The organism is Streptomyces sp. AHU1, assembly GCF_045343905.1.
GTDB lineage: Bacteria > Actinomycetota > Actinomycetes > Streptomycetales > Streptomycetaceae > Streptomyces > Streptomyces triticiradicis.
The window spans coordinates 6,909,763-6,967,433 of the sequence record NZ_CP174283.1; the positions used below are offsets into that span (position 1 = coordinate 6,909,763).

Below are 57,671 nucleotides of genomic sequence, written 5' to 3' on the forward strand. Positions count from 1 at the left end.
GTACCGCCCCCGGTACTCGGAGCCGTCCGCGAGCATCGCCCCGTACGGGCCCACCGAGGCGGCGACCCACAGCGGCCGCGCGACGCCCCCGGCGTGTGCGCGCCGGGCGGCCTCGCGCGCCGCCCCGACGCTCAGGCGGAGCAGTTCGGCGGCCCGTTCGCGCGGGATGCCACGTCGGGCGAAGCCGTCGAACGTCGCCTGGTAGCTGGAGGTGATCGCCACGTCCGCGCCCGCCTCGTAATAGGCGAGATGCGCCTCGACGATCGCCTCGGGCCGGTCCGCGAGCAGCCGCGCCGACCACAGCGCGTCGCTCAGGTCGTGTCCGGCCGCTTCGAGCTGGTTGGACATGCCCCCGTCGAGCACGACCGTGGCGGAGGACAGCGCGGCGGCGAGGGTGAGGGCGTTGTCGCTGGCCATGCCCCGACGCTAGCCGATGAGGGGTGCCGCACCCCGGCCCCGTCCACCCACCGAGAGGCCGTCCCACCGAACGGGATCCGCCTGCCCGGTGGCACGCCGTCGGGCGCGCGGGCCGCCCCGCCCGGCCGGGGTTCTCGTCCGGCGCGGTCAGCGGGTCGGTAACTGTTGCCTGTCAACTGTGCGTGAGCGTGTTCTTGCGAGGGTGAGGAGTGTGAGCGGTTTCTGCCCTACGAGATCCCGGAGGGAACGAAAGTTCCTTTCTCGAATGCGTGACCTCTACAGATGACGGTCGTTGGGTGGAGTGATGGGCCGGACGGGGCTGGGGGTGAGGACGTGGGTGATCTGCGGTCGGTGGCGACACCGTTCGTGATGCCCGCTCCGTCGGGGGTGACGGTCCGGGATCGGCTCAAGGGCCTCACCACCCAAGACGAGCAGGTGCTGCGGCTGGTCGGCGGCCACCTCGGCTCGCTCGCCGCCCAGGACCTCAAATTGCGGTGTGCGGCCGGTCTGGAGCACGACGGTGACAGTTGGGCGTCGCGTAAGCGGGTGCTGACGGGGTTGTCGTCGTCGAGGTGGGCGGGGTCGTTGACGAAGGCCACGCATGACGTGTGGGCGCTGGCCCGGCGCGGCCAGCAGGCGCACATCCGGCAGCTCGAAGCTGGGGTGAACATGATCCGCCACCGGTTGTCGCTGCCTCTCGGCGAGAAGGGTTCGAAGCGGGCGACGGGTGGTTACCGGAGTCGGCGGGAGTGGCATGCCAAGTCGCGTCGGCTGGGTGTGCTGGAGGACCGGCTGGAGCAGGCGCGGGCCGACTGGGCGGCCGGGCGGGTGCGGGTGGTGCGGGGCGGGAAACGACTACTCAACACTCGCCACCACCTTCAGCAGGCCCGGCTCTCTGAGGAGGCGTGGCGGGCCCGGTGGGAAGCCTCACGCAGGTTCCTGCAGGCGGACGGGGAGTCCGGGAAGCGATACGGCAACGAGACCATCCGCGTCAGTCCCGACGGCCAGGTCGGCATTAAGCTTCCGGCCCCGCTCGTCCACCTGGCCAACGCCCCACACGGCCGCTACGTCCTGTCGGTGCGAGTGTCGTTCGCGCACCGGGGCGAGATGTGGGCCGACCGGGTCGAGGCGAACCGGGCGGTGGCTTACCGCATCCACGAAGACGCCCAGCGCCAGCGCTGGTACCTGACCGCCTCCTGGACCCTCCCACCCGTCCAGGCCGTTCCCTTGGATGCCGTGCGGGCCGGAGGCATGGTCGGGGTGGACACGAACGCGGACCTCCCCCACGCTCGGCTTCGCTCGCGCGGGGGGACCCCCACGGCGGCCTGGCGGCTGGATGTGCACGGCAACCCGGTCGGCGCCCCGCGCCGCTTCGACTACGAACTGTCCGGCACCGCCGATCACCGAGACGCCCAGGTGCGCCACGCCCTGACCCGCCTGCTGCACTGGGCCCGGCGCCATCGGTTGGCCATTGCGGTCGAGGATCTGGACTTCACCGCGGAGACCAGCCGGGAGAAACACGGCCGACGCAAGAAGTTCCGCAAGCTGATCTCCGGCATGCCCGTGGCCCGGCTCCGCGCCCGCCTGATGTCCATGGCGACCGAGCTCGGCATTCCCCTGGTCGCGGTCGACCCCGCCTACACCTCCCGCTGGGGCGCTCAGCACTGGCAGAAACCCCTCACCAGCAAAACCAGGAAGACCACCCGCCACGACGCTGCCGCCGTGGCCATCGGAAGACGCGCCCTGGGGCATCCGATCAGGCGTCGGACGGCACCGCCCCGTACCCACCAGAGCGATGGGTACGGGCATCGGACCGTCCAGGCCCGACCGGAAACCCCAGGACGTGAGGAAACCCGCCCCCGCATCCCCGGACCACGGACACGATCCGTGCCGCCCGGACGCGGAGCGAACGCGGGTGACCAGAACGCCCAGCACCGTCCGGGGCGTTCGGTTGAGCACGGGTTCTGGCAACAGGACTCACTTCCGCTCGGTCCGTAGGAACGGTTGATCAGCATTGTGGTGAGATAGCCCTCGCGTAGCGCGGGTGGAAGAACGGTGCGGGCACTTCGCGGAGTGACAGTTAAGGCATCTTCGTGAAAGTGCTTTCATTTATGAGAAATTGATTGCTGTGTGAATTTCTGCCGCGCTCTGGAAAGCGCTTGCTGTCGTGCGGTACCGTCCTGCCACCGGGTCCGGTCCTTCTGTCGGGGAGCCGCGCACGAGACGCCTCGCCCGGGGCCGGCGCCCGGGGCTCCGGTGCGGGTGGGACGAGCTCCTGGGGCGTTCCGACCGGAACCGGGGCGCCCCAGGTATCCGCCCCGGCCGCCCGCCGGACACCCGGCTCCCGAGACGCCGGGCCCGGCCCGGACAGGAGGACCGCCCGATGCCCGTCGAACCCGCCGAGGACCGCTCCCTCAGCCCGTACACCGGCTTCACCCGCGCCCATTGGGAGGCGGCCGCCGATTCCCTGCTCGCCGCGGTCGCCCCCCACGCGACCGACGACCAGGCCCTCTACCGCTTCCCCGGCGGGCACACGAGCAGCGCGGGCGGGCTCTCCGACGGCCTGGAGGGATACGCCCGCACGCTGCTGCTGGCCGGCTTCCGCCGGGACGAGAAGGTCCTGGAGCGGTACGCGCGGGGCCTGGCCGCCGGAACGGCCGGTGTCTGGCCGCGCGTCGAGGACCGCGGTCAGCCCCTCGTGGAGGCCGCGTCGATCGCGCTCGCGCTCAGGCTGACCAGGCCGCTGCTGTGGGACCGCCTGGACGACGGGGTGCGGCAGCGGGCCGCCGCATGGCTCGGCGACGCGCTGACGGCCGAACCCTGGGCCTGCAACTGGGAGTTGTTCCCGGTGACGGTGGGCGGCTTCCTCGAGGAGATCGGCTACGAGCCCGACGCGTCACGTGCCGCGATCGACCGCGGCCTGGAGCGGATCGAGCAGTGGTATCTCGGCGACGGCTGGTACACCGACGGCCACGGACGGAAGTTCGACTACTACAACGGCTGGGCGATGCACCTCTATCCGGTGCTGCACGCGTGGCTGGCGGACGACGCCCGGCTCCTCGACCTGTACGCGGGCCGCCTGGAGGCCCATCTCGGCGACTACGCCCGGCTGTTCGGCGGCGACGGCGCACCCGTGCTCCAAGGACGCTCCCTCACCTACCGCTTCGCGACCACCGCCCCCCTGTGGCTCGGCGCGCTCACCGGCCGCACCCCCCTGTCCCCGGGCGAGACCCGCCGCCTCGCCTCGGGCGCCCTGCGCTACTTCCTCGACCGGGGCGCGGTGGACGGCGACGGCCTGCTCACCCTCGGCTGGCGCGGTCCCGACGAGGCGTTCCTGCAGCACTATTCCGGCCCCGCCTCGCCGTACTGGGCGAGCAAGGCCTTCGTCGCCCTGCTGCTGCCTCCGGAACACGAGGTCTGGACGGCCCGGGAGGAACCGGGCCCGGCGGAACGCGCCGACGCCGTAACCCCGGTCGGTCCGCCCAACTGGCTGCTGCAGTCGACCCGTTCGGACGGTCTGGTGCGCCTCCACAACCACGGCAGCGAGGACGTCCGTTACGACCCGTACTACACGCGGCTCGCCTACTCGACGGTGACGGAGCCGTCGCCGTCGCCGTCGTACGACAACAGCGTGGTCGTCGGCGCCGACGCGAGCCGTACGCGGATCGTGCCGCTGGGCGTCGGGGAGGGCTGGGCGGCGTCCCGGCACACCGTCTCGGAGGAGGCCGAGGTCGTCTCCCTCGTGGTCGCGCGGGGCGCCGTGGAGGTGCGGGCCCATCTGGTGTCGGGCGCGGGCCCGGGGACGCCGGTACGGGTGACGGGCTGGAACGCGTGCGAGGGCGCGCGCCGCGAACTCCTGCCCGTGCACGGCCTGTCGGGGACGGGCGAGGGCGTCGCCGGGGACGGCCCCTCCCTGTTCGTGGCCCTCGTCCGCCTCACCGCCGACCGGGACCCCCTCCCGCTCGGCGGCCTGGTGTCCGTGCGGGTGACGGCGCCCGAGGACGCGGGGCCGGGAGCGTACGACGTGACGGTGGCCTGGACCGCGGGAGGGACGGCGGGTTTCCGGTTCGACGGCACCGGTGGTGTCGTCCCCCTGGCCGGTGGCGGCGTCACCGGCATTACCTAGAGTTCGGGGTGGGGCGGAAGCGGATCCGCCGGGGCAGGGGGTGTGTCATGGGTGGACCGGACGAGGGCCGGGGCAGCGGAACCGGCGGCGGCCCGGCCGGCGCGGAGCAGATGATCGCGGAGGCGCGGAAGGCGTTCTTCGTGATGTTCGGGTTCCTGGCGGTCGTCTGGTTGGTGCAGCTGGCCAACTACGCCGACCACTATGCCCTCTCGCGGGACTACGGGGTGGTGTCCGGCGATGTCACCACGCTGCCCGACGTCCTCACCGCGCCTTTCCTGCACTGGAGTTGGGCGCACATCGAGAGCAACTCGGGCCCGCTGTTCGTCTTCGGGTTCCTCGCGGCCTACCGGGGCGTGGCCCGTTTCCTCGGGCTGAGTCTGCTGGTCGCGGTGACCAGCGGGCTCGTGGTGTGGTTCTTCGAGCAGGGCGATGCGGACACGGTGGGCGCGAGCGGCCTGGTCTTCGGCTACTTCGGTTATGTCGTGGTCCGCGGGATCTTCGACCGGCATCTGATCGACACCCTGATCGGTGTCGTCATGGCAGCGTCCTTCGCCTACATGCTCACCGTGGCGGTGCCCGGGACCCCGGGGGTGAGCTGGCTCGGCCACCTCGGCGGACTGATCGGCGGCCTGGTAGGAGCCTGGCTCTTCCGCGACCGCCGCCCGCGGACCCTCCCGTCCACCGGCTCCGACGGCGGCACGGGGATCATCACTCGCCGCGCTCCTGCAGCAGGCACCGACAACCCGCGCGCGGACCTGCACAAGGAACTGGGTGATCTGGGGCTCCTCTAGGGTCTGTTGTGAAAGTGCTGGTCGCAGCCACTCGTTGATGACTGCGACCAAGCACGGTCGCCTCGTGACGGACGGCGAGTTTTTCGCATCGGGTCGCCACGGCCCGGTGGCGCTTGAGCCGGTTGATCCCGCACTCCACCGCGTGGCGCTCGTTGTAATCGATCTTGTCGAACTTCGGCGCTCGGCCGCCGCGGGAGCCGTACGCCTTGTCGGCGCGGACCTTGTCCGGCCGGACTCGGGATCGTCGCCGGGAGCGCGTCCCTCGCGGCCACCGGGGCCTCCTCCACCGCTCACCTGATCATCGCAGCCGGTCCGACCCTGGTCCTGGGCGGATCGACGGCCTACGGCGGGCTCGGGCCGCGTCGGTCTCATGGCGGTTCTGTCGGGTCGGCCACCGGCTCCGAGTCGTCGGACCGGTGCGGGAGCGGATCCGTTGAGGGCCCCGCCGATCCTGCCGACCGGCCCCCGGCGCTCCCTGGTGTGCTGTCCGCGGCTCCTGCCCCGAACGCGTGCCGACGCAGTCCGTCGACGTCGGTGACGACGATCCGGGATCTCGTCGGCGAGTCGTCGAGGAGCCCCAGTTTCTGCAGCTCCCTGACGCGCCGTCCGGCCGCCTCCCGGCCCGTTCCCAGCCAGTCGCCCAGATCCTCCTGCGTCACCTCCCTGATCTCGGTCCCGAGGGAAGTGGGTACGCCTTCCGCCTCGGCCAGCCGCAGCAGCAGCCGGCTGAGCCTGAGCCGGGCCGGAGCGCTCGCGACGACGATCCGATGGTGATCCGACTCCTTCAACCGCGTGCACACGGTCATGAACACCTTCCGCAGGATCCCCGGATGCTCTGCGAGCAGCCCCTCGAACGCCTCACGCCCGTACCAGCGGATGTATGTCTGCGTCAGCGCCGTCACGGTCGCGTTCCGGGAGCCGCGGTCCAAGAGGCCCATCTCGCCGATGAGCTCGCCGCCCCGGCGGGTGGCCAGATAGGTCGTGCGATCGTTCTCGCCGTGCCAGAGCACACGGCATCTGCCACTGATGATCACGGCGGCCCGGTCGGCGATGCCGCCCTGCCGGAAAATCGTGTCGCCGGGCTCGAACGGATCCCGCGGGACCCGCCCGGTTCGCTCCATGGCCCTGCGCTCGTCGCCGTCGAGGGTGTCCCAGAACGTCTTGTACCTCACCCCGACAGGGTCTCGAACTCGGGCTGAGTAACGAGGCACTTGCATCCTTTTGATCAACTTGATGCTGCTCTTATATGCCCTGTAGGCACATGAGCAGACAGGTGTGACAGATGCCCGGAGAGCAGCGGCCGTCACAAGGCCAAAACCCGCGCCAGGAACAGGACGCACGCGGCGGACGGAACCAGGTGAACATCCAGTCGGGACGCAACACCACCATCCGCCAGGGCGCGGTCGTGGCCGGTGGTGACGCCCATGTCGGCGATGTCGTGGCCGGGGACAAGATCACCATTGTTCAGAAGGCCAGGCAATGGGCCGTCGCGAATCCCCTGTTGGCCGGCGGTCTGGCAGTCGTCGTCCTGTCCGGTTCGATCTGGACCGGGGTCTCCTTGGGATCCGGGTCCGAGGTCGACCGGTCCGTGGTGAACGAGCCGGGGCTCACCGGCGCCCTCCACACGGTCGAGCAGACCCGGGTCGCCGAACGGCTCGGGGACGCCGCGTCCTGGTGCCACCTCGTGCAGCCCGGCGACGGTGCCTGTGAGAACACCATGGCCTCGTCGTTCGCCACGAAGTCACCGTCGTACCGGGACCGGGTCGACGAGGTCGGGCTCGGCGAGCCCGAGAAGACCGGCACGGGCGCCCAGGTCATGCTCAACTGGCAGGGCCGGAACCAGGGCACCGTACGACTTGTCCGGTCCGGCGGGCGCTGGCAGCTGAACTCCTCCGACTACGGACTGTTGAAGCTCTGCGGCGCCGGAATCTTTCTCTCGCTGGTCGACGCGAGAAGCCAGGAACTGAAGTGCGGCATGTTCCAGATTCCGACGTCGTAGCACCTGGTCGCCCTGGAGGCCGCCTCAGGCGCGCCCACGCGGTCGACGCCGGTACGGCGGCCTGCCGTTGCGCCGTCGGCCGACGCCCCCCTCACAGAAAGCGGCTCCCGTCGTGATCACCCATGCCCAGCAGGCCCACTTGCTCTTTGCCGACATCAAGGGGTTCAGCTCGCGCAGCGACCGTGACCAGTTGCGCAGCCGGGAGGACCTCTATGCCGAGTTGTGCTCGGCGTTCACCGACGAACTGTGGCAGCTGTGCCCCCATGAGGACCGGGGAGACGGTGTGCTGGTCGTCGTGCCGCCGGCCCTGCCGGTGGAGACCCTGTTCACCGATGTGCTTCCCCGGCTGGAACGCGGGCTGGGCGGGAGACGGCGCAGCGACCCGCTGCTCCGGCTGAGGATCGCCGTACACGCCGGTGCGGTACATCGCGACAGTCACGGCTTCGCCGGGAACGCGGTCAACCACGTCTTCCGGCTCTGCGACGGGGAACCGTTGCGGCAGGCGATCGACGAGGCCGCGAGCGACACGGCACTCCTGGTGTCCGGGGTGGTCCACGACTCGGTGGTGCGTGCGGGGCTTCCGGGGGTGGAACCCACGACGTTCCACGCTGTCGCGTTTCAGGTCAAGGAGACCCACGCCAGGGCCTGGCTGCATGTGGCCGGGGACAACGCCTGCGCGCTGCGGATCGCCCAGGAGTCGGCGTCCGGGACGGACGACGGACGAGACGAGGACAAGCGCGGCGGAGTGTCCGTCAGCGCGGGTCGCAGCGTGCACATGGACGGCGCGGTCGTGGCGGGCGGTGACGCCCACGTGAGTGTGCCGTCCGCCCCGCGCTCCCGCTGGTGGCGCGGCACGCGGTGACGGACGCCGCGCCGGTCGGTCACCGCGCCGGTCGGCCCGGCCGCAGGCACGAGAAGAAACCGGCAGAAGCACGGAAGGAAGAAGCGAATGATGAACCACGCCATGGCCGCACGGCGTATCGCTGTGGCAGTGGCGGCCGTCGGGCTGTTCACGGTGACCACCACCGCGTGTGCTACGGGGCCGACGTCCAGGAAGGAGGTCTGCGACCGGTACGACTCCCTGGGCGATCGGATCGGGATCGGCGGCGTTTTCGGCAACCCGGTGTTCTGGGCTGCGGGCGAGCTCGCGGACGTGGCCGACCGCTACGAGGGGCCGGAAGACCTTTCGGCCGACGCGGAACGGCTGGACACCATCTCGGACTCCGACGAGACCTCCGTCCCGGAGCTGAGCCAGGCCACGGGGAACATCGCCACTCTCTGCGGCCATCCGCTCGGGCTCGGCTCGACTCTCCCCTCCACTTGAGCCGCCGCGGATCCATTTGATGTGCCAGTGCCGGGAACCGGTGACCGTTTCGATCCCGGCAGGAATCGATCAGTGAGGACAGTAATCAGTTGAGCGTCGAAAAAGTATTGATGGGTGCGGGTACGGCTCTCTTCGTGGTCATGGCCGTGCTGCTGAGGGTGGGCACGACAAGCCCGGGCCTCTTCATCACGTACGGGGTGCTCGCGGTGCTCGGCGCCTGCTTAGCACTCGCGGGCAAGAAGCTGCGCGACCAGAGTCGTAACCGGTGAACGAGACGTCACCCGGCGCACCGGACGGAATCCCCGGGGTGCTGATGGGCGTACTGGTGCTGGCGGCCCTGGTCGTCCTGGCCATTCTGTGGGCGAAGCTGAAAGACTACGCCCGCTCGAAGGCCAAGCAGCACCTTTTCGCCCGGCGTGACCACCGGGAGGGGAGGCAACTGGTCGCCGAGGAACTGCACTTCACCCTGGCGGCCGGCACGAGGGACATCCGGGACGCCGTCCTGTCGTCCGTACGGCTCGCTCCGCGATGCCCGGCCGTCATGGCCGACGCCTACGTCCTGGAGGCGACGGACACCGAGATCGTTGTCGCGTACGGCAGCGCTCTCTCACGGCGGAACTTCACCGCGTCCCTCGAACTGCGCTCATCCGGAGCCTTCGGCACGAGCGATCGACAGCCGGAGTCCCGAAGGGTGGACGTCGTGTGGGGCATCCGTACCTGGACACTGTCCGACGGTGTCACGGACGGTGTGAGCGTCATGCGCCGCCTGCGCGAGGATGTCGAGGCAGCGCTCCGGAATCTCGACCCGGGCCTCCACCGCACCGTTCGACAAGGACGGTCCCAAGCCCCTCGTGGCGATGGGAGGTGATGGCAGGCCGCTCCGACCGGTTCACCGATCGGTGAACCGGTCCCGTTCCTTCGACCTGCCGAGAAGGCGTGCGACCGAGTATCGTCCGGGCCGGGCCGGACCCTCCCGCCGTTGGCGTTCCCACATGACCGATGTGCAGAGGGAAGATCCCGCCGATGCCGTGGGAAGGTGTCACGACTTCCGTCGCCACTCCGGCGCCGTGAACCCGCCGGGCAGATGCTGATCGCCTCCCACGTTCACCGGTACGGCTCCCCGCTCGCTGTTCGGCATCCTGGGCCGAACGCAGACGAGAGGTGTGATGCTCGGCAGACCAACCGGGAACCGGCCCGCAAGCTCGGCATCGCTCCGTCGACCTGCTTGGAACAGGTGCGGGCCCTGCGTGATCACGGGCTGTCCGCGGCCGTCGACCAGCTGCACTCCTTCCCGCTGGCCCGCTTCGGCAGGAGACGCGAGATCGTCACCTTCCGCAGCTCGGTGATCTACCAGCATCTGGGCAACCCGGTGACGAGCCCGCTCGGACCCGCCGGCACACCGTGAAGGGTGTGGGTCAGCCGTGGGCCTCGTCCTCGGCGCGCGGCCAGTTCTCCAGGGCCACGTGCAGGGCGTCCAGCGCGTGCCTCCAGGACGTCTCCACCGGGCGGGGAGCGCCGAACCCGCCGATGGCCTCGAGGGCGCAGTAGCCGTGGAAGGTGCTGCGCAACAGGCGTACGGCGTCTGTCAGATCGGGCTCGGACAGCCCGTAGGCGCGGAGCATTCCGTGGGTGACCTCGGTGGTGACCTCGGCCGTGCGCCGGTATTCCGCCCGCTCCGCGACCAGCGCGGGGTCGAGCTGCGTGTGGGTGGCCCGGTAGCGGCCGGGCCGCTCCAGCGCATAGGCCCGGTAGGCGTCGGCGAAGGCGACGAGCGCGTCCTTGCCGGCCCGTCCGGCCACGGCGGTGGCGATCCTGTCGATCATCTCGCCGGACGCGAGCAGCGCGATGCGCTCGCGCAGCTCCCGGACGTTCCTCACGTGCGCGTACATGCTCGCGTCCTTCACCCCGAACTGCCGGGCGAGCGCGGCCACGGTGACGTTCTCGAAGCCGATCTCGTCCGCGAGATCGGCCGCCGCCAGCACGACCCGCTCGGTCGTGAGTCCGGCACGAGCCATGAGGACCACCTTTTCGCCACGGAACATTTCCTGGGAGACCCAGGCGGAAGCCTAGTCCCCGCTGGCCGTCGACTCGGCGGAATCCATGACGCAACGGACATGCCGAACAGCAACACGCCTACGGAAATGGCCAGTTGACCGATTCAGGTCGTCCCGCGAACACGAGGGGGCCGCCCGCCGTTCATGCTCCGCCCCGAATCTCCTCATGACGCGCCCGCAGGGGCGGGGCTGGACTCAGGAGGCGGTCATGGGGCACACGCACGGACACGAGCACGGGCACCACCATCACGGCGACGAGGGCACGGGCACCGCGCTGCCCGCCGCCTTCGACACCACCGTGCCCGACGAGGCCCTCACCCCCGAGCAGCGGTCGCGCCGCTCGCTGCTGCGCCGCGCGGGCCTGCTCGGCGCCGGCCTCGCCGCCGGGAGCGTCCTCGCGCAGGGGGCTGCCACCCCCGCGTACGCCTCCACGGGCGGCCGGAGAAAGAACGGCTTCCTGTGGCTGTCCGGCGACCACCACATCCACACCCAGTACAGCAGCGACGGCAAGTACCGCGTCCGCGACCAGGTCCGCCAGGGCGCCGCGCACGGCCTGGACTGGATGGTCATCACCGACCACGGCAGCGACACCCACGCGAGGATCGGCGTCGACAAGGTCAACCCGGACATCCGGGAGGCCCGGGACGCCTACGAGGACACCCTCGTCTTCCAGGGCCTCGAATGGAACATCCCGGCCGCCGAGCACGGCACGGTGTTCGTGCACCCGGGCCGCAACGAGGTCGCCGTCCTCAAGCAGTTCGAGACCGACTACGACGGCAGCGTCAAGGGCGCCGGCGACTCGACGCCCGCCAACGAGGCCCTCGCGATCGCCGGTCTCGACTTCCTCGCCGAGCAGGTCCGGCGGCGCCGCGTCAAGGACATCCTGATGCTGGCCAACCACCCCGCCCGCAAGGGCCTCGACTCCCCGCACGAGATCCGCGCCTGGCGCGACGCGACCCCCGCGTCCCACCGGATCGCCGTCGGTTTCGAGGGCGCCCCGGGCCACCAGGCCGGCGGCATCGAGAAGACGTACGGCATGGGCTCCGCGCGCGGTCTGTACGACAACAGCCCGAGCGCCAACTCCTTCGCCGGCTACCCGCTGGAGAGCTACCGCACCTGGGGCGGCTTCGACTGGATGACCGCCACCGTCGGCGGCCTGTGGGACAGCCTCCTCGCCGAGGGCAAGCCCTGGTGGATCACCGCCAACTCCGACTCCCACCAGGTCTACACGGACACCGCCGTACGCGGTGGACCGGACAGCGACTTCAACCTCAACGGCCGTCACACGGACCCGGTCTACGGCGGGAAGATCGACACCACCCAGGGCGACTACTGGCCCGGCCAGTACAGCCGTACCCACGTCGGCTCCGACGGGTTCTCCTACGCCGCCGTGATGGACGGCATCCGCGCCGGCCGGATCTGGGTCGACCACGGGCAGCTCATCAGCGGTCTCGACGCGCGGGTCTCCGGCGGCGGCCGCTGGGCAACCCTCGGCGGCGCGCTGCACGTGCGCAAGGGCACCCGGGTCACCCTGACCGTGGACCTCGGACTGGCCGGCGGCCCCAACTGGGCCGGTTTCGTGACCAAGCTGGCGCGTGTCGACGTCATCCAGGGCGATGTGACGGGCGCGGTCTCCGACCGGGACACGTTCACCGCCCCCACCGCGCGGGTCGCCAAGTCCTACGAGGTGAACAAGTCCTCCGGCACGGTCCGCCTCACCTACGACCTCGGCGCCGTCGACCGTCCGGTGTACGTCCGGCTGCGCGGCACCGACGGCAACCGTTCCGCCGTCGGCCTCAGGGGCGCGTCGGTCGACCCGGCGGGTCCGGCCGTGGACGTCGTCGGCGACGCCGACCCGTGGAAGGACCTGTGGTTCTACTCCAACCCGGTGTGGGTCCTCCCGTCGTGACCGAGCGGTACGTCGTCGGAGTCGACACCGGTCACACGGGAACCCTCCGGGAGGCCGACCACCTGCTGCGGGTGCTCGCCGCGGAGCTCGGCCTGGACGCGGACGCGGTGGGCTGCACGCACCACGTACGGGACGGGCGGCGGCCGCACACGGCGCTGTCCTTCGCCCTGCCGTCGGAGCGGGCGGCCCGTGCGGTGTGGCGCCGGCTCACGGAGAACGCCTCCGGTGCGTCCGGCACCGTCCTCGGCGCCGGTGCCGGTGCCGGTGAGGGCGAGGGCGAGGGCGAGGGTGGTGCGGTGGGGGCCGGTCCTGACGCCGGGTCCGGCACCCTCCCGGGTGTCGCCTTCGGCGAGGAGCGGCACGGGCCCGGCGAGCTCGCGGCCGGAGCCGCCCACGCCGCCGCCGAGCACGGGACGCGCACGGGCGGCCGTGCCGTCCTGTACCCGGGGTCCGACGCCGTCACCGGCATCCTGACCGTCGGGCGGCTGCTGGAGGTCTCGGCGGTGGACCGGGTCGCCGTGCTCGGCTCGCCCGAAGGGGCCCCCTCGGAGGCGGAGCTGGTCACCCGCGACCACGTGCGCCCGGAGTGGCGCGAGGGCCGTCTCGTCCTCGCGGCGATGCCGGCCGCCGGGGGCACCCTGGTGCCCTTCGAGGTGCCGGATCCGACACCCTGCTGCGCCGGTCACTGACGGTGCGGCCGGACGGCTGGGGAGAGCCGTCCGGCCGCACCGCGGGACGCGGGCCTCAGTCCGTGATCTCGGAGAACACGAACGAGAACTCCGCGGGAGCGGGCCACAGCTGATACCGCGGAAGGACGCCGGGACCGCACGACTGCGAACCGATGCCCTGCTGGCCGTGGTCGAGGTTGACCCAGACCGTGTCGCCGGGGCGCAGATCCGCCCGGTGCTCCGCCGCGTCCAACTGCTCGGTCGTCCAGCGGCGCGCGGTGAACCAGAAGGCCGGGTCGCCCTCGATCCGCAGTCCGCCGATCTCGGCCCGGTGGACACCGGGCCGGGCGCCGTTCTCCTGCGGACGCACGTACGGCGTCTGCAGGGCGTCCACCGTCGACTCCCAACGCCCGTACGCACAGGCCGATCCGGTGTCGGGGTATCCCTCCCCGGGGCCGCCGCCGAGCCAGGTCACCCGGTCGGCGGAGGCCGCGAGCCCGAGCCGGACGCCGAGCCGGGGCAGGGGCAGCGTCCACCGGCCCTCCGGCGTCACGGACACGGTCAGCCGCAGCCGCGTGCCGTCGGAGGTCCAGCGGTACACCGTGCGCAGGCCCACGTCCCGGGCCGCGGGCGCCACCCGGGTGCGTACGGTCAGGGAGTCGTCGCCCGCCTCCACCGCGTCCGGGCGGTGCCGCATCCGGTGCAGGCCCAGCGCCCGCCAGAGCGGACCGTGCCGGGCGTCCGACTGCCAGTGCGCGCCGTTGTCGTTGTCGGTCGGGGCGCGCCACACGTCGAGGCGCGGGCCGGTGACCTCGACCCCGCCGACGGCCAGCAGCACACCGGTGCGGGCGTCGAAGGTTCCCGGCCCGAGGGTGATCACCCGCTCGCCGGTGACCGGAGGCGCGGAGGCCGTGACGGACGGCGGCACCGGTTCCGCCACGGGGAGTTGGGCCCAGGCGACGACATGGCCGCGCGGTGCCCAGGCCGTGTCGTCGGCCAGCACCGCCCGGACCGTCCACCGGGCTCCCGCGTCCCCGGGGTCCACGGGCGGTGCGGGCAGTTTGACGTCGGCCGTCCCGCCCGGCGCCAGCGCGGGCACCGCGAGCGGGCCCGACCCGACGTTTTCGCCGTCCACCTGGTACGACCACTCGAAGGCCAGGTGGGAGAGGTCCGCGAAGTCGTACCCGTTGGTGACGCGCACGGTGCCGTCCCAGTTGGCGGCCTCCCGGCGCTCACCGGGCGGGGAGAAGGAGTCCCCGCCGTCGATGCGGACGGGCTCGATCACCTTCTTGTACTCGACGAGACCGGGGGACGGCGTCCGGTCCGGGAGGAGGAGCCCGTCGCAGACGAAGTTCCCGTCGTGCAGTTCCTCGCCGAAGTCCCCTCCGTACGCGAACCCGTGGCGCTCGTCCTCGATGCCGTGGTCGATCCACTCCCAGACGAACCCGCCCTGCAGCCGGTCGTACGAGGTGAACAGGCGCTGGTAGTCGGCGAGGCCGCCGGGGCCGTTGCCCATGGCGTGCCCGTACTCGCACAGGATGAACGGCAGTCGACGCCTCTTCAGTCCTCCGCCGTCCTGGTGCCGGCCGATCCGTTCGACCTCGGCGTGATCGGTGTACATGCGTGAATAGACGTCCGTGTCACGGCAGTCGTGGTCGCCCTCGTAGTGGATGAGCCGTGAGGTGTCGCGGGCGCGGATCCACTCGGCCATCGCGGTCAGGCCGCGCCCGGTGCCGGCCTCGTTGCCGAGGGACCACAGGACGACGGACGGATGGTTCTTGTCGCGTTCGACCGTGCGCGCGGCCCGGTCGAGCAGCGCGGGTGTCCAGTGGGGGTCGTCGGCGGGGTTGTCCCGCCAGGCCTGTTCGGTGAAGCCGTGGGTCTCCAGGTCGCACTCGTCGACGACCCACAGGCCGTAGGTGTCGCACAGGTCGAGGAAGGCGGGGTGGGGCGGGTAGTGGGAGGTGCGCACGGCGTTGATGTTGTGCCGCTTCATCAGCAGCACGTCCGCGAGCATGGTCTCCGGGTCGAGGGCGCGGCCCTTGCGCGGATGCCATTCGTGCCGGTTGACGCCTTTGAAGAGGACGGCCGTCCCGTTCACCTTGATCAGGCCGTCGTGGAGCTCGACCGTGCGGAAGCCGATGCGCAGGGGGACGCGCTCGCCCTCGGTGACCAGTTCGCCGTCGTAGAGCAGGGGCGTCTCGGCCGTCCACGGCAGCACCGGCAGCGTCACCGGTGTCCCGGTCGCGACATCGATGTCCAGGCCGGGGACGAGGACCCGTCCGTCGACGTCGGAGTCGACGCGCAGGGTGCCGAGGCCCTCCCGGTGGTCGTACGAGGCGTGCACGAAGAAGTCGAGCGCGCTGCCCGGCGGCCGGTGCAGCAGGGTGACGTCGCGGAAGATGCCCGGCAGCCACCACTGGTCCTGGTCCTCCAGGTAGGAGCCCGCCGACCACTGGTGCACCCGGACCGCGAGCACGTTGCCGCCCGGCCTCAGCAGATGGCCCACGGCGAACTCGTGCGGCAGCCGCGAGCCCTGGAACGTGCCGAGGTCCGTGCCGTTCAGCCAGACCCGGGCGCAGGACTCGACCCCGTCGAAGCGCAGGACCGTACCGCCGTCCGCGGGCCAGTCCGGCGGCAGCTCGAAGCGGCGCAGGTGGTCGCCGGTCGGGTTCTCGGCCGGTACGCGCGGCGGGTCGACCGGGAACGGATAGAGGTGGTTGGTGTAGGACGGCGATCCGTGGCCCTGCAGCACCCAGTGGCCGGGGACCTGGACCTCGGCCCAGCCCCCGGGTTCGTACCCCTCGGCCGCGAAGGAGTCGTCCTCGGCGTCGGCGGTGGGCGAGAGCCGGAAGTCCCAGCGGCCGTTCAGGGAGAGGGACCGGGCGTCGGAGACCGCGTACCAGGCGCGGGGCGGAAGGACGCCGCCGCCGGGGGAGACGTCCTCGACGTGGTCGGCGGGGGAAGGGGGAGAGGCCGGTGTTCCGGGAGAGGTGCGGAAAGACATGCGTCTCCTAGTTCAGCCCTTGATGCCGGTCTGCGCGATTCCCTGGACCAGCCAGCGCTGGAGGAAGAGGAACACGAACACCAGGGGCAGGATGGAAATGGCCGTGGCCATGAAGATCAGATGGAAGTTGACGGTCTGGTTCGTCATGTACGAGGACAGCGCCACCTGGACCGTCCAGGCGTCGGGGTCCTGGCCGATGACCAGCGGCCACAGGAAGGCGTTCCAGCCGCTGATGAACGTGATGGTCCCGATCGCGGCGAAGAAGTTGAGGGAGTTGGGCACGACGATGCGCCAGTACGCGCCCCAGTGGCCGAGCCCGTCCATGCGCGCCGCCTCCTCCAGTTCCTTCGGGAACCCCAAGAAGTACTGCCGGAAGAGGAAGCACGTGAAACCGCTGAAAAGCCCCGGAATGATGAGACCGCGAAGACTGTCCACCCAGCCGAGCGAGGACACGAGCACGAAGCTCGGCACGAAGGTCACGGCGGAGGGGACCATCAGGGTGACCAGCACCGCGTAGAAGACCTTGTCGGCGTGCCGGTACGGGATCCGCGCGAGGCCGTAGCCGGCGAGCGAGCAGACCAGCAGGGTGCCGAGGGTGTGCAGCACCCCGACGACGGCGGAGTTCCACAGGGAGCGGGCGAAGGGGACGGTGGGGTCGTCGAACAGCTCCGCGATGTTGCCCCACTGGAGATCGGTGGGGAAGAACTGCCAGTTCTCGCCGGTGATCTCGGCGTCGGTCGACAGGGCGTTGCGCACGAGCAGATAGAAGGGGACCAGGAACAGCAGACCGGCGACCCCGGTGGCGACGTACAGGCCCGTACTGCCGGGGGCACCGCCGCGGCCGTTCCGCCGGCGTCCTCCCGGCGCGGCGGCGCGGGTTCCCCGGCCCTTGGTGGCGGCGGTCATCCGGCGTCCTCCCCGCGTCCGAATCCCATGAACCTGCCCTGGAGCAGGGTCACCGTGCAGATGAGCAGCGTGAGGATGACCGCGCCCGCGCTGCCCGCGCCGTAGTCCTGCGCCTGGCCGAGCGCCGTGTAGTACAGCTCGACGAGCGGCGGGCGGCCCCAGGTGGTCTTCGAGAGCAGGTTGAAGAACTCGTCGAAGGCCTGGTAGGCGGCCACGAGGAGCAGCAGGATCACGGCCGTCGAGGTGGCGCGCAGCTGCGGCAGGGTGATGTGGCGGAAGGACTGCCAGCCGGGCCCGGCACCGTCGATCGCGGCGGCCTCGTAGAGCTCGGGCGGGATGTTCTGCAGGGCGGCCAGGAAGAGGATCATGTAGAAGCCGGCCTGGAGCCAGAGCCGCGCGGTCACGACGACCAGCCAGTACCAGGGCGGGTCGGGGTCGGCCAGCCAGGCGATGTTCTCGGCCCCGAACCAGCCGAGGACGGTGTTCATCAGCCCGAAGCGCACTCCGCTGAAGACGGACATCTTCCAGATCAGCGAGGCGGCGACGTAACTGCAGGCGGTCGGCAGGAAGAACACCGACCGGAAGAACGCCCGCATGAACCGCAGCCGGTTCACCAGCAGCGCGAGACCGAGGGAGAGCGCCCAGGTCAGCGGCACGATGAGGGCGGCGAAGACGGTGAACGTCACCAGCGAGCCGGTGAACTTGCCGTTCTCCAGCATCTGCCGGTAGTTGTCGAGGCCGACGAACTTGTCGGGGGTGACGGTGAAGCGTGCCTCGAAGAAGCTCAGCCACAGGCTCCAGCCGATCGGCACGTACACGAAGACGATCAGGCCGATGAGGAAGGGGCCGGTGAAGAGCCAGAAGTTGAGGGTGTTCCCGCCCCGCCGGAACCGTCGCGGCCGGGCCTCGGCGAGCTCGGCGGGGGCGGAGCGGGGGACATCGTGCGTGGTGGAGGTCGACATGCCGGGGTCCGTCCGCCGGCCTATCCGAACAGCTTCTTGAGCTCGCGGTTCACGGTCACGTCCGCCTTGTCGAGCGCGGCCTCCGGGTCCCCGTCCTTGCGGACGCAGTCGGCGAAGACGTCCTCGAGCGCGGTGATCATGGACTGGGTCCAGCCGATGTTGTCGAAGTGCCCGTACTCACCGAAGAGCTTGACGCCTTCGGCGGGCAGCCCCGACTTGAGCTTGCCGGCGGACGCGGCGAGCGAGGAACGCGGCGGGATGTGGAAGCCGTACGACAGCGACCAGTCCTCCTGGTACTTCTTCCGGTCGATCCACAGCCACTTCACGTACTCCTTGGCCAGGTCGACGTTCTTCCCCTTGGCGTTGACGAACATCGACCAGCCGCCGTTGTAGACGGACGGCTCGCCGGAGTCGGTGACCTTCGGGAAAGGGAACACGCCGATGTCGTCGCCGAGCGCCTTCTGCATCTGCGGCATCGCCCACATCCCGCAGAACTGGATGGCGCACAGGCCCTGGTCGATCGCCGACGGGTCCCAGTAGTCGGCCGGGGCGTCGAGGAGCAGATGGCCGCTGGTGAACAGGCCCCGCATCTTCTTCAACCCCTCCTTGACCCCCTCGGTGTGGTACGCGATCCGGTTCTTCTCGTCGAGGGTGTCGGCGCCCGCGGACCAGATCATCGGGTTGATGACCGCGTGCAGGTCGTTTCCGATGAACAGGCCCTTGACCTTGTCGGTCGTCAACTTCCCCGCGGCCTCCACGAGTTCGTCGAGCGTGGTCGGCACCTCGACGCCGGCCTTCTCCAGCAGGGAGGGCCGGTAGAAGAAGAACTGCGGGTCGTCGATCATGCGGACGCCGTAGATCTTCCCGTCGACCGTGTGCGAGGCGATGTCGGCCGGGTTGAAGTCGTCCTTGACCGGATCGACGATGTCGCTCAGGTCCGCCACCTGACCGCTCTTGACGAGCTGGATCTGCGGGTGGAACTCGAAGACGTCGGGCGCGTTCTTCGTGAGCAGCGAGGCGAACAGCTTGCTCTCGAAGTCGCTGCCGGTGATCCACTGCGTGGTCACCTCGGCCTTGTCGTAGGCCTTCGCGTACCGCTTGATGGCCTGCTCGGTGCCCGCCTCCCCGTAGGCGTGGAAGTACTGGACCAACTCCTTGCCCGAACTCCCGCCACCGGAACGCCCGTTGTTGCTTCCGCAGGCGGCCAGCGGCCCGAGGGCGGCGAGGCCGGCGGCGGCCCGCAGTACGGATCGACGGTCCCAGTTGCTGCTCAATGCCGACATGGTGACGTCCTTGTCTTGTGGGCGGTTCGAGTGCGCTGTGCATGCTGGTTGCGTGCGGCCGCGGGCCGAATTCGCCGTGCGGTGCGGGACGTTAACCTTCCGACAATCCTTCGGCAAGGGGTTGGACGAAGTCGGTGCGAAGCGTTGCCGGGGGTTCGGGATACCGGACGGCGCGGGCCGGAATCAACCGGTGCGGCACGTCACGGCCGTCAACTCACATGAATGAAGCGGCACTTGTGCCGAACCGGGCCGTCGGGGCCGATGCCGTCCTCACGCCGAAGGCGCTGTGCGGCTCCTGGCGGCGGTCCGCCCGGCCGGCCGCCGGCCGACCGACCGGAGCGCCCCTTCGAGGGCGAACGTGGCCGCGCCCAGGCAGACCGGGTCGGTCGGGATGGGGGAGAGGACGATCTCGGTGGCCGCGAGCGGACGCCGCAGCGCGTGCCGGGCCACGGCCTCGCGCACCTCGCGCAGCAGCGGTTCCCCGAGCGCGGCCGCGACCCAGCTGCTCAGCACGACCACCTCGGGGTTGAGCAGGTTGACCAGGTCGGAGATCCCGGCGCCGAGGTAACGGGCGGTGTCGCGCACGACCTCGACGGCCACCGGGTCCCCCGCGGCGACGCCCGAGGCGAGGGCGTCGATGGTCGCGGTCTGGTCCTCCGGGTGCAACAGGGTGCTCCCGGGGCTCGCCTCCCGCAGGTTCAGCATGATCCCGGGAGCCCCGACGTACGTCTCCACGCAGCCGTGATTGCCGCAGTGGCACGGCCGTCCGTCCAGCACGAGGGTGGTGTGGCCCCACTCGCCCGCGCTGTTGCTGACCCCCCGGTGCAGTCCGCCGCCGAGCGCGAGACCGGCGCCCACGCCCGTGCCCAGATTGACCACGACGGCGTCGCCGCGGCCGCGGGCCGCGCCGAACCACAGCTCGGCGACCGCGCAGGCGCGCAGCGGGTTGTCGAGGTGGAGCGGGTAGGCGATGTGCTCCGCGAGCAGATCGAGCAACGGCACGTCGTGCCAGTCCCAGTTGGGCGCGTACTCCGCGACCCCGGTGTCGCGGTCGACCTGCCCGGGGACGCTGACGCCCACGCCCAGGACCCGGGCGCCCTCCACCCCGGCCTGCGCGACCACCGAGCCGACGGCGGCCGTGACGTGCCCGACCACCTGCTCCGGGCTGTTCTCGCCGGGGCGCATGTCCTCGTCGGCGCGGGCGAGCACGTTCAGCGCCAGGTCGAACAGCTCGGCCCGGACGTACGTCTCCGCGATGTCGACACCGATGAGGGCGCCCCCGGCCGCGTCGACCGCCACCAGCCCCCGCGGGCGGCCGCCCGCGGAGTCCTCGAACCCGACCTCGGTCAGCATCCCGAGGTCGAGCAGTTCGCCGACGAGCGTGGCGACCGTGGCCAGGCTCAGCCCGGTCGCCGCCGCCAGCTCCTGCCGCGAGGTGGGGGACTCGGCGATGATCTGGCGCAGTACCTCGTACCGGTTCGCGGTGCGGATGTCGCGTGACGTACCGCGTCTCATGGGACTCCCCCTCGCTCCCGGGCACCGGCCGCCGGACGCGTCGGCCCGGCGCCGCGCCAGGCTATGGCTCGCCGGGGACATTCGACAAGGGGTTAGGAAATGGGGTGGAGGAAGGTCAGGACGGGGAGCCGAGGAAATCCCGTACGAAGGCGTTGGCGAAGGTCCCCGCCGGGTCGAGCTCCTCGGCCAGCGCCCTGAACGCGTCCAGCCGCGGCGACCGTTCGCGCAGCGCCTTTGGCGGGACGGTGAACACCTTGCCCCAGTGCGGCCGTGGTCCGAACGGCTCCAGCGCCCGCTCGACCTGCCGCACCACCGGCAGTACGGCCCCGGTGTTCTCGATCCAGGTGAAGTGCACCGCCACGGTGTCCCGGCCGTACGCCGGACTCAGCCACTGGTCGTCGGCGGCCACGGTCCGCACCTCGCAGATCTGCAGCACCGGCGCGATCGCCGCGCGGATCGCGTCCAGGGCGTGCAGCGTCGCCATGGCGTCCGAGCGCGCCAGCAGGTACTCCGACTGCAGTTCGGCCCCGCTGCTCGGGGTGAACTCGGCCCGGAAGTGCGGCAGTCGCTCGTGCCAGGGGCCGGGGACCCCCAGTTGCTCGGTGCAGTTGCGGGCGGGCATGCCCGGCACCGGATGCATGGCCTCGGTCGCGGGCTCCGCCCACGGGAAGTCGGGCGACGGCCGGTCCGTGCGCCGCTTGAGCCACACCTGGCGGAAGCCGGGCCGGCCCCAGTCGGTGAACAGGCTCACGCTGTACGCGGACGCCGCGACCGCCTCGAAGTCGAGCCCTTCCAGAGGGAGTTCGGTGAAGACGTGCTGGCTCACCCCGAAGTCCGGTTCCAGGTCGAGGGTGAGCGCGGTGACCACACCGAGCGCGCCCAGCGAGGTCACGGCACCGCCGAACCGCTCCTCGCCCCGGCCGATCACCAGGGTGGAGCCGTCCGCCGTGACCAGTTCGACCTCGCGCACGGCGGCGGCGAGCGACCCGTTCGTCACCCCGGACCCGTGGGTGCCGGTGGCGACCGATCCCGCGACCGAGATGTGCGGGAGCGAGGCCATGTTGTGCAGCGCGAGTCCGTGCTCGTGCACCCGGCGGGCGAGCTCGGCGTACCGGACACCGCCCGAGACCCGTACCGTACGGGCCGCCGTGTCGACGTCCACCGAGGGCGGCAGCCCGGTCAGCGACAGCAGGACGCCGCCGGGGCCCGGTTCGGCGATCTCGTTGAACGAGTGCCCGCTGCCCAGCACCCGGACCCGGGAGCCGCCCGCGACCAGGGCGCGCAGCGCGTCGAGCGAGGAGGGCCGGTGCAGTTCCCCGGCCGTGTACGTGATGTTGCCGGCCCAGTTGGTCAGGGTCCGAGTCATCCCTGTCGTCCCTCCCCGGGGAGTCGTCGTACGTGGCCGGTGCGCCGGCCACCCGGGGAACGTACCCCGCCGGTCCGACCGGGTGGCAGACCCGCTCCGTTGACCCTCCCACGTGGCCCGGCCTAGCGTAGAGAGCGGTTGCTGTCGCCGGTGTCCCCGAAGCGGAAGGCCACGTCCTTGCCCGAGCGTCCCGTGGTGAGACCGTCCGGGCGTCCCGTGGCGATGTTCGCCATGACCGCCGAGAACGTGCCGCGGATCTTCCCGCCGGACATCCTCGCCCGGCTGCGCGAGCTGGTGGACGTCGATCCCTCGTTCGTGGCGGGCGACCTCACCGGCCCGCGGGTCCGAGCCCGCCTCGCGGACACCGAGATCCTGATCACCGGCTGGGGGTGCCCCGTGCTCGACGCGGCCGCGCTCGACGCGGCCCCGAAGCTGCGGGCCGTCCTGCACGCCGCCGGTTCGGTGAAGGGCTTCACGACGCCGGCGGTGTGGGAGCGCGGCATCGTCGTCTCCTCGGCCGCCGCCGCGAACGCGCTGCCCGTCGCCGAGTACACGCTCGCCATGATCCTGCTCGCGGGCAAGGACGTCTTCGCGCACCGGGAACGCCTGCGCGCCGAACGGGCCTTCCCCTACGGCGAGATCCTCCCCGGCATCGGCAACTTCGGCCGCCGGGTCGGCGTCGTGGGCGCCTCGCGCATCGGCAGGCGCCTCATCGAACTGCTCCGCCCCTTCGACCTGTCGGTGAGCCTCGCCGACCCCTACGTGGACCGGGCCGGGGCGGCGGCCCTCGGCGTTCCCCTGCTGCCGCTCGACGAACTGCTCGCCGGCAGCGACGTCGTCACGGTCCACGCCCCGGGGACCCCGGAGACCCGGCACCTGATCGGCCGCCGCGAACTCGCGCTGATGCCCGCCGGATCGGTCCTCGTCAACACCGCCCGCGGCTCCCTGGTCGACCACGACGCCCTGATCGAGGCGCTGCGCGCCGGGCACGTCAGCGCGATCCTGGACGTCACCGACCCCGAGCCGCTGCCCGCCGACTCCCCGCTGCACGACCTCCCGAACGCCTTCGTCACCCCCCACCTGGCCGGATCGCAGGGCAACGAGGTGGCCCGCCTCGGCCTGACCGTGCTCCAGGAGGCCGAGCGCCTGCTGTCCGGGAGGGCGCCGGAATTCCGGATCGGCCCGGAGGACCTGGAACGGACCGCCTGACGACCCGCTCCGGACGGCCCGGAGGCCCGGACGGCCCGGCCGGCAGCGGGCGGGCCGGGCCGGCAGGCGAATCGGGCGCCTGGGACCGGGGCCGGGCCGGGCCTTCAGCCGACGGGCCGGTCCTTCAGTCGACGGGCCGGGCCAGGAACGCCTCCGTCGCCGCCACGAACCGCGCCGGATCGTCGAGCCACGGGAAGTGCCCGGCCCCGGGCTGGACGACCAGCTCGGCGCCCGGGAACAGGGCGGCGACCCGGGCCGTCGCCGGGGGCGGGGAGTTCAGGTCGACCTCCCCGGCGAGCACCAGCACCGGGGACGCCAGGCGGGCCAGCGCCACCCGGGTGGCGTCCGGGTCGAAGGCGCCGTCGGAGAAGCGGGCCGCGGCCTCGTGGTTCTTGTGCCCGTCCTCCGCGTCCCGGTGCGCCCGCGCGGCCTCGTCCCAACGGCCGTACCAGAAAGGGGCGATGGCGCGGAACGAGTCGGCGTCCCCCTTTCCGGCGACAAGCGCCTCGAGCGCCGCGAACGCCTCGGGGAACCACGGCTCGTCCTTGCGGAGCAGCGCCGTCTCCCGCCTGACCTCCGGAGTGATCTCGATCCCGAGGGCGAAGACGCTCGGCGTGATCAGCGCGAGGCGCCCGACGCGCTCCGGGTGGCGCTGCGCGTAGAGCACGGCGAGATTCGTCCCGGCGGAGTGCGCGAGCAGGTCCATCCGGTCGAGGCCGAGGTGCTCGCGCAGGGCCTCGACGTCGTCGACCTGCCGGTCGCAGCGGTACGAGGCGGGGTCCGCCGGGACCGCCGACCCGCCGGTCCCGCGCGGGTCCGCCATGATCAGCCGCCGGTGCGCGGACAGCCCGCCCAGGTTCCCGAGGTACGCGCGGTCCTGCATCGGTCCGCCGGGCAGACACACCAGGGGCGGGCCGTCCCCGGAGGTGCCGAAGGCCAGCTCGGTCCCGTCGTACGCGGTGAAGGAAGACATGGTGGCGACTCTCGCAGCGGCGCCCGGACGGAGCAAGCGAGATCCCGTGCCGCGGCGGTCCCGGGCGGCACGGGGGACCCGGCAGGGCCGATGTCCGGGCGGGGGCATACCGTGAGGAGTCGAACACGACAGACGAAGCAGGTCGGGAGCGAGGAGAACGGGATGGGCAGCCGCACCGCGCTGGTCGAGGATCTGATGGAGCGGTTCCCGCACGTGCCGCGGGAAGCCGTCATCAAGGAGGACCTGCTCCGCGGGGGCGTGGCCTTCGACGCGTCCGCCCTCAGCGACAACGAGGGCGGCGAGGTCAAACCGAAGTCGTACTTCATCTTCTCCTTCGACCACGGCACCCTGCCCGAGCTGGGCGAGGCCGCGCTCCGGCGCCCGCCCGAGGAGATCATCCTCACCGGCGGCCCGTACGGGCTGCGGCGCACCGTCGTGTCCGTGCGCGTCAATCCCGCCTCGCCGTACCGCGTCGCCGCCGACGACGAGGGCGTCCTCGGGCTCTACCTCGACGGGAAGCGGATCTCCGACGTCGGGGTGCCGCCGATGCCCGAGTACTACCGGCACACCCTCTCGAACGGGAAGTCCGTGATGGAGGTGGCCCCGACGATCCAGTGGGGCTATCTGATCTACCTCACCGTCTTCCGGGTCTGCCAGTACTTCGGCGCCAAGGAGGAGTGCCAGTACTGCGACATCAACCACAACTGGCGCCAGCACAAGGCGGCGGGCCGCCCCTACACCGGGGTCAAGGACGTCGAGGAGGTCCTGGAGGCCCTGGAGATCATCGACCGGTACGACACCGCGAAGGCGTCGACGGCGTACACGCTCACCGGCGGCGCGATCACCAAGACGGTCGCCGGACGTGACGAGGCCGACTTCTACGGCCACTACGCCAAGGCCATCGAGGAGAGGTTCCCCGGCCGCTGGATCGGCAAGGTGGTGGCCCAGGCGCTGCCGCGCGACGACGTGCAGCGGTTCAAGGACTACGGCGTGCAGATCTACCACCCGAACTACGAGGTGTGGGACCGCCGGCTGTTCGAGCTGTACTGCCCCGGCAAGGAGCGCTACGTCGGCCGGGACGAGTGGCACAAGCGCATCCTCGACTCCGCCGAGATCTTCGGCGCCCGCAACGTGATCCCGAACTTCGTCGCGGGCGTGGAGATGGCCGAGCCCTTCGGCTTCACCAGCGTCGACGAGGCGATCGCGTCGACGACCGAGGGCCTGCGGTTCTTCATGTCGCACGGCATCACGCCCCGCTTCACCACCTGGTGCCCCGAGCCGACCACCCCGCTGGGCAAGGCGAACCCCCAGGGCGCGCCGCTGGAGTACCACATCCGTCTGCTGGAGGCCTACCGCGCCACGATGGACGACTTCGGGCTCAAGTCGCCGCCCGGGTACGGCGAGCCCGGTCCCGGCCGCGCGGTCTTCTCCGTCAGCTCCTTCATGGACAGCCTGCCCGCGCAGGAGCCGGTCTCCCAGGTCTGATCCGGCCCACCCGCACGGCCCACCCGCACGGCCCGGACGCCACGTCGGCGTCCGGGCCGTGCGCGTCGTGCCCCGGTGCCGCGCGCCGAGAAGTGGCGGGTCCTGTGAAGGTCGGAGTGATCGGTTCCCTTCCGGTGCGCCTTCCGTACGACACTCTGGCCACAGGAGTCCCGGCTCGGGCGACGGGATCCCTGGCCCGGGCGACGAGAGCCCTGACCCGGGGACCGGGTGTCCGGACCCGGACCGCCACGGCCCGGAGGCCCGTTCCGTGATCGCGCGAACGCATGATGTGACTACGCCGCTTGTCAGTTGTGTCGAAGGCGTGAAAAGCTCTGGCCCGTTGTTTGAGAGAACCCCCAACTCCCTCTGAAAACGGGCGAGTTGGGCGTTGTGTGACGTTGCACATGGAAGCAGTGGATGCAGGAGCCCCCCATGCCAGACCTGCCGACCCCCCAGAACGCCGCCGAGGCCGCACTGTTCTCGGAATGCTGGGACGCGGTCCTGTCGTACGCCGACCTGTGCACGTCCGGCTCCGCCGCGGCCACCCAGCTGGCCACCGAGGCGTTCACCCATGGCATCCATGAGGCGCGCTCGACCACGGCCCGCACGAAGAATACCGGCCGCAGGAACCCCCAACTGCCCCGGATACCCCTGCTGCTGAACTCCGTCCGGACCACCGCCGCCGCCTGGGAGGCGCACGGCCAGGGACACCGGCTGGACCCGGACCTCAGGCTGTGGCTCAACTCCGAGAAGGCCGCCCGCTACACCGGGCCCCCGCTGCACCGCCCGGTCGCACTGCGCGGCCTGAAGGATCTGCAGGAACCCGACGCGGCCCTGTTGTGGCTGGTCGAGGTGGAGGCGCTCCCGCTGCCCGCGGTGGCCCGGCGGCTCGGCCTCGACCCGGTGGCGGCCGCCGAGGAACTCGGCCAGGTGCGGACGCTGTTCAGGGACCGGTGCCACCGCAACCACCTCGACACGCCGATGGACGCGGACTGCCGCAGCTACGCCCGGCTGCTCGACGCGGTCACCCGCTCGCCGGGCGCCGAGACGCCCGAGGACCTCTCGCGGCACCTCGCCAGGTGCGTGGAGTGCGCGGAGGCCGCGGCCTGTCTGCGGCTGCACGGCGGCGGGCTGCCCGCGGCGCTCGCGGGCGGAGTGATCGGCTGGGGCGGCCTCGCCTATCTGGAACGCAGGCGCCGCGCCGCCGAGGCGGGGCTGTCCGGCGGGCGTACGGACGCGGCCGCGGACACCGGACTCGCCGAGATCAAGGAGGCCGCGCCCCGGATCGGCCGCACCGGACTGCTGGTCGCCGCCGTCATCGTCTCCGGCCTCGCCCTCACCGTCTCCCTGATGCCCTTCGGCACCGGGGACGACCGCGGCGTCTCCGCGCGCGGGAACGCCGCCGACCGCCGGCCGGTGGCCGACCCCGCAGTGTCGTCCCCGGCGGCGACCACCCGCGTCGAGGGCTCGCTCGTCTCGCCCGGCCCCGTGGCCACCGGCGTCGACACGGGCTCGAAGTCCGACCCCGAACCCCAGGGCACGCCCTCGTCCCCGGCCCGTGCCACCAGCAAGGCCCCGGGCTCCAAGGGCTCCAAGGGCTCCAAGGGCTCCACGAAACCTTCCGGCTCCACGGAGGAGCCCGCGTCCTGCGAGGTGAAGTACGCCGTCGTCGACCAGTGGACGGACGGCTTCCAGGCCAGCGTCACGGTCACGTCCGCCAAGGCCCTCGACTCCTGGCGGATCGGCTGGGCCTTCGACGACGGCCAGCGGGTCACGCAGATGTGGGACGGCACCGTCGCCCAGGACGGATCCCGGGTGACCGCCGACGCCAAGGACTACAACAAGTCGGTCGCCGCGGGAGGCTCCTTCGCCGTCGGCTTCCTCGGCACCTGGCACGACGGGAACACGTCCCCGGACGCCTTCACCCTCAACGGCGGACGCTGCACGACGGCTCACTGAGCCCGCGGGTCCCGCCGGCCCCCGTCCGGCCTCGACGGGGCCGGACGGGGGCCGGACCTTTAATTCGGTTGACGGGCCCGACGGGGTCCCGGATACAGTTCACGCGTCGGCTTCGAGGCATCGGCTTCGAGCGAGATCCAGGAGGTGTGACCGATGGCTGTCTTTGCGACGGGCGCTGCCCGCATCCAGAAGTTCATCAAGTCCACCTCCGTGGCCGCCGGCTGACCTTCCTCTTCTTCTTCGCGCCGCAGTGCGCGTCGCCGGGGCCGCCCTTGTGAAGGGTCTCCCTTGACTTCCAGCTCCGCTTTTTCCACCCCGTCCGCCTCTCTCGGACTCTCCCCGCTCGCTCCGTACGGCTGGGACGACGCCTGGGCGGACGAGTTCGTCCCCTACGACGCCGAGGGGCTCGTCGCCGGACGCGTGATCCGCGTCGACCGCGGTCAGTGCGACGTCGCCACCGCCGACGGCGTCATCCGCGCCGACACCGCCTTCGTGACCCCGCACGACCCGATGCGCGTCGTGTGCACCGGCGACTGGGTCGCCGTCGAACCGGCCGGCACCCCGCGTTACGTGAAGGCGTATCTGCCGCGCCGCACGGCCTTCGTGCGTTCCACCTCCTCCAAGCGGTCCGAGGGGCAGATCCTCGCGGCCAACGTCGACCACGCCGTCGTGGCCGTCTCGCTCGCCGTCGAACTCGACCTGGGCCGCGTCGAGCGGTTCCTCGCGCTGGCCTGGGAGTCGGGCGCGCAGCCCGTGGTCGTCCTCACCAAGGCCGACCTGGTCCCGGAGGCGGCGACCCTCGCGCACCTCGTCCAGGACGTGGAGACCACCGCGCCCGGGGTGCCCGTGCTCGCCGTCAGCTCCGAGACGGGCGAAGGGCTCGACGTCCTGGAAGCCGTGCTCGCCGACGGCACGGCCGTACTGCTCGGGCAGTCCGGCGCCGGCAAGTCGACCCTGGCCAACGCGCTGCTGGGCATGGACGTCATGGACGTGCAGGCCACCCGTGACATGGACGGCAAGGGCCGGCACACCACGACGACCCGCAATCTGCTCGTGCTGCCGGGCGGCGGTGTCCTCATCGACACCCCGGGGCTGCGCGGGGTCGGACTGTGGGACGCCGAGAGCGGGGTCGGGCAGGTGTTCTCCGAGATCGAGGAGTTCGCCGCCGACTGCCGCTTCCAGGACTGCGCCCATGTCGCCGAGCCCGGATGCGCGGTGTTGGCGGCCGTCGACTCCGGCGAGCTGCCGGAACGGCGGCTGGAGAGCTACCGCAAGCTGCTCCGCGAGAACCAGCGGATCGTCGCCAAGACGGACGCGCGGGTGCGCGCCGAGATCCGCCGTGACTGGAAGCGCAAGGGGGCCGAGGGCCGCGCCGCCATGGAGGCCAAGCGCGGGCGCTGGTAGCCGGGACCGGGGCGGGCGGCGCGGAGGACGCGGATTCCCGTGCCCTCCGCCCCGCCCCGTCGGACCCGACCTCGGCTCCGCCCGCCCCGCCGGGCCCGACCTCGGCTCCGCCCGGTCCGCCGGGTTCCGCCCCGGGCTTGTCCTGGTTCCGCCCGGTCCGCCGGGCCCTGACCCGGCTCCGCCCCCCGCCTCGTCCCAGCTCCGCCCCGGTTCCGCCCGGTCCGCCGGAGCACCTGGTGGTGCGGGCGCGGACCGTCGCCGGGGCCGGGACGCCATGTCCGATTCCCGCCAGCCCCGTCGTCCGGGCCGGACCACACTGGAAGGGTGAGTGACGAGGGCACCAGGTACGAGGACACCAGGCACGAGGACACCAGGCACGAGGACACCAGGTACGAGGCCGTGCGGAGCCGGGACGCCCGGTTCGACGGGGAGTTCTTCTTCGCCGTGCGGACGACCGGCATCTACTGCAGGCCCAGCTGCCCGGCCGTGACGCCGAAGCGGCGCAACGTGCGGTTCTACGCGACGGCCGCCGCCGCGCAGGGGTCGGGCTTCCGGGCCTGCCGCAGATGCCGCCCGGACGCGGTGCCGGGCTCGGCGGCCTGGAACGTACGGGCCGATGTCGTCGGCCGCGCCATGCGCCTGATCGGCGACGGGGTGGTGGACCGCGAGGGCGTCGGGGGCCTCGCCGCACGCCTCGGGTACAGCACCCGCCAGGTCCAGCGACAGCTCACGGCGGAGGTCGGCGCGGGTCCGGTCGCCCTCGCCAGGGCCCAGCGGGCGCACACCGCGCGGATACTCCTCCAGACCACCGAACTCCCCGTCACCCAGATCGCGTTCGCGGCCGGGTTCGCCAGCGTGCGCCAGTTCAACGACACGATCCGCACGGTCTACGCGTCGACGCCGAGCCAGTTGCGCGCCGCGGCGCCGCGCACCGCCCCCGCCGCCCGCGGCGCGGCCACCCCCGCCGCGGGCGTCCCGCTCCGGCTCGCCCACCGGGGCCCCTACCGGTCCACCGCCGTCTTCGACCTGCTGGCCGCCGAGGCCGTCCCGGGCGTCGAGGCCGTCGCCGGCAGCCGGGGCCGCCGCACGTACCGCCGGACGCTCCGGCTGCCGTACGGCACGGGAATCGTGGCCGTCGAGGAACGGCCGGGCACCGCGGCGGTCCGCCACCGTGCCGGCGGGACGGGCCGGACCGCGGGAGCACCGGACCCCGGCGCCGCCCACCCCGGCGGCTGGCTCGACGCCCGGCTGCACCTGACCGATCTGAGGGACCTCACCACCGCCGTGCAGCGGCTGCGGCGGCTGTTCGACCTCGACGCCGATCCCCACGCCGTCGACGCGCGGCTGGGAGCCGACGCACGGCTGGGTCCGCTGGTCGCCGCGCGGCCGGGCCTGCGGTCGCCGGGCGCCGCCGATCCGGACGAACTGGCGGTACGCGCGCTGGTCGGGAGGGCGGAGGCCGAGCGGCTGGTGCTGCGGTACGGGAAGAGGCTGGACGCCGAGTGCGAGACGCTCACCCGTCTCTTCCCCGAGGCCGCCGTGCTCGCGGAGGCGGAACCCGGCGGCCCGCTCGGCGCGCTGACCGCGGCCCTGGCCGACGGCACCCTGCGACTCGACCCCGGCGCGGACCGCGAAGAGGCCCGGGTGGCGCTGCTCGCGCTGCCCGGAATGGACGAGCGCACCGCCGCCGTCATCCGCACCCGGGCCCTCGGCGACCCGGACGTGGCCCCGCCCGGCGTGGACGCCCCGGACACCTGGCGCCCGTGGCGTTCGTACGCCGTCGGGCATCTGCGGGCGGCGGGAGAGCTGTGACCGCCGGCCCGCGGTCCCGGCACCGGCGGTGCGGGCGTTCAGTCCTCGAGGCCCCAGCTGTGGATCCTCCGGGGATGGATCCGGATCAGTTCCTCGCTGAAGTGCGGGCCCAGGTCGTGTGATCCGGTGAGGAGCTCGGCCTCCCCGCGGATGTCGACGCCCCGGACCTTCCACGGCCGGAGGCTGACGACGTCGTCGACGACGAGGGCGACCTTCGGGTTCTTCTGGAGATTGCGCCATTTCTTCGTGGTGCCCATCGAGTAACCGCCGATCAGGATCGTCCCGTCCTCCTGCGGGAAGAAGCCGACGGGGTTGGCCTGGGGCTGTCCGAGAGGGTCGACGGTGGCCAGCCGTCCCAGCCGCTGCGACCTCAGATACGCGCGCTCGGCCTCACTGAATTCGGTCATGGCAGCACCCAAACACGCCCTCGCTCCCCGGCGCATCGGGTTCCGGTCCTAGGACCGGGGGAGGAGAACCGTTCCCGTCCCGGCCAGTCCCGTCCCGGCCGGTCCCGTCCGCCTCCGTCCTCCCCGCGCGTGCCCGTTCGGACGCGCCCGGCGGTGTGACGACGCGATGCGGGCGCCCGGGGCCGGGGAATCGATCGCCCCATGACCCGCGTGATCATGTTCCGGCGTCTTCTCGTCCCCCTGGTGACCGCCCTGCTCCTCACCTCGGCGGGGGCGACCGCCGAAGCACGGTCCGCGCCCGGCCGGAGCGCTCCGGAGCGGGCCCCGGCCCCGACGGGGACCTGGACGGGGACCTGGGAGGCCGCGGCCTCCGGCACCCTGTCCGCGCTGCCCGGCGCCTCGGTCCGCAACGTCGTCCACACCAGCGTCGGCGGCCGGGCCGCGCGGGTCCGTCTCTCCAACCGGCTCGGCACGCGAGCGCTCCGGCTCGGCGCCGTGACCCTGGCACTGCAGCCGCCGGGCGAACCGGGGAGCCCCCGGGCCGTCGCGGACTCCGTGCGCGCGGTCACCTTCGCCGGGGCCGCGTCGGTCACCGTCCCCGCCGGCCGGGACCTCGTCAGCGACCCCGTCGCCCTGCCCGTCCCCGCCGACGCCAACCTGCTGGTCTCGGTGCACACCCCGGCGGACTCGGGCCCGGCGACCTGCCATCACTCCGCGCTCCAGACCAACTTCATCGCTCCCGCGGGCGACCGGACCGCCGAGGAGAGCGGCGCCGCCTACACCGCCACCGTCGGCAGCTGGTACTACGTGACCGGCGTCGACGTGCTCGGCGCCTCCGCGGCGGGCAGTGTCGTCGCGCTCGGCGACTCGATCACCGACGGCACCGGCTCCTCGCCCGGCGCCAACCACCGCTGGCCCGACCGGCTCGCCGCCCGGCTGCGCGGGCTTCCCGCGCACCGCAGGCCCGGCGTCCTCAACGCGGGGATCTCCGGGAACCGCGTCCTGCTCGACGGCCGGGGCCCGAGCGCGCTGACCCGCCTGGACGCCGACGTCTTCTCCCGTACGGGCGTCCGGGCGATGATCGTGCTGGAGGGCGTCAACGACATCAAGGGAACACCGGAGCAGACGGACCCCCGCGTCCTGGAGGACGCCTACCGGCTCGTCGTGCGCCGCGCCCACGCCCGCGGCATCAGGGTCATCGGCGCCACGATCACCCCGTACGGCGGTCATGCCGCGTACACCCCGGCCCGGGAGGCCGTGCGGCGGGCCGTCAACGCCGCCGTCCGCACGCACCGGATCTTCGACGGGGTGGCGGACCTCGACGCCGCCGTCCGCGACCCGGCCCGCCCGGACCGGATCCTCCCCGCCTACGACCCCGGAGACCATCTGCACTTCAACGACGCGGGCGCACGGGCCCTGGCCGGCGCGATCGACCTGCGGTCCCTGCTGACACCGGACAGGCCCCAGTCCCGCTGACACCGGACAGGTCCGAGCCCCACCGACGCCAGGCAGGTCCCGGCCCCGCTGACGCCGGACGGGTCCTAGCCCCAGATCACCGCTCCCAGCCACGCGCCCATGATCAGCAGGCAGGCGAAGAGCTCCGTCAGCACGCTCCAGCCGCCCGCCCGCATCGCGGTCCGCACCGAGGCCTTCGCCGGGCCGTGTCCGCCCAGCCGCAGCCGCTCGCAGAGGTAGATCCCGCCGATGAAACCGGCCACGGCACCGACCACCGGGACCAGGAAGAACCCGAGGAACGACCCGCCACCCGCGTACACCGCCATCCGGGTGGTGGCGCCGCTCTCGCGCAGTCGTCGTGGCGGCAGCATCCAGCGGATCGCCTGGGCGAGCAGCAGGACCGCGGTCGAGGCGACGAGGACGACCCAGGACACGGGCTGCGGGTAGCTCAGCGCCCACCACAGCACCGCGGACCAGACGAGCCACGACCCCGGCAGACCGGGCACCAGTACTCCGACCAGGCCGAGCAGGATCACCACGCCGACCAGCAGGAGTTCCCACACTCCCATCTGCCCAGCCTGCCCGAGCGGACGGGAGGGCGCAGGTCAGCCCCGCGCCACCCAGCCGCGCTCGTACGCGTGCCAGCCCAGCTGCAGCCGGGTCGTCACGCCGGTCAGTTCCATCAGGTGCTTGACCCGGCGCTGCACCGTCCGCAGACCCAGGTCGAGCTGTTTGGCCACGCTCGCGTCGGTCAGCCCCGCGAGGAGCAGGGAGAGGATCTCCAGGTCGGTGGTGTCCGGGCCGTCCGGTTCCTGCTCCAGCACGCCCCGGCTGCCCAGCCGCAGCGGCAGCGCGTCCCGCCACACCGACTGGAACAGCCCCGACAGCAGCTCCAGGAGTCCGCTCGCGTGCACGACCAGAGCGGCCGGCTCCGCGGTGTGCGAGGTGAGCGGCACCATCGCGAGCGTCCGGTCGGCGATCACCAGCCTGGTCGGCACCCGGTCCACGACCCGCACCTGCTCGTCACGGCCGAGCGCGGCGGACAGCTCGGTGATCCCGCCGGGCCGGGCGAGGACGGACCGCTCGACGACCACGCGATGGCGGACACCCCGGCCCGCGGCCCGGTCCCCGGCGTCGTCGTCCACGCCGGGGACCGCCCCGGGGCGCCGGTGACCAGCGCGCACACCTCCTCGCGGGCGCTCATCCCGAGCTGCAGGAAGCGCTGCGAGACCGCCGCGGCGCCGACCACCACCTCGACCAGGTCGTGCACGGCCGGTTCGCCCGCCGCGCCCCGGTACTCCTCGGCCAGCAGCGCGGCCGCCAGTTCGGCCTTCTCCAGCTCGTGGCGCCGCTGGGTGAGCAGCGCGCCGAGGGCGGCCCCGGGCGGGGCGGCGACCCAGCGGCCCGGCCGCGCCGAGGACTGCGCGGCCAGGCCGCGCAGCTCCAGCCGGCGCAGGGCGCGCTCGGTCTCGTACTCGCCGAGCGTGAGCCGGCGCGCGAGATCGGGCACCTCGGCGGCGCCCACGGACACCAGCGCGCGGTACGCCGACTCGTGGGTCTCGTCCAGACCTATCGCTCCCAGCATGCGGCGGTGCTCCTCCCCGTGGACGCGTTCCCTCCGGCGGGCGGGGCCGTGGCGGGAAATCGGCCACGGCGCGAACCCGCCCCGGCACATCATCGCCGTACCCCCCGCCCCTCTGACAAGCACACGTCACCGAGGCGCCGGCCGGTGCCCACGGCGCCCCGCGGGGCGGCCGGGAGTTCGCGTGCCCGAATACGCATCCCTGTTCGGGAGTTCACCCGGTACGCCGTTCGACGGCCCGCACCTTGGCCGGTTTTTCCGGATGCCCCGTTTTCAACCGGGTGTCTCGGTGGACAATCGGGAGCATGAGCCAGCAGGGGGAGAAGCCCACCGGTCACGAGGACGACTGGTGGCGGCAGTTGTACGACGACTCCACCGAGGACACGGGGCCCGCGCCCGTGGCCGATTCCCTCGACGACCGGTTCGCGTCGGCGTCGGGGACGCTCGGGGACGGCCTTGGCGCGGGGCCGGAATCCGGGCCGGACGCCCGGTCCGCTCCGGCGCGGAGGTCCGCGCCGGAACGCGGGCCCGTGTCGCCGGACGCCAGGTCCGCCCCGGATCCGAGGTCCGCGGAGTCCGGCCCGGAGCACGGATCCGTCCGGCGGCCCGGCGCGCACGGGCCCGACGGCCCGCCGCGCCCCGCACGGCCCCCCGCCGTGCCGGAGTCCTCGTCCCCCGAGCCGGGGAAGCGGCCGCCCCCGCCGCCGAAGCGGCCTCCCGCCGTACCGGGGCGGCACCAGGACACGGCCGCCGCCGCCCGGCCCGGCGCGACCCCGCCCGGGGAGACGGCCTCCGAGGAGCGGGCGTCCCGGCCGGGCCGCTGGGAACGGGGTCCGGTGCGGGGGCCCGGCGCGGACACGGACCCGCCCGGCGGCGAGACGCCTCCGCCGGAACCCGCCTCCTGGGAACCCACCCCGTGGGAGCCCACTCCCTGGGAACCTCCCTCCTGGGAGCTCCCGCCCTCCGCTCCGGCCCCGGCCGCCCCCTCCGCCCTGCCGCCCGGCCCGAAACCGCCGGGGTTCACCACGCCGGAACCCGGCCCGAGCGCGCCCCGGGACGCCCGGGGCGACACGCCCCCGGAGCCCTCCGCCGACCGGGTGCCCGCGTCGAGGGCGCCGTCGGACGTGCCGCCGAAACCCGTGTCGGCTCCCGCGACGCCCCCAGGCCCGGCGCGCCCCGGACCCGCGGCGGACGCGCTGCCCAGCACCACCGGGGGCTTCCGGACCCCGCCGCCCGAGCGGGCTCCCGAGGACACGCCCTCGGACGGGTCCCGCGAGACGGTCCTCTCCGTCGAGCCGCCGCCATCCGCCGCTCACGTCGGCTCGCGCCCGCCCACCTACGACCCCGAACCGACCGCGCTGCCGGCCGCCGAGCCCGACGAACTCGGCGACCTGGTCGCCGACACCGTGCTGGACGGAGCGCGGTACGGGACGAGCACCCTGCGGGCCGTGTCCCTGCGCGGTGACTCCGCGCGCTACCGGGGCGAGCCGCGCCGGGACGCGCTGCTCACCGCCCGGTTCGGAACGGGCGAACAGGCGCTCGTCCTGGTGGCGATGGCGACCGGCGCGCGCGCCACCTCGGGAGCGCACCGGGCCGCGGCGGAGGCGTGCCGGTGGATCGGACAGGCCGTCGGGCGCAGCCACGAACGGCTCGCCGACGACATCAGGGCCGCCCGGCGCGGCGAACTGAAGTCGGGACTGCACCGGCTCACCGACCGCAGCCTCGGCAAGCTGCGGGCGAGCGCGGCGGAGCAGGGCGTCGAACCCGAGGAGTACACCGCGGGCCTGCGCTGTCTGCTGCTGCCCGCCGACCCCCAGTGCCGTACCCGGGTGTTCTTCGGCGTCGGCTCGGGCGGACTGTTCCGGCTGCGGGACGGCGAGTGGCAGGACATCGAGCCGCGGGTCTCCGACACGGCCGGGGAAGCCGTCGTCGGCTTCGGGTCGCCGCCCCACGAGACCCCCGAGGGCGACCGGCTCACCATGGACCTGGGCATCACGACGCCACCGAGCCCGTACGAACCCGCGCCCCGGCCACCGGGGGCGCCCTTCCGCTTCCGGGCCTCCGTCGCCCGCCCGGGTGACACGCTCCTGCTGTGCACGGGCGGCCTCGCGGAGCCGCTGCGCGGCGAGCCCGAGCTGGCCGAGTACCTGACGACACGGTGGTCGGCGGGGGAGCCGCCCGGCCTCGCGGCGTTCCTCGCGGACGCGTCGGTGCGCGCCAAGGGGTACGCCGACGACCGGACGGCCGCCGCCGTGTGGGAGGCGTAACCGCGCGCGGTGTGAATTCATGAATCCGAGGGGCGAGCCGGGGAACGGGGGACCCGGAGGCCCGAGGGATTCGAGGATCACGAAGAGGTGCGTGCAGCATGGCCAAGCAGAACGTCGCCGAGCAGTTCGTCGACATCCTCGTGCGCGCGGGCGTCGAGCGGCTGTACGGGGTCGTGGGCGACAGCCTCAACCCGGTCGTGGACGCGATCCGGCGCAACGCGGCCATCGACTGGATCCAGGTCCGCCACGAGGAGACCGCCGCGTTCGCCGCGGGCGCCGAGGCCCAGATCACGGGCAGGCTCGCGGCCTGTGCCGGCTCCTGCGGACCGGGCAACCTCCACCTCATCAACGGTCTGTACGACGCGCACCGCTCCATGGCCCCGGTGCTGGCCCTCGCCTCGCAGATCCCCTCCGGCGAGATCGGCCTCGGCTACTTCCAGGAGACCCACCCCGACCGGCTCTTCCGCGAGTGCAGTCACTACAGCGAACTCATCTCCAGCCCGAGGCAGATGCCGCGCCTCCTGCAGACCGCCATCCAGCACGCGGTGGGCCGGTCCGGTGTCAGCGTGGTCTCGCTGCCCGGCGACATCGCCTCCGAGCCCGCCCCGGACAAGACCGTCGAGACCGCCCTCGTGACCTCCCGGCCCACCGTCCGGCCCGGCGACGCCGAGATCGAGAAGCTCGTCGCGATGATCGACGAGGCGGAGAAGGTCACCCTGTTCTGCGGCAGCGGCACGGCGGGCGCGCACGCCGAGGTCATGGAGTTCGCCGAGAAGATCAAGTCCCCGGTCGGGCACGCGCTGCGCGGCAAGGAGTGGATCCAGTACGACAACCCGTTCGACGTCGGCATGAGCGGGCTCCTCGGCTACGGCGCGGCCTACGAGGCGACCCATGAGTGCGATCTCCTCGTCCTGCTGGGCACCGACTTCCCGTACAACGCCTTCCTCCCCGACGACGTCAAGATCGTCCAGGTCGACGTGCGGCCGGAGAACCTGGGGCGCCGGTCGAAGCTGGACCTGGCCGTGTGGGGTGACGTGCGGGAGACGCTGCGCTGTCTGACCCCGCGGGTGCGGCCCAAGGGGAACAGGCGATTTCTCGACAAGATGCTCAAGAAACACGCGGACGCCCTCGAGGGGGTCGTCAAGGCGTACACCCGCAAGGTCGACCGGCACGTCCCGATCCATCCCGAGTACGTCGCCTCCGTGCTCGACGAACTCGCCGACCAGGACGCGGTGTTCACGGTCGACACCGGCATGTGCAACGTCTGGGCGGCCCGTTACATCTCGCCCAACGGCAGCCGCCGGGTGATCGGTTCGTTCTCGCACGGGTCGATGGCGAACGCGCTGCCGATGGCGATCGGCGCGCAGTTCACCGACCGGGAGCGCCAGGTCGTGTCGATGTCCGGCGACGGCGGATTCTCCATGCTGATGGGCGATTTCCTCACCCTCGTGCAGTACGACCTGCCGGTGAAGGTCGTCCTCTTCAACAACTCGTCCCTCGGCATGGTCGAGCTGGAGATGCTGGTCGCCGGGCTGCCTTCCTACGGCACCGCCAACAAGAACCCGGACTTCGCGGCGGTGGCCCGCGCCTGCGGGGCGTTCGGCATCCGGGTCGAGAAGCCCAAGCACCTCGCCGGCGCCCTCAAGGACGCCTTCCGCCACAAGGGTCCGGCCCTCGTCGACATCGTCACCGACCCGAACGCGCTCTCCATCCCGCCGAAGATCAGCGCCGACATGGTGACGGGCTTCGCGCTCTCGGCGTCGAAGATCGTGCTGGACGGCGGCGTCGGCCGGATGCTGCAGATGGCCCGCTCCAACCTGCGCAACGTGCCGCGCCCGTAGGACTCCCCGGGTGCGGCGCGGGCCCGCGTTCAGCCGGTGTTCGTGAGGGCCCAGCCACCGTTCTTGTACCAGTAGTTCGGCAGGTTCTCGATGCCGCTGGTGCGGAACGGGACGCCCTGGTCGTCGATCCGGACCGTGCCGGTGCGCCCCCGCGAGGACCAGTCGAGCTCCAGGTACCAGCGGCAGTCGCAGTTCTTGGTCAGGGCGTCGACCATCAGCACCTGGGGGTCCTTCACGGACACCCGGAAGGGCGGGCGCAGGATCCGGGGGCCCGTTCCGTCGTCGCTCGCGATCGGGCGGGCGACGGGCCGGGCCGTGTCCAGATCGACGGCGAACGCGCCGACTCCCAGGTCGCCGCCGCACCCCCCGCCCGTGAGGTAGGCCCTGCCCTTCAGCGGGGCCGACCGTCCGACGACGCGCACCCGCAGTGCCTCCAGGACCACGGTCGCGTCGGACCGCCCCTGCACGGTGATGTCCACGATCGTCTCACCGCCGTGCACCCCGTTCTGCGTCCGCGCCCACGGGGAGGCGTCCTGCGGGGCCGGGGGCGGCGGCACCTGCTCGGGTGCCTTGTCGATGACGTAGGCGTGACCGCAACCGACCGCCCAGCGGTGGGAGTTCACGGTCCAGGTGAGCGGGGGACCGGCGGGGACGCGGGTGGGGGAGGGACTCGTGGACGGGCTCGGCGAGGTGGTGCCGCTGCCGGACGTGCTCGGGGCCGGGGAGCCGGACGGCCGGCCGCGCGTGGCCGAGGGGGACGCGGACGGTGTCGCCGAGCCGTGTCGCGCGCCCGTCGCCGTCGCGGTCGGAGCGACGGCCACCCGGTCGCCGGCGTCCTTCGAGGAGTGCCTGGAGTGCCCGGAGGGCAGGGCGGACAGGCTGCCCAGGGTGGCGACCAGCGCGGTCACCACGGCCGAGGTGATCACGGCGCGACGCCGGAACCGGCGTGTCCGCGGCGCCCCGGCCCGCGCCGGGTGGCCGTCCGCGGGGTGCGCGCCGGGAACGGGCGCGAGGTCCGTGACCGGCGGCAGGGCTTCGACCGTGTCCGGTCCGCTCGTGGGCGGCAGGGCGCCGTCGGTCTCCGGCCCGCTCGAACGCACCGGAACCCCGGCGACGGCCGGCCCGGCCCCGGACTCCGGAGCCCGCGCCGCGTCCGGCCGGGGCTCGGCCCCCGGAGCTTCCGTCGCGTCCGGCCCGGCCTCGGGCTCCGGGGCTCCCGTCACGTCCGGCCCGGCCTCCGACGCGGCCTCTCCCGCGTCCGGTCCGGACCCGGTCCCCGGAGCCGTCCGGGAACGTTGGCGGGCGGTCGCCGCCAGGATCCACAGCCGGTGGAGCTCGACCCGTTCGGCCGTGCTCGCCCCGCACATCGCGGCGAACTTCTCCACGGACGCGAACCCGAGCGGCACCGCCTCCCCCGAGCAGTACCGGTGCAGCGTCGAGGCGTTCATGTTCAGACGGCGGGCGAGCGCGGCGTAACTGTGGTCGGTGCGCCCCTTCAAGTGCCGCAGCAGCGCCGCGAATTCCTCGACCTCGTCCTGGGATGACACCGTTTCCTCCGCTCCCGTCCCAGGACGGCATCCCAGGCACTCCTCGAGTAAGAGGCCACAGGGCCCGGGACGGTTCCACCCTTGCGAACCCGTCCCGGCGGCCCCGTCCTAGGGCCTGTCTGACAATTCCCGTCTGCCGTGCGACGCCATGTACGCACTCTCGCCGCACCGGCCCCAGACCCGAGTACGTCCAGTACGCAGGCCTGGGGCCGGCACACCGAGAGCACGCACCTGACGCCGCCCGGCCGCCCTTCGGGCAACGACGGGAATTGTCAGACAGGCCCTAGCGGGTGGGACGCAGCCGCAGGGTGAGGATCTGGAACGGCCGCAGTTCGATCTCCGGCGGGGCCTCGCGCAGCGGCCGTTCCAGCAGGTCGGTCACCTCGGTCCGGGAGACCGGGAAGCCGGCGGTCACCTTCGCGCGGGCCCGGCCGCCCCGTGACTCGTACAGCCGCACCACCACGTCGCCGCTGCGGTCCTCGGCGAGCTTGACCGACTCGACGGTGACGGCCGGGTGGTCCACGCTCACCAGGGGGGCGACGGCCGGTGCCGGTGCCCGCCGCAGCGGCAGGTTGAGCGCGAGCCCCTCCGCCACGGCGTCCCCCACGCCGGCGCCCGGCAGCAGCGCGTACGTGAACCGGTGCGTGCCGAGATCGGTCTCCGGGTCCGGGCTGTGCGGGGCGCGCAGCAGGGTCAGCCGTACGGTGGTGCCGAGGCCGTCGGCGCCCGGCGTACGGGTCACGTCGTGGCCGTACGTCGAGTCGTTGAGCACCGCGACGCCGTACGACTCCTCCGCGACCCGCAGCCAGCGGTGGGCGCAGATCTCGAAACGGGCCGCGTCCCAGCCGGTGTTGGCGTGGGTGGGACGGTGGACGTGCCCGAACTGGATCTCGGCGGCGGACCGTTCGGCCTGGACGTCGAGCGGGAAGGCGGCCTTGAGGACCTTCTCGGACTCCCGCCAGTCGATGTCGGTCACGATGTCCAGCCGCCGGCTCGCGGCGCTCAGCGCGATCTCCTGGGTGACCCGGGAGGAGCCGAAGGCCCGGGTGACGCGCACGGTCGCCCGCAGCGGTCCGCTCTCCACCAGTTCCACCGACTCGGCGGCCGTGAGGTCCGTGCGGGTGCGCCGGTAGTGCCGGTCGATGTCCCAGGCGTCCCAGGCGTTGGGGTGGTCGGGGTGGAGCTGGAGCAGGTTGCCCCGGCCGCACAGCACCTCCCGGTCGTGCGCGAGGTCCCGTACGGAGGCCAGCAGCCCGTCGGCGTCGATCCGTACCCGCAGCCGGCCGTTCTCCAGCACGACGGTGTCCCCGTGCCGTTCGGCCCGGACGGCGGCGGGGCCGCCGGGCCCGGCGGGCAGAAGGGCGCCGCCCAGCCCCGGCACCGTCACCAGCGCGTCCCCGACCACCTCGGTCCGCTCGTACGGCGAGGCGTTCAGCACCGACGGTGAGCCGGGCCCCAGCGCCCGTACCGCGTCGGCGGTGATCTCCTCCAGCTCCGCGAGCACCCGCGCGTACGTCTCGCGTGCCTCCCGGTGCACCCAGGCGATCGAGGAGCCGGGCAGGATGTCGTGGAACTGGTGCAGCAGCACCGTCTTCCAGAGCCGGTCCAGCGCGTCGTACGGGTAGGCGTACGACGGATCGCGCACTGCGGCCGTGGCGCACCACAACTCGGCCTCGCGCAGCGCGTGTTCGGAGCGACGGTTGCCCTGCTTGGTCTTGGCCTGCGTGGTGTAGGTGGCCCGGTGCAGCTCCAGGTACAGCTCGCCCGACCACACCGGCGCGCGGGACCCGTACTCCTCCTCGGCGGCGGCGAAGAACGCCTCCGGCTTCTCGATCCGGACCGTGGGAGAGCCCTCCAGGGAACGCAGCCGGCGTGCCTTCTCCAGCATCTCGCGGGTCGGGCCGCCTCCGCCGTCGCCCCAGCCGAACGGGACCAGCGAGCTGCCGGCCAGCCCCTTCTCCGCGAAGTTGCGTTCCGCGTGCGCGAGTTCACGGCCGTGGAACTGCGAGTTGTAGGTGTCCACCGGAGGGAAGTGGGTGAAGACCCGGGTGCCGTCGATGCCCTCCCACCAGAAGGTGTGGTGGGGCATCTTGTTGCTCTGGTTCCAGCTCAGCTTCTGGGTGAGGAACCAGCGGACACCGGCGAGCTTCGCCAGTTGCGGGAAGGCCGCCGTGTAGCCGAAGGAGTCCGGCAGCCAGATCTCCTCGGTCTCGACGCCCAGTTCCTCCCGGAAGAAGCGCTTGCCGTGCACGATCTGCCGGGCCAGCGCCTCGCCACCGGGCATGTTGGCGTCGGACTCCACCCACATGGAGCCCACCGGCGCCCAATTGCCGTCCTGCACGGCCTTCTTGACGCGTTCCCAGATGTGCGGCTGGTGCTCCTTCACCCAGGCGTACTGCTGGGCCTGGGAACAGGCGAAGACCAGCTCCGGGTAGTCGAGGGCCAGCGCGGTGACGTTGGCGAAGGTCCGCGAGGCCTTGCGGACCGTCTCGCGCAGCGGCCACAGCCACGCCGAGTCGATGTGCGCGTGTCCGGCCGCCGAGACCCGGTGCGCGCTGGCCGACGCGGGCCGCGACAGCACCTCCGTCAGCTCCGCCCGCGCCGCCGGGGCCGTGCCGGACACGTCGTGCAGGTCGAGGGCGTCGAGCATGTTCTCCAGGGCGCGCAGGATCTCGTGCCGTCGTGGCCGCTGCGGGTCCAGCTCGTACATCAGCTCCGAGAGGACCTCGATGTCGAGGACCAGATGCCACACGTCCTCGTCCGGTACGGCGAGATCGGCAGCCGCGAATCGGTAGATCGGCCCATCACCGGCGGTCAGCACGTCTCCCAGCGGCGTGGGCTCGAAGCCGTGCAGGACGGCGGGGTTCGCCGCCGCCTCCAGCAGCAGGCGCACCGCCTCGCCGCCGCTCACCGGTGCCCCGACCCTCAGGTGGCGGTTGCGCGGGTGGATGCCCTTGAGGGGGACGCCCGCGGTGTCGTACAGCAGCCCCTCCGCCTGGAAACCGGGTCCGTCCCCGGTGAACCCGGGGTCGATCACCACCTCGACGGGGCGGCCCGCCCACTCCTCGGGCACCCGCCCCTCGATGCGGAACCAGCTCGTCGACCAGGGTTTTCCCCAGAGCGTGCCGGTCGTGAAGGGTTCGTAAGCGGCCTGGAGGGCCTGCCCGACGGGCACCGGCTCACCCGGCACGTGCCACACCGAGAGCGCGAGCGGCACCCGGTCCCCGTACTGCGCGGGGCGCAGGAACTGCCGCAGCGCGCGCTCCAGACGGGCCTCCACCAGCGAACGGTCGTCGTGCACGGCGGCTCCTCGGCGCTCGGACGGCTCTGTCGAAGCCTTCACTTCCCCGCGGGGGCGCCGTGCACCCGTGACCGTACGGCAGCTGGTTGACGATTCGACATGACTGTCACGATCCCGAAGAGGGCATGGATCCCGTGAACGTGTTCGAGCAGAGGGGACCCGACATCGGCACGCAGGCGGGGGTCATGAAGCGGCAGGCACCAGGAGGTGGTCCCATGACCAAGGGGGCCTTCTCCACCGAAGCAGTGGAGGAAGCGTCCGACGGGGCGACGGACGGACCGGACGGCGCGCAGCTGAGGCGCCGGCTGGGGAAGGCGGATCTGAGGGCGGTGCCCGAGGCGCGCAGGGCGCTGAGGGAGCTCTTACGCCACTGGGGGAAACCGGGCGGGGCCGAGACGGCGGAGCTCTTGACCAGCGAGCTCGTCACCAACGCGCTGATCCACACGGACGACGACGCCGTTCTGACGGCGACGATCGGACCGCGCGGACTGCGCGTGGAGGTCCGGGACTTCGTGGCACGCAGGCCCAGACTGTGCGTACCGGACGCCGACGACGGTACGCACGGCAGAGGTCTCGTCCTCGTCCAGTCCCTGGCGGACGCGTGGGGCGTGCGGTCGCACGGGGTGGGCAAGGCGGTGTGGTTCGAACTGAACGGCGGCGCGGTGTAGGAACACCGCGCCGCCGTTGTCGTGTCCGGCTCAGCCGAATTGCTGCTCGAGGTCCTTGAGCTTGCGCTCCAGGGAGTCGAGCCGGGGCAGGGCCATCGTGTCGTCCTCCGTGGTGAGGTCGACGGTGATCGGCTCAGAGCTCTTGCGGACGGGGGAGAGGGAGGGCCGCGACCGTACGGGCAGCTGCTCCGCGGTGGATATGGCCGGCTCCGTGGAGGTCCCGGCGGACGCCCTCTCCACGGTCGTGGTCTCCAGTTCCCGGGCGGCGCCGCGTCCGGGGAAGCCGCGGTGACCACGGCTGAGCGCCTTGAGATGCGCGCGTTCGACGCGCTCCTCGTTGCGGCGGCGCAGCCGGTTCTGCTCCTTCTGGCGCCGGTCCTCACGCACCTCGTCCACGGCCTCGTCCAGGGACCGGACGTTCTCCAGGAGCATCAGCGACCACGCGCTGTAGGTCTCACGGGGTGCGCGCAGCCAGCGGACTATGCGGATCTGGGGCAGTGGACGCGGCACCAGACCCTGCTCGCGCAGGGCGGCACGGCGGGTCTGCTTCAGAGCCCGGTCGAACAGGACGGCGGCCGACAGGGACATGCCCGCGAAGAACTGCGGGGCGCCGGCGTGGTCCACGCCCCGGGGCGCGTGCACCCAGTTGAACCAGGCCGCGGCACCGGCGAAGGTCCACACGAGTATGCGGGAGCCGAGCGCCGCGTCACCGTGGCTGGCCTCGCGCACCGCGAGGACGGAGCAGAACATGGCCGCGCCGTCCAGGCCGAACGGGACCAGGTACTCCCAGCCGTCCGAGAGGCCGAGGTTCTGCTGGCCGAAGCCGACCAGGCCGTGGAAGGAGAGTGCCGCCGCGACGGCGGCACAGCAGAAGAGCAGGACGTAGGAGGCCGTGCCGTAGATGGCCTCCTTGCGCCTGCGGCGCTCCTCGGTGCGCTCCCACGAATCGTCGCTGCTCGCGCTGTCCCCGGACCGCTTGCCGCGAGCGAGTACCGCCACCGCCGCCAGCAGGCCCAGGAGCAGAACGGCACCCGGAAGCAGCCAGTTCAGCGATATGTCGGTCAGTCTCATCTGGGGTCCCTTGCATTGGGATAGGGCGTGACGCCCGCCATAGTGGCCCAATCACATCGGCCCTCAGGGGGTTTCGGGGCAAGAGGCCGCCAAGGAGGTGCGAGAAGGTACGCAGGGCGACTTTCTGCTCGAACTGCCGCGCGAGGGACGGGAGTTGAGTACGAATAAGACTACCCGTAAGGATGGTTCTACGGAGAGTTCCCGGGACAAGTGGGGAATTCGTGAAGTACCTGTGATCTGTGGGCGAGCCGCGAGCGCCCCGAGGGCGCGGCGGTCGGCTCCGGGCCCGGGGCGCGTGCGGCCCCGCTTCCGCCCCGGTCGTCTCAACTCGCGGCGGAGGCCGTCAGCTTGGCGATGCGGTCGGTGTCGCAGGTGCGCGGACAGGTGACGCAGGTGTCGGCGGGGCGCACGGTGTGGAAGAGGCAGCAGCTCACCCGGTCGCGGGTGGGCAGGGACTCCCCGTCGGGACCGGTCAGTTCGCGGAAGGCCGCCGTGCCGACGTACGGGCGGGTCGAGCCGGGCAGCAGCAGTTCCAGCTCGCGCATCGCGCGCCGCTCCTCGCCGAACAGGTGGGCGACGTACCAGAGGCCCTCGACCACCTCGTCGGTCGCCATGCCCCACAGCGCCCGGCCGCGCCGCCGCATCCGCGGCCCGAATCCGCCGAGGACGGGCTCCAGGTGCTCGGCCACCGCCGCCCGCACCTCCGCGCGCAGCGCCTCCTCGTCCGGTACGACCCGGGCGCCCGGCAGGGCGGCGGCCGGGTCGTCCGGCAGGCAGGCGAACGTGGTGGTCCGGACGGCCATCCGGCCGGACTCGCGGTGGAATGTGACGTCCTCCACAGGCAGGCGGGGCACCCGGCGCAGCAGGAACCACGGCACGGTGATCAGCAGACAGGCCGGCCAGGCGTACCGGTGCAGTCCGAAGCCGGCCACGACATCGGGCCGTGCCCGCGTGCCGTAGTCCCGGATCACCTGGGTCTCGTCCCAGGCGAGGAACGCGTCGAGGTCCGGCCCGCCCTCGGCGAGCCGGGCGGCGGCGGCCCAACCGGCGCCCCGCGGGGCCGTTTCTCCCGCTCCCAGCTCGGTGACGCCCAGCCCGGGGAAGACCTCGCCCAGCCGCGCGTAGGCGTCCGCGACGGGCGACCCGGCGGCGGCCGGCGCGCCCGGACGGACCGGAGCGGCCGTGGCCGTCGGGGCGGTCGGGGCGGTGTCGGCGGACAGGGTGGGAACGGACATGCGGAACCATCGCTTCACGATCGCCGACAGGTAAGCCTTACCTTACCTCGCCTCCCGGGTGTTTGAACTGGGACCGTGTGCGCCTATCGTGCTTGACGGACCGGTAACAACCGGTGTCATGACCCCCAGCACCACCGACCCGGAGGAGGACCCGTGGAGCAGACCGGCCGGCGCGGCGCGCCCGGCTCCGCCGGGGCGTGGGCCCCGGGTGTCGGCACGGGCGCCTTCCGGGTCCCGCAGCAGCCGGGACCCGCGGACGCGGGCCGGGCCCGGGGAGTGCCCGCGGGCGCCATGGGCGCCATGGGCGCCATGGGCGACGGCCCCGGCGCGGGCCGGAGTGCCGGACCGGGCGGCGGTTCCCCCGTGGCCCCGGCCTCGGCCCGGGGCGAGCACACGCACAGCGAGGCGCCGGTCCCGCACCCGCGCACCGAGGACACCACCCGCCCCGCCGCGGACGCCGAGAACGCCAGGCCCGTGCACGCCGACGGGCCCCGCCCCGCCGTACGCCCGCCGTACGCCCGTTCCGTACGCGCGGACGAGGCCCGGCCGCAGGCGGAGGAGGCCCGGCCGCAGGCGGAGGAGGCCCGTCCGGCCGTACGCGAGCCGAACGCCCGCTCCGCGCGCGACGGCGAAGTCCCTTCGGCCGTGCGCGCCGGGGAGGCCCGTCCCGCCCCGCGTGCCGGGACCGCCCGCCCCGTCGTGCAGCGCGCCTCCGTGCGGGGGCAGATCCTCGACGCCCTGCGCACCGCGCTCGTCGCGGGTGAACTCGCCCCCGGCGAGGTGTACTCGGCGCCCGCGCTCGGCGAACGCTTCGGTGTGTCCGCGACGCCCGTCCGGGAGGCGATGCAGCAGCTCGCCCTCGAAGGCGCCGTCGAGGTCGTCCCCAACCGGGGCTTCCGCGTCGTCGAGCGCGGCACCCGGGAGCTGGCCGAACTCGCGGAGATCCGGGGCCTGATCGAGGTCCCGGTGATGCTGAGGCTCGCGCGCACCGTGCCCGCCGCCCGCTGGGCCGAGCTGCGCCCGCTCGCCGAGGCCACCGTGCGGGCCGCGTCCTCGGGCTGCCGCGCGACCTACGCGGAGTCCGACCGCTCCTTCCACCGCGCGGTCCTCGCCCTCGCGGGCAACGCGCAGCTGGTGCGCATCGCCGACGATCTGCACCGCCGCGCCCAGTGGCCCCTCGTCGGCGGTCCCGTCTCCCGGGGCCGCGCGGACCTGGTGGCCGACGCGGCCGAACACACCGCGCTGCTGGACGCGTTGATCGCCGAGGACCTGGTGGTCGTCCAGGCCCTGGTGCAGGAACACTTCACCGGCGCGTCCTGAGGCACCCGGACGCCGGGCGTCCCGGGAGACCCGGCCCCGTCCGTCTTCGCCGCCCACGGGGACGCCGCGGGCGACAGGGCCGCCCCGCCGTGCGGCCCGTCCCCGGCGTACGGGCCGCGTGGGCCCGCCGGACGCCGGAGCGTGCGTGAGGGCGCCCCGCCCCCGCCCCCGTGCGGGGCGTGGCGGGGCGTTCCGGCCGTACGTGACCGTGCCGGGCGACGGGATCCCGCGGCGGACGCGGTGTCCGCCCGCCCGGGTGCGGTCAGGCCGTCGCCGCGGGGGGTGACAACTGGTCCGCCAGCCACAGGGGGACGCCCCCGAGCAGCCGGAACAGCCGGCCCGCCTCCGCCCGCAGCCGCGACGCCTCCGGCTCGGTCTCGGCGTCGGCGAGGGACGCCAGCGCCGGAGCCGTTCCGACGAGGTACCCCAGCTCCTCCCGGATCCGCAGGGATTCGGCGAAGCCGTGCCGGGCCTCCGCCAACTCCCCTTCGCGCAGGGCGATCCCGGCGAGATGCCGCCAGGTGAAGGAGAGCAGCAGCGCGTCGTTCCGGTCGGTCGCGCCCGCGTGCGCCCGCCGGTACGCGGCGCGGGCCGCCTGCGGCGCGTGCGCGAGGTTCTCGGCGAGCAGCCCGCGCCGGAAGTCCAGCAGGGCCCTGCCGGGCGCGCCCGGCGCGAGCAGCGCCGCGGCCCGGCCGAGCGCCGCCCTCGCCTCGTCGGCCCGGTCGCGCACCCTCAGCAGGGTGGCGGCGTAGGCGAGCTGGCCCCGCTCGCAGGCCGCCGCGCCCCGCTCGTCATCGCTCTGCGCCAGCGCCTCGGCGGTGCGCAGCGCGTCCTCCGCCTCGGCCCAGCCCTGCTCGGTGTAGAGGCAGCGCTCGACCAGGAGCGAGGCTCTCTGCAGCGCGGGCGCCGCCGCGTGCGGCTGGATCAGCGCGGCCGCGTCGGCCCAGCAGGCGCGCGAGCGCAGCCGCCATACCGCGGTCTGGAGTGGATCGTCCCCTGCAGTCGTTCCGGTACCAGACATGGCGGTATGCGCCACGTTGCCCTCCCCGAGCACACCATTGAGCTGTTGAGTGGTGGCATCTCAGCACGGATCACGGGGCCCGGCCAAGAGGGTGGGTGAAGGATTTCACAAAGTCATCGTTCCCGCGCCGGGTCGCCCGGGACTCCTGGGATCAGCTCATGCGCAGTGCCAGGAAGAAGTCCAACTTGTCCTCCAGGCGCGACAGATCACGACCCGTCAACTGCTCGATACGGCCGACGCGATAGCGCAGCGTGTTGACGTGCAGGTGCAGACGGGCGGCGCAGCGCGTCCAGGAGCCGTCGCAGTCCAGGAACGCTTCCAGGGTCGGGATCAGCTCCGCGCGGTGCCGGCCGTCGTACTCGCGCAGCGGGTCCAGCAGCCGGGCGGTGAAGGCGCGGCGCACGTCGTCCGGGACGAACGGCAGCAGCAGGACGTGCGAGGCCAGCTCATGGTGCCCGGCCGCGCAGACCCGTCCGGGGCGGGCCGCGGCGACCCGGCGGGCGTGCCGGGCCTCCTCCAGGGCGCCGCGCAGTCCCTCGGCCGAGTGGACGGCGGCGCTGACGCCGATGGTGAGCCGCCCGTCGTCGTCCAGACCGGCCGACAGCGGCTCCCGTACCGCCGCCAGCAGCGCGTCGGCGTGCAGACCGGGATCGGAGCCGTCGTCGTCGGAGGGGACCGCCGGAAGGGGGACGAGCGCGACCGCCTCCGCGCCCGTGTGGGCGACGGCGATCCGGTCGGAGTGCTCGGGGCCCGGCGACAGCGGGTCGACGAGGATCTCCTCCAGCAGCGCCTGGGCGACCGGGCCGCCCTCGATCCCGCCGCCGTCCCACTCGACGCGCGCCACCACGACCTGCCAGTGCGGGGCCGCGCCCAGGCCCGGCAGCAGCACCGGCGCCGCGACCCGCAGCCGGGCCGCGATCTCGGTGGGCGCGGCCCCCGCCTGGACCAGTTCGAGGACCTCCTGCGCGAGCCGCCGCCGGACCGTGCGCGCCGCGTCCCGCCGGTCCCGCTCCACCGCGATCAGCTGGGTGACGCCCTGGAGCAGGTCGAGCCGCTCCTCGGGCCAGTCCCCGGCGTCCGCCTCGACGGCGAGCAGCCAGTCGGAGAGCACGCTCTCGCGGACGTCCCGGGAGCCGCCCCCGGCGCGCCCCGAGGAGCGGACGGGGAAGAGCGAGTACATCGCGGGGCCCACCGTCACCCGGTGCGGTCCCCGGCGTCCGGTGCGGACCGCCGCGAGATGGGCGGCGGCCAGCTCGGCGCGGGTGCCCGCGGGCAGCTCGCCGCCCGCGAGCTTCGAGCCCGCGACGGGCCGTCCGGCGGGGGAGAGGACCCAGGCCCGCAGGTCGAGGTCGGTGCCGAGGAGGTCGAGGACCACGTCGGGGCCGCCGCCCGCCGGGCCCGAGGTCATCATCCGCCGGTGCCGCTCGACCACGGCGGCCAGATCACCGGCGCGCTCGCCCGAGACCTGGCGCACGACGTGCTCGGTGATCGTGGCGAAGGCGACCGACTCGTTCACGGCGAACAGCGGCAGCCGGTGCCGGGCGCAGGCGACGACCAGGTCGTCGGGGATGTCGCCGAGCTCCGCCTCGCCCGCGGCCAGGGCCGAGACCCCGGCGCTCGCGAGGATGCGGACGAACGGCTCGGAGTCCTCGGCGTCGTGCCGCCAGGCGAGGCCGGTGAGGACCAGCTCGCCGCCCGAGAGGTAGCGGCTCGGGTCCTTGAGGTCGGTGGTCATCACACCGCGTACGGTGCGGTCGAGCTCGCCCTCGCCGCCGAGCAGCCGCAGGCCCAGCGCGTCCGTGTCCAGCAGTGCGCGCAGCCGCATTCTCGTCGCCGCCGTTCTTTGTCTCGAAATCTACGATGGACCGGTGTGGGGCCCACCGGCCTCCCGGGCCCCGCGGAGCGGAGAGCCGTCCCTCTGTCGCCGGCGGACTCCGTGTCTGTTTCCGGAGGAAAACGAGGAGGTTGCCGAGGGCCCCGGTTCATACGAATCTACAAGATGCGCACGCTGGCCAGCGAACTCCTTCATGGTTTCCGTGACTGACCCCGGCGCGGGACGCGGTTGTGTACTGACCCCACTCCGCTGTCGAGACCTCATGGACGAACCGAGGACACCGCACCCGATCCGGCTCGATCAGAACACCCACGACACGAATGAAGAGAGCCGTTCATGGACTTCCTTCGCCCCGCCAGCTGGGAGGAGGCGCTCGCCGCCAAGGCCGAGCACCCCACCGCCGTGCCGATCGCGGGTGGCACGGATGTGATGGTCGAGATCAACTTCGATCACCGCAGGCCCGAGTACCTCCTCGACCTGAACCGCGTCGGAGAGCTGAACGAGTGGGAGGCCGACGAGGGGACCGTGCGCCTCGGTGCCTCCGTCCCGTACACCCGGATCATGGAGAACCTGCGCCGCGAGCTTCCCGGGCTGGCGCTCGCCTCCCACACGGTGGCCTCCCCGCAGATCCGCAACCGCGGCGGCGTCGGCGGCAACCTCGGTACCGCCTCCCCGGCCGGTGACGCCCACCCCGCCCTCCTCGCGGCGGGCGCCGAGGTCGAGGCCGAGTCGGTGCGCGGTTCGCGGCTGATCCCGATCGACGACTTCTACACCGGCGTGAAGCGCAACGCGCTCGCGCCCGACGAGCTGATCCGCGCCGTCCGCATCAAGAAGGCGGACGGGCCGCAGCAGTTCTCCAAGGTCGGCACCCGCAACGCGATGGTGATCGCGGTGTGCGCCTTCGGCCTGGCCCTGCACCCCGAGACCCGTACGGTCCGCACCGGAATCGGTTCGGCCGCGCCGACCCCGGTCCGCGCGAAGGCCGCCGAGGAGTTCCTGAACGCGGCGCTCGACGAGGGCGGCTTCTGGGACAACGGGAAGATCATCACCCCCTCGGTGGCCAAGCAGTTCGCCGCGCTGTGCTCCGCCGCCTGCAACCCGATCGACGACGTCCGCGGCACGGCGGGCTACCGCCGCCACGCGGTCGGGGTCATGGCCCGCCGCACTCTGACCTGGACCTGGGAGTCCTACCGCGGCGCCGCCGCCCGTACGGAGGGAGTCGCGTAATGCGTGTCAGCTTCACGGTCAACGGCCGCCGGCAGGAGGCCGACGACGTCTGGGAGGGCGAGAGCCTCCTGTACGTCCTGCGCGAGCGCCTGGGTCTGCCCGGTTCCAAGAACGCCTGCGAGCAGGGCGAGTGCGGCTCCTGCACCGTCCGCCTGGACGGTGTGCCCGTGTGCTCCTGTCTGGTCGCGGCCGGCCAGGCCGAGGGCCGCGAGGTCGTCACCGTCGAGGGGCTGGCCGACTTCGCCAGGCGGCGTGCGGAGCACTCCGGTTGTACGACGGGTACCTGCGACTCCGGTGACGGAGAGGGTATTTCGCTCGACGAGGCCCAGCTGGGGGTCCCCCCGGGCGAAGCCTGGGGGAGGGCCGCCGAGGGTCAGGACTCGCAGACCGGCGAGGGAACCGAACTCTCGCCCGTGCAGCAGGCGTTCATCGACGCGGGAGCCGTCCAGTGCGGCTTCTGCACCCCGGGACTGCTGATCGCTGCGGACGAGATGCTGGAGCGCACCCCGAACCCGACCGACGCGGACATCCGCGAGGCGCTCTCGGGCAACCTGTGCCGCTGCACCGGCTACGAGAAGATCATGGACGCGGTCCGCCTCGCGGCCGCCCGGCAGTCCGAGGCGGTCTGACCATGGGAACGACCGGCACACCCACGAACATCACCCAGGGTTCCGGGACCAGGGGCGGCATCGGCGAGTCCACCCTCCGCCCGGACGGCACCCTCAAGGTCACCGGCGAGTTCGCGTACTCCTCCGACATGTGGCACGAGGACATGCTGTGGGGCCAGATCCTGCGCTCCACCGTCGCCCACGCCGAGATCGTGTCCATCGACACGGCCGAGGCCCTGGCCACCCCCGGCGTGTACGCCGTCATGACGTACGACGACCTGCCCACCGGCGTGCGCCACTACGGCCTGGAGATCCAGGACACCCCGGTCCTCGCGCACGGCAAGGTGCGCCACCACGGCGAGCCCGTCGCCATCGTCGCCGCCGACCACCCGGAGACCGCCCGCCGCGCCGCCGCGAAGATCAAGGTGGAGTACCGCGAGCTGCCGGTGATCACGGACGAGGCGTCCGCCACCGCGCCGGACGCGGTCCTGGTCCACGAGAACCGCACCGACCACCACGCCGGCCACGTCCCGCACCCGAACGTCCTGCACCGCCAGCCGATCGTCCGCGGCGACGCCGGAGCGGCCGCGCGCCGGGCCGACTTCGTCGTCCGGGGCGAGTACACCTTCGGCATGCAGGACCAGGCATTCCTCGGCCCCGAGTCCGGCCTCGCCGTGCCCGCGGAGGACGGCGGCGTCGAGCTCTACATCGCCACCCAGTGGCTGCACTCCGACCTGCGCCAGATCGCCCCGGTGCTCGGCCTGCCCGAGGACAAGGTCCGGATGACCCTGTCCGGGGTCGGCGGCGCGTTCGGCGGCCGCGAGGACCTGTCGATGCAGATCCACGCCTGTCTGCTGGCCCTGCGCACCGGCAAGCCCGTCAAGATCGTCTACAACCGCTTCGAGTCCTTCTTCGGACACGTCCACCGCCACCCCGCCAAGCTCACCTACGAGCACGGGGCCACCAAGGACGGCAAGCTCACGCACGTCAAGGCGCGGATCGTCCTCGACGGCGGCGCGTACGCGTCGGCCTCCCCGGCGGTCGTCGGCAACGCCTCCTCGCTCGGCGTCGGCCCGTACGTGGTCGACGACGTCGACATCGAGGCCCTCGCGCTCTACACCAACAACCCGCCCTGCGGCGCCATGCGCGGCTTCGGCGCGGTCCAGGCGTGCTTCGCCTACGAGGCCCAGATGGACAGGCTCGCCGACGAGGTGGGCATGGACCGGGTCGAGTTCCGCCGGCTCAACGCGATGGAGCAGGGCTCGCTCCTGCCGACCGGGCAGCGCGTCGACTCACCGGCACCGGTCGCCGAACTCCTGCGCCGCGTCAAGGCGTTGCCCCTCCCGCCCGAACGGCAGTGGCTCTCGGCGGGCGAGGAGGCGGACGTACGGCAACTGCCCGGCGGCCTGTCCAACACCACGCACGGCGAAGGCGTCGTCCGCGGGATCGGGTACGCCGTCGGCATCAAGAACGTCGGTTTCTCGGAGGGATTCGACGACTACTCGACCGCCAGGGTCCGCATGGAGGTCGTCGGCGGCGTGCCGGTCGCCACCGTGCACACGGCGATGGCGGAGGTCGGCCAGGGCGGGGTCACCGTCCACGCGCAGATCGCCCGCACCGAGCTGGGCGTCGCCCAGGTGACCATCCAGCCGGCCGACACCCGGGTGGGCAGCGCCGGTTCGACGTCCGCCTCGCGTCAGACGTACGTCACCGGCGGCGCCGTCAAGAACTCCTGCGAGCTGGTCCGCGAGAAGGTCCTGGAGATCGGCCGCCGCAAGTTCGGCACGTACCACCCCGCGTGGGCCACGGCCGAACTCCTCCTGGAGGGCGGCAAGGTCGTCACCGACGGCGGCGAGGTCCTCGCCGATCTCGTCGACGTCCTCGAAGGAGAGGCCGTCGAGGTCGAGGCCGAGTGGCGGCACCGTCCGACCGAACCCTTCGACCTGCGCACCGGGCAGGGGAACGGGCACGTCCAGTACTCCTTCGCCGCGCACCGCGCCGTCGTCGAGGTGGACACCGAACTCGGGCTGGTCAAGGTCGTCGAACTGGCCTGTGCCCAGGACGTCGGCAAGGCGCTCAACCCGCTGTCCGTCGTCGGCCAGATCCAGGGCGGCACCGTCCAGGGCCTGGGCGTCGCGGTGATGGAGGAGATCATCGTCGACCCGAGGACGGCGAAGGTGAAGAACCCCTCCTTCACGGACTATCTGATCCCCACCATCCTCGACACGCCGACCATCCCCGTCGACGTGCTCGAACTCGCCGACGACCACGCCCCGTACGGGCTCCGTGGCGTCGGCGAGGCCCCGACCCTGTCGTCCACCCCGGCCGTCCTCGCGGCGATCCGGAACGCGACGGGTCTGGAGCTCGCCCGGACCCCGGTACGCCCCGAACACCTCACGGGGACCGCCTAGGCGCCGGGCGCTCCCGGCCCGACCGGTACTTCCGCCGACGCCCGGACCCCTTCCGCACAGCCGCAGTCGAGGAGACCGAGACATGCTGGACATCGCCGAAGAACTGCACCGGTGGGTCGAGCAGGGACGCGACTTCGCCGTCGCCACCGTGGTGGCGGTCGACGGCAGTGCCCCCCGCCGGCCCGGCGCCGCGCTCGCCGTCGACTCCGACGGCACGGCGATCGGCTCGGTCTCGGGCGGTTGCGTGGAGGGGGCGGTCTACGACCTGTGCGCGCGGGCGCTGGAGGACGGCGAGACCGTCCTCGAACGCTTCGGCTACAGCGACGACGACGCCTTCGCGGTCGGTCTGACCTGCGGCGGCGTCATCGACGTCCTGGTCACCCCGGTCCGCTCCCGCGACACCGCCCGCCGGACGGTGTTCGCGGCGGCCCTGGCCGCCGCGGCGGCCGGCGGGGCGGCGGCCCTCGCCCGTGTGGTGAGCGGACCCGCCGAGCTGATGGGCCGGGCCCTCCTCGTGCGGCCCGACGGCTCCCACGAGGGCGGCTTCGGCGCCCACCCCGGGCTCGACCGCACGGTGATCGGCGAGGCGGCGGCCCAGCTGGACGCCGGCCGTACCGCCACCGTGGAGATCGGAGAGCAGGGCTCTCGTTGCGGAGCACCGCTCACGGTCCTGGTGGAGTCCTCGGTCCCGCCCCCGCGCATGATCGTCTTCGGAGCGATCGACTTCGCCTCCGCGCTGGTGCGCGCGGGCAAGTTCCTCGGCTACCGGGTGACGGTGTGCGACGCCCGCCCGGTCTTCGCGACGGCGGCACGCTTCCCCGAGGCGGACGACATCGTCGTCGAGTGGCCCCACCGCTATCTGGAGCGCACGGAGGTCGACTCCCGCACGGTCCTGTGCGTCCTCACCCACGACGCCAAGTTCGACGTCCCGCTGCTGAGGCTCGCGCTGCGGCTCCCGGTGGCGTACGTCGGCGCCATGGGCTCGCGCCGCACCCACCTGGACCGGAACGAGAGGCTGCGCGAGGTCGGCGTGACCGAGCTCGAACTGGCCCGCCTCAGGTCGCCGATCGGCCTGGACCTGGGGGCGCGGACCCCCGAGGAGACGGCACTGTCGATCGCGGCGGAGATCGTGGCCGACCGGCGCGGAGGAAGCGGGGTCCCCCTGACCGGCGCGCACACCCCCATCCACCACGACACCCCCACGCCCCCGGCACACCGGATCGGCTCGGTGGCCTGAGGACCGGTCCCGCCGCCGCGGACCGGGGCCGAGCTGCCTGCACATGCCGAACCGCGCCCTAGCGGGACGACCCCGGCCGACGCGCCCCGAGCAGGGCGTCCATCAGCGCAGGCTGATGCAGAACGGATGCCCAACCGGATCGGTGAGGACCCGCGCCTTGTCGCCATGCGGCTGGTGGTCCGGCTTGCCCGCACCCAGCTCCAGCAGCCGGGCCTCGGCCACGACCAAGTCCTCATCGACCTTGAAGCAGATGTGAAGCTGCTGGGGAACGACTTGGCCGGGCCAGCTCGGAGCCTGGTAGTCGTCGACCCGTTGAAAACCGATCAAAAGTCCGTGCTCACCGTTGAGGCCCGCGAAGTCGGCGTCCGACTTCGGGTGCGGTTCAAGGCCGGTGGCCTGCTGATAGAACGCCGCCAAAGCCGGCGGATCAGGGCAGTCGAGCGTTATTGCAACCAGCTTCATCTGCAGGGACATGGCGCCTCCGGACCGATCGGTGGACTTCCGCGATCAACACCTTAGAGACGGCTGCCTACAGTTGAGCGGGCACCGACCGCCCTCCCGTTCCACTCAGCCGTAGGCGCCCCAGGCCAGAGCCGCACCCTGCCCGCAGTCATCTGGGACAGGACACCCAACAGAGCGAACCGCCCCGGACAGACCGGAGCATCCGGCCGTCTCGATGTCCGCCGCATCAGGACGGCGCCCCTCGTTGTCCACCCGTTCCCCGTTCGACGGCTGGTACCTGATCAGTCGTCCACGACTGCGCCGACAGCTGTACCGGCTGCAACTACGGTGGCGGGCAAGGCCAAGGCGCTTGTGCGGACAGCCCGGCGAACAGCGTTTTCCTTCAAGTTGTCTTCCCCTCCACGGAATTCGACCGTCCGTCTTCCGGCATTGGTCAGATGCCGACGGCGTCAGCCGATCGGAGGTCAACTTATGTGATCATCTCGCTCAGGGGTGGGAAATGGACCCTGCCGACGTGTCGCACCTCGTGATGACTCTCCGGTTCGAGGGCCACGCCACGAGGAGTGCGGTCCCACCAGAGCGGATGCGTACGTGGACCAGGGCGCCGACACGTGCGGGAAGGCGCCGCCCTCGGTGCCAGTCGGCTCGTACGGCTCGTGGATCAGCCCGGCGTGAGCAGAGTGTCCCGGATCCAGCCGGCGCCGTGACGAGGCGCCGGAGGGGCGGCACGCATGTGCCGCCGGGATGCGAAGGGTGAACCGGTCGTCGGGGCTGACGTCGGCGGCCCGGGAGGGGGCGTGCCGGCTCTCGCGTCCCCGTTCTCCCGGCCCGGGCTCCGGGCCGTTCCGTCGCTTTCGGCGCTGTTCTTCCGTACCCCGTATTGACGCACGCGCGCCTCTCCGCGAACCTCCTGTGGGAGCGCTCCCGCATGTCCCTCCGCAAGTCCCGCGTGACCCTTGCGACCCCGGAGTGAACCCGTATGAGACGACGCATCCCCACCTGGCTCGC

The 57,671-nt window shown here is 72.7% G+C and carries 45 protein-coding genes and 1 pseudogene (2 of these 46 only partly in view); 26 read left to right on the plus strand and 20 right to left on the minus strand.

What is annotated here, in order from left to right; genetic code table 11:
* A protein-coding gene (mmuM, locus tag ACICHK_RS30660) for a homocysteine S-methyltransferase (RefSeq protein ID WP_406839396.1) crosses the window boundary here: on the minus strand, nt 1-417 show its beginning. 510 nt of this gene lie to the left of the window's left edge; the window shows 417 of its 927 coding nt (coding positions 1-417); the start codon lies at nt 415-417; its stop codon lies off the left edge, out of view.
* Between the two features lie 333 nt (nt 418-750).
* On the opposite strand from mmuM, the gene ACICHK_RS30665 reads away from it, so the two are divergent.
* The 3 genes from ACICHK_RS30665 to ACICHK_RS30675 all read left to right on the plus strand — a co-directional run bounded on the left by ACICHK_RS30665 (nt 751) and on the right by ACICHK_RS30675 (nt 5,334).
* On the plus strand, nt 751-2,415 hold the full coding sequence (locus ACICHK_RS30665; RefSeq protein WP_406839397.1) for an IS200/IS605 family accessory protein TnpB-related protein: 1,665 nt from the start codon (nt 751-753) through the stop codon (nt 2,413-2,415).
* Nucleotides 2,416-2,800: 385 nt separating this feature from the next.
* The gene (locus tag ACICHK_RS30670; RefSeq protein ID WP_406839398.1) at nt 2,801-4,543 is read left to right on the plus strand and encodes a DUF2264 domain-containing protein; all 1,743 of its coding nucleotides are present in this window, start codon (nt 2,801-2,803) and stop codon (nt 4,541-4,543) included.
* Between the two features lie 47 nt (nt 4,544-4,590).
* A complete protein-coding gene (locus ACICHK_RS30675) occupies nt 4,591-5,334 on the plus strand; it encodes a rhomboid family intramembrane serine protease (protein ID WP_406839399.1) in 744 nt (247 codons plus the stop codon).
* A gap of 368 nt (nt 5,335-5,702) precedes the next feature.
* Here ACICHK_RS30675 and ACICHK_RS30680 read toward each other — a convergent pair whose 3' ends face one another.
* Nucleotides 5,703-6,506, minus strand: coding sequence for a Crp/Fnr family transcriptional regulator (locus tag ACICHK_RS30680; protein WP_406839400.1), 804 nt, complete (start codon nt 6,504-6,506; stop codon nt 5,703-5,705).
* Between the two features lie 185 nt (nt 6,507-6,691).
* On the opposite strand from ACICHK_RS30680, the gene ACICHK_RS30685 reads away from it, so the two are divergent.
* From ACICHK_RS30685 to ACICHK_RS30710, 6 genes are all read left to right on the plus strand, one after another.
* The gene (locus tag ACICHK_RS30685; protein WP_225860895.1) at nt 6,692-7,333 is read left to right on the plus strand and encodes a hypothetical protein; all 642 of its coding nucleotides are present in this window, start codon (nt 6,692-6,694) and stop codon (nt 7,331-7,333) included.
* A gap of 112 nt (nt 7,334-7,445) precedes the next feature.
* Nucleotides 7,446-8,195 (plus strand): adenylate/guanylate cyclase, encoded by a 750-nt coding sequence (locus ACICHK_RS30690; protein ID WP_406839401.1) that lies wholly within the window; start codon nt 7,446-7,448, stop codon nt 8,193-8,195.
* An 87-nt stretch (nt 8,196-8,282) separates the two neighbouring features.
* Nucleotides 8,283-8,657, plus strand: coding sequence for a molybdenum ABC transporter substrate-binding protein (locus ACICHK_RS30695; protein ID WP_406839402.1), 375 nt, complete (start codon nt 8,283-8,285; stop codon nt 8,655-8,657).
* A gap of 89 nt (nt 8,658-8,746) precedes the next feature.
* A complete protein-coding gene (locus ACICHK_RS30700) occupies nt 8,747-8,926 on the plus strand; it encodes a hypothetical protein (protein ID WP_406839403.1) in 180 nt (59 codons plus the stop codon).
* A complete protein-coding gene (locus ACICHK_RS30705; protein WP_406839404.1) occupies nt 8,923-9,525 on the plus strand; it encodes a hypothetical protein in 603 nt (200 codons plus the stop codon). The genes ACICHK_RS30700 and ACICHK_RS30705 overlap by 4 nt, the downstream gene beginning before the upstream one ends.
* A 216-nt stretch (nt 9,526-9,741) precedes the next feature.
* Nucleotides 9,742-10,062, plus strand: coding sequence for a winged helix-turn-helix transcriptional regulator (locus tag ACICHK_RS30710; protein WP_406839405.1), 321 nt, complete (start codon nt 9,742-9,744; stop codon nt 10,060-10,062).
* A gap of 10 nt (nt 10,063-10,072) precedes the next feature.
* On the opposite strand, the gene ACICHK_RS30715 is transcribed toward ACICHK_RS30710, so the two are convergent.
* A complete protein-coding gene (locus ACICHK_RS30715) occupies nt 10,073-10,672 on the minus strand; it encodes a TetR/AcrR family transcriptional regulator (RefSeq protein WP_406839406.1) in 600 nt (199 codons plus the stop codon).
* A 247-nt stretch (nt 10,673-10,919) separates the two neighbouring features.
* On the opposite strand from ACICHK_RS30715, the gene ACICHK_RS30720 reads away from it, so the two are divergent.
* Nucleotides 10,920-12,620 carry a PHP domain-containing protein gene (locus ACICHK_RS30720; protein WP_406839407.1) on the plus strand — a complete coding sequence of 567 codons (1,701 nt, stop codon included), beginning with the start codon at nt 10,920-10,922 and terminating at the stop codon, nt 12,618-12,620.
* On the plus strand, nt 12,617-13,309 hold the full coding sequence (locus ACICHK_RS30725; protein WP_406839408.1) for a hypothetical protein: 693 nt from the start codon (nt 12,617-12,619) through the stop codon (nt 13,307-13,309). Before ACICHK_RS30720 ends, ACICHK_RS30725 begins: the two co-directional genes overlap by 4 nt.
* A gap of 55 nt (nt 13,310-13,364) precedes the next feature.
* On the opposite strand, the gene ACICHK_RS30730 is transcribed toward ACICHK_RS30725, so the two are convergent.
* From ACICHK_RS30730 to ACICHK_RS30755, 6 genes are all read right to left on the minus strand, one after another.
* A complete protein-coding gene (locus tag ACICHK_RS30730) occupies nt 13,365-16,295 on the minus strand; it encodes a glycoside hydrolase family 2 TIM barrel-domain containing protein (RefSeq protein WP_406839409.1) in 2,931 nt (976 codons plus the stop codon).
* A 12-nt stretch (nt 16,296-16,307) separates the two neighbouring features.
* Nucleotides 16,308-17,201 (minus strand): carbohydrate ABC transporter permease, encoded by an 894-nt coding sequence (locus ACICHK_RS30735; RefSeq protein ID WP_406839410.1) that lies wholly within the window; start codon nt 17,199-17,201, stop codon nt 16,308-16,310.
* The gene (locus ACICHK_RS30740; RefSeq protein WP_406839411.1) at nt 17,198-18,163 is read right to left on the minus strand and encodes a carbohydrate ABC transporter permease; all 966 of its coding nucleotides are present in this window, start codon (nt 18,161-18,163) and stop codon (nt 17,198-17,200) included. The genes ACICHK_RS30735 and ACICHK_RS30740 overlap by 4 nt, the downstream gene beginning before the upstream one ends.
* Before the next feature lie 20 nt (nt 18,164-18,183).
* Entirely contained in the window at nt 18,184-19,446 is a 1,263-nt protein-coding gene (locus ACICHK_RS30745; protein ID WP_406839412.1) for an ABC transporter substrate-binding protein, read from the minus strand.
* A gap of 270 nt (nt 19,447-19,716) precedes the next feature.
* The gene (locus tag ACICHK_RS30750) at nt 19,717-20,961 is read right to left on the minus strand and encodes an ROK family transcriptional regulator (RefSeq protein WP_406839413.1); all 1,245 of its coding nucleotides are present in this window, start codon (nt 20,959-20,961) and stop codon (nt 19,717-19,719) included.
* Nucleotides 20,962-21,076: 115 nt separating this feature from the next.
* Entirely contained in the window at nt 21,077-22,327 is a 1,251-nt protein-coding gene (locus ACICHK_RS30755; protein WP_406839414.1) for an FAD-binding protein, read from the minus strand.
* 231 nt (nt 22,328-22,558) lie between these two features.
* Here ACICHK_RS30755 and ACICHK_RS30760 point away from each other — a divergent pair, with 231 nt between their 5' ends.
* Entirely contained in the window at nt 22,559-23,536 is a 978-nt protein-coding gene (locus ACICHK_RS30760; protein ID WP_406839415.1) for a hydroxyacid dehydrogenase, read from the plus strand.
* Between the two features lie 124 nt (nt 23,537-23,660).
* Here the strand turns inward: ACICHK_RS30760 and ACICHK_RS30765 are convergent, their stop codons facing one another.
* Nucleotides 23,661-24,509 carry an alpha/beta fold hydrolase gene (locus tag ACICHK_RS30765; RefSeq protein ID WP_406839416.1) on the minus strand — a complete coding sequence of 283 codons (849 nt, stop codon included), beginning with the start codon at nt 24,507-24,509 and terminating at the stop codon, nt 23,661-23,663.
* A gap of 162 nt (nt 24,510-24,671) precedes the next feature.
* Between ACICHK_RS30765 and ACICHK_RS30770 the strand changes: the two genes are divergently transcribed.
* The 4 genes from ACICHK_RS30770 to ACICHK_RS30785 all read left to right on the plus strand — a co-directional run bounded on the left by ACICHK_RS30770 (nt 24,672) and on the right by ACICHK_RS30785 (nt 31,169).
* Nucleotides 24,672-25,994 carry a radical SAM protein gene (locus tag ACICHK_RS30770; RefSeq protein WP_406839417.1) on the plus strand — a complete coding sequence of 441 codons (1,323 nt, stop codon included), beginning with the start codon at nt 24,672-24,674 and terminating at the stop codon, nt 25,992-25,994.
* A gap of 432 nt (nt 25,995-26,426) precedes the next feature.
* Nucleotides 26,427-27,953, plus strand: a complete 1,527-nt coding sequence (locus tag ACICHK_RS30775; protein WP_406839418.1) for a cellulose binding domain-containing protein — start codon at nt 26,427-26,429, stop codon at nt 27,951-27,953.
* A gap of 288 nt (nt 27,954-28,241) precedes the next feature.
* Nucleotides 28,242-29,357 (plus strand): ribosome small subunit-dependent GTPase A, encoded by a 1,116-nt coding sequence (gene rsgA, locus ACICHK_RS30780; protein WP_406839419.1) that lies wholly within the window; start codon nt 28,242-28,244, stop codon nt 29,355-29,357.
* Between the two features lie 324 nt (nt 29,358-29,681).
* Nucleotides 29,682-31,169: a DNA-3-methyladenine glycosylase 2 family protein gene (locus ACICHK_RS30785; RefSeq protein ID WP_406839420.1), complete on the plus strand. Its 1,488-nt coding sequence runs from the start codon at nt 29,682-29,684 to the stop codon at nt 31,167-31,169.
* 38 nt (nt 31,170-31,207) lie between these two features.
* Here ACICHK_RS30785 and ACICHK_RS30790 read toward each other — a convergent pair whose 3' ends face one another.
* Entirely contained in the window at nt 31,208-31,576 is a 369-nt protein-coding gene (locus tag ACICHK_RS30790) for a PPOX class F420-dependent oxidoreductase (protein WP_406839421.1), read from the minus strand.
* Nucleotides 31,577-31,777: 201 nt separating this feature from the next.
* Between ACICHK_RS30790 and ACICHK_RS30795 the strand changes: the two genes are divergently transcribed.
* Nucleotides 31,778-33,052 carry an SGNH/GDSL hydrolase family protein gene (locus ACICHK_RS30795; protein WP_406839422.1) on the plus strand — a complete coding sequence of 425 codons (1,275 nt, stop codon included), beginning with the start codon at nt 31,778-31,780 and terminating at the stop codon, nt 33,050-33,052.
* A 65-nt stretch (nt 33,053-33,117) separates the two neighbouring features.
* Here ACICHK_RS30795 and ACICHK_RS30800 read toward each other — a convergent pair whose 3' ends face one another.
* Both ACICHK_RS30800 and ACICHK_RS30805 read right to left on the minus strand, forming a co-directional pair.
* Nucleotides 33,118-33,600: a DUF456 domain-containing protein gene (locus ACICHK_RS30800; RefSeq protein WP_151473425.1), complete on the minus strand. Its 483-nt coding sequence runs from the start codon at nt 33,598-33,600 to the stop codon at nt 33,118-33,120.
* Nucleotides 33,601-33,636: 36 nt separating this feature from the next.
* A pseudogene (locus ACICHK_RS30805) lies at nt 33,637-34,616 on the minus strand (helix-turn-helix domain-containing protein).
* Nucleotides 34,617-34,918: 302 nt separating this feature from the next.
* Here ACICHK_RS30805 and ACICHK_RS30810 point away from each other — a divergent pair.
* The gene (locus ACICHK_RS30810) at nt 34,919-36,880 is read left to right on the plus strand and encodes a protein phosphatase 2C domain-containing protein (RefSeq protein WP_406839423.1); all 1,962 of its coding nucleotides are present in this window, start codon (nt 34,919-34,921) and stop codon (nt 36,878-36,880) included.
* Between the two features lie 98 nt (nt 36,881-36,978).
* Entirely contained in the window at nt 36,979-38,721 is a 1,743-nt protein-coding gene (locus ACICHK_RS30815; protein WP_406839424.1) for a pyruvate dehydrogenase, read from the plus strand.
* A 29-nt stretch (nt 38,722-38,750) separates the two neighbouring features.
* On the opposite strand, the gene ACICHK_RS30820 is transcribed toward ACICHK_RS30815, so the two are convergent.
* Together ACICHK_RS30820 and ACICHK_RS30825 are read right to left on the minus strand one after the other, a co-directional pair.
* A complete protein-coding gene (locus ACICHK_RS30820; RefSeq protein ID WP_406839425.1) occupies nt 38,751-40,268 on the minus strand; it encodes a helix-turn-helix domain-containing protein in 1,518 nt (505 codons plus the stop codon).
* 283 nt (nt 40,269-40,551) lie between these two features.
* Entirely contained in the window at nt 40,552-43,569 is a 3,018-nt protein-coding gene (locus ACICHK_RS30825) for an alpha-mannosidase (RefSeq protein ID WP_406839426.1), read from the minus strand.
* A gap of 215 nt (nt 43,570-43,784) precedes the next feature.
* Between ACICHK_RS30825 and ACICHK_RS30830 the strand changes: the two genes are divergently transcribed.
* Nucleotides 43,785-44,237, plus strand: coding sequence for an ATP-binding protein (locus ACICHK_RS30830; protein WP_225860893.1), 453 nt, complete (start codon nt 43,785-43,787; stop codon nt 44,235-44,237).
* 30 nt (nt 44,238-44,267) lie between these two features.
* Here ACICHK_RS30830 and ACICHK_RS30835 read toward each other — a convergent pair whose 3' ends face one another.
* Both ACICHK_RS30835 and ACICHK_RS30840 read right to left on the minus strand, forming a co-directional pair.
* Nucleotides 44,268-45,308: a DUF2637 domain-containing protein gene (locus ACICHK_RS30835; RefSeq protein ID WP_151473419.1), complete on the minus strand. Its 1,041-nt coding sequence runs from the start codon at nt 45,306-45,308 to the stop codon at nt 44,268-44,270.
* A 323-nt stretch (nt 45,309-45,631) separates the two neighbouring features.
* A complete protein-coding gene (locus ACICHK_RS30840; protein ID WP_406839427.1) occupies nt 45,632-46,543 on the minus strand; it encodes a (2Fe-2S)-binding protein in 912 nt (303 codons plus the stop codon).
* 474 nt (nt 46,544-47,017) lie between these two features.
* Between ACICHK_RS30840 and ACICHK_RS30845 the strand changes: the two genes are divergently transcribed.
* A complete protein-coding gene (locus ACICHK_RS30845; protein WP_406841357.1) occupies nt 47,018-47,863 on the plus strand; it encodes a GntR family transcriptional regulator in 846 nt (281 codons plus the stop codon).
* A gap of 262 nt (nt 47,864-48,125) precedes the next feature.
* On the opposite strand, the gene ACICHK_RS30850 is transcribed toward ACICHK_RS30845, so the two are convergent.
* Complete coding sequence (locus tag ACICHK_RS30850; protein WP_225860892.1) at nt 48,126-48,884, minus strand: hypothetical protein; 759 nt, start codon at nt 48,882-48,884, stop codon at nt 48,126-48,128.
* Nucleotides 48,885-49,035: 151 nt separating this feature from the next.
* Nucleotides 49,036-50,709 carry a PucR family transcriptional regulator gene (locus ACICHK_RS30855; RefSeq protein WP_406839428.1) on the minus strand — a complete coding sequence of 558 codons (1,674 nt, stop codon included), beginning with the start codon at nt 50,707-50,709 and terminating at the stop codon, nt 49,036-49,038.
* Between the two features lie 345 nt (nt 50,710-51,054).
* On the opposite strand from ACICHK_RS30855, the gene ACICHK_RS30860 reads away from it, so the two are divergent.
* The 4 genes from ACICHK_RS30860 (at nt 51,055) to ACICHK_RS30875 (ending at nt 56,201) form a co-directional block, all read left to right on the plus strand.
* Nucleotides 51,055-51,945 (plus strand): FAD binding domain-containing protein, encoded by an 891-nt coding sequence (locus ACICHK_RS30860; protein ID WP_406839429.1) that lies wholly within the window; start codon nt 51,055-51,057, stop codon nt 51,943-51,945.
* Nucleotides 51,945-52,574, plus strand: coding sequence for a (2Fe-2S)-binding protein (locus ACICHK_RS30865; RefSeq protein WP_406839430.1), 630 nt, complete (start codon nt 51,945-51,947; stop codon nt 52,572-52,574). Before ACICHK_RS30860 ends, ACICHK_RS30865 begins: the two co-directional genes overlap by 1 nt.
* Nucleotides 52,575-52,576: 2 nt before the next feature.
* Entirely contained in the window at nt 52,577-54,964 is a 2,388-nt protein-coding gene (locus tag ACICHK_RS30870) for a xanthine dehydrogenase family protein molybdopterin-binding subunit (RefSeq protein WP_406839431.1), read from the plus strand.
* Nucleotides 54,965-55,046: 82 nt separating this feature from the next.
* Nucleotides 55,047-56,201, plus strand: coding sequence for an XdhC family protein (locus ACICHK_RS30875; protein ID WP_406839432.1), 1,155 nt, complete (start codon nt 55,047-55,049; stop codon nt 56,199-56,201).
* Nucleotides 56,202-56,303: 102 nt separating this feature from the next.
* Here ACICHK_RS30875 and ACICHK_RS30880 read toward each other — a convergent pair whose 3' ends face one another.
* Nucleotides 56,304-56,675 (minus strand): VOC family protein, encoded by a 372-nt coding sequence (locus ACICHK_RS30880; protein ID WP_406839433.1) that lies wholly within the window; start codon nt 56,673-56,675, stop codon nt 56,304-56,306.
* A 967-nt stretch (nt 56,676-57,642) separates the two neighbouring features.
* On the opposite strand from ACICHK_RS30880, the gene ACICHK_RS30885 reads away from it, so the two are divergent.
* Nucleotides 57,643-57,671 carry the 5' portion of a glycoside hydrolase family 6 protein gene (locus ACICHK_RS30885; protein WP_406839434.1) on the plus strand. Its footprint extends 1,165 nt past the window's final position, so the window shows 29 of its 1,194 coding nt (coding positions 1-29); it begins with the start codon at nt 57,643-57,645; its stop codon lies off the right edge, out of view.

What these genes read in the sequence shown, in the direction of transcription:
- ACICHK_RS30710 (WP_406839405.1), top strand. Translation starts at nt 9,742, where the DNA reads ATGCTGATCGCCTCCCACGTTCACCGGTACGGCTCCCCGCTCGCTGTT.
- ACICHK_RS30840 (WP_406839427.1), bottom strand. Translation starts at nt 46,543, where the DNA reads ATGTCCGTTCCCACCCTGTCCGCCGACACCGCCCCGACCGCCCCGACG.
- ACICHK_RS30815 (WP_406839424.1), top strand. Translation starts at nt 36,979, where the DNA reads ATGGCCAAGCAGAACGTCGCCGAGCAGTTCGTCGACATCCTCGTGCGC.
- ACICHK_RS30765 (WP_406839416.1), bottom strand. Translation starts at nt 24,509, where the DNA reads ATGTCTTCCTTCACCGCGTACGACGGGACCGAGCTGGCCTTCGGCACC.
- ACICHK_RS30730 (WP_406839409.1), bottom strand. Translation starts at nt 16,295, where the DNA reads ATGTCTTTCCGCACCTCTCCCGGAACACCGGCCTCTCCCCCTTCCCCC.
- ACICHK_RS30860 (WP_406839429.1), top strand. Translation starts at nt 51,055, where the DNA reads ATGGACTTCCTTCGCCCCGCCAGCTGGGAGGAGGCGCTCGCCGCCAAG.
- ACICHK_RS30675 (WP_406839399.1), top strand. Translation starts at nt 4,591, where the DNA reads ATGGGTGGACCGGACGAGGGCCGGGGCAGCGGAACCGGCGGCGGCCCG.
- ACICHK_RS30770 (WP_406839417.1), top strand. Translation starts at nt 24,672, where the DNA reads ATGGGCAGCCGCACCGCGCTGGTCGAGGATCTGATGGAGCGGTTCCCG.
- ACICHK_RS30850 (WP_225860892.1), bottom strand. Translation starts at nt 48,884, where the DNA reads ATGTCTGGTACCGGAACGACTGCAGGGGACGATCCACTCCAGACCGCG.
- ACICHK_RS30880 (WP_406839433.1), bottom strand. Translation starts at nt 56,675, where the DNA reads ATGTCCCTGCAGATGAAGCTGGTTGCAATAACGCTCGACTGCCCTGAT.
- ACICHK_RS30670 (WP_406839398.1), top strand. Translation starts at nt 2,801, where the DNA reads ATGCCCGTCGAACCCGCCGAGGACCGCTCCCTCAGCCCGTACACCGGC.
- ACICHK_RS30735 (WP_406839410.1), bottom strand. Translation starts at nt 17,201, where the DNA reads ATGACCGCCGCCACCAAGGGCCGGGGAACCCGCGCCGCCGCGCCGGGA.
- ACICHK_RS30835 (WP_151473419.1), bottom strand. Translation starts at nt 45,308, where the DNA reads ATGAGACTGACCGACATATCGCTGAACTGGCTGCTTCCGGGTGCCGTT.
- ACICHK_RS30740 (WP_406839411.1), bottom strand. Translation starts at nt 18,163, where the DNA reads ATGTCGACCTCCACCACGCACGATGTCCCCCGCTCCGCCCCCGCCGAG.
- ACICHK_RS30750 (WP_406839413.1), bottom strand. Translation starts at nt 20,961, where the DNA reads ATGAGACGCGGTACGTCACGCGACATCCGCACCGCGAACCGGTACGAG.
- ACICHK_RS30795 (WP_406839422.1), top strand. Translation starts at nt 31,778, where the DNA reads ATGACCCGCGTGATCATGTTCCGGCGTCTTCTCGTCCCCCTGGTGACC.
- ACICHK_RS30875 (WP_406839432.1), top strand. Translation starts at nt 55,047, where the DNA reads ATGCTGGACATCGCCGAAGAACTGCACCGGTGGGTCGAGCAGGGACGC.
- ACICHK_RS30775 (WP_406839418.1), top strand. Translation starts at nt 26,427, where the DNA reads ATGCCAGACCTGCCGACCCCCCAGAACGCCGCCGAGGCCGCACTGTTC.
- ACICHK_RS30865 (WP_406839430.1), top strand. Translation starts at nt 51,945, where the DNA reads ATGCGTGTCAGCTTCACGGTCAACGGCCGCCGGCAGGAGGCCGACGAC.
- ACICHK_RS30800 (WP_151473425.1), bottom strand. Translation starts at nt 33,600, where the DNA reads ATGGGAGTGTGGGAACTCCTGCTGGTCGGCGTGGTGATCCTGCTCGGC.
- ACICHK_RS30745 (WP_406839412.1), bottom strand. Translation starts at nt 19,446, where the DNA reads ATGTCGGCATTGAGCAGCAACTGGGACCGTCGATCCGTACTGCGGGCC.
- ACICHK_RS30830 (WP_225860893.1), top strand. Translation starts at nt 43,785, where the DNA reads ATGACCAAGGGGGCCTTCTCCACCGAAGCAGTGGAGGAAGCGTCCGAC.
- ACICHK_RS30695 (WP_406839402.1), top strand. Translation starts at nt 8,283, where the DNA reads ATGATGAACCACGCCATGGCCGCACGGCGTATCGCTGTGGCAGTGGCG.
- ACICHK_RS30855 (WP_406839428.1), bottom strand. Translation starts at nt 50,709, where the DNA reads ATGCGGCTGCGCGCACTGCTGGACACGGACGCGCTGGGCCTGCGGCTG.
- ACICHK_RS30760 (WP_406839415.1), top strand. Translation starts at nt 22,559, where the DNA reads ATGACCGCCGAGAACGTGCCGCGGATCTTCCCGCCGGACATCCTCGCC.
- ACICHK_RS30790 (WP_406839421.1), bottom strand. Translation starts at nt 31,576, where the DNA reads ATGACCGAATTCAGTGAGGCCGAGCGCGCGTATCTGAGGTCGCAGCGG.
- ACICHK_RS30720 (WP_406839407.1), top strand. Translation starts at nt 10,920, where the DNA reads ATGGGGCACACGCACGGACACGAGCACGGGCACCACCATCACGGCGAC.
- ACICHK_RS30810 (WP_406839423.1), top strand. Translation starts at nt 34,919, where the DNA reads ATGAGCCAGCAGGGGGAGAAGCCCACCGGTCACGAGGACGACTGGTGG.
- ACICHK_RS30715 (WP_406839406.1), bottom strand. Translation starts at nt 10,672, where the DNA reads ATGGCTCGTGCCGGACTCACGACCGAGCGGGTCGTGCTGGCGGCGGCC.
- ACICHK_RS30870 (WP_406839431.1), top strand. Translation starts at nt 52,577, where the DNA reads ATGGGAACGACCGGCACACCCACGAACATCACCCAGGGTTCCGGGACC.
- ACICHK_RS30755 (WP_406839414.1), bottom strand. Translation starts at nt 22,327, where the DNA reads ATGACTCGGACCCTGACCAACTGGGCCGGCAACATCACGTACACGGCC.